We start from the raw sequence: 56,446 nt of genomic DNA, 5'->3' as shown, positions 1-56,446 counted from the left end.
GTTCACCGGCGACAGCCCGTCTTGCCAAAGAGCAAGGCAGAAATATCTGGCGCTGAGGACATCAGAATACTTACCCTATAAATTTAATAGAGAAACTTCATTCCGTAGTTTCGTGAGAAGGGTGAATAGATTTGCGGGATTGGACTGAATTTCGAAATCAATGTCGAAGTGCACAACAACACAAGGCTCGCCCTGCGGCGGCTCTTCGACGTGCACGCGGCAGAGAACCTGCGCCAGAGTGCTATGATTTAAGGAAGCACACAGCGCGGTGCGGCTTCCCGCAGGAAGTCACGCCGGCGATTAAAGCGTGTTCGCGTCCGGGTTTCAGCCTCGTTTCGGCCGGGCCGGGGCATGCTCCAAGCCGGCGGCGGCCTTCTTCAGGCAATCGAGGTAGCGGTCGCGGTTCGCGATGCCGTCGTCGCGCGGCGTGACGAGGCAGAGCGTTGCGGCTGCGTGACCCTCCTCGCCCCGCACCGGCACGGCAAAACAATGGGTAAAGCTGTCGACGATGCTGTTGAACGTGAAGAGACCTTCTCGCTCGGCCTGGCGGACCTCAATGATGAAGCTTTGCGGATCGAGCCATTCGCCGTTCGGCAAACGAAAATCCTGCGATGGAATGAAGTTCAGGATTTCCTGATCCGACAGATGCGCGACGAGCAGACGTCCGGAGGCCGTCCACGGGATCGGCACCGACTGGCCGATATCCGTCGAAATGCGGAATGGCCGTGCACCTTCGCGCATGCGCACGACCGTATATTTGTTCCCGTCAAGCATGCAGAACTGCGCCGTTTCCCGTGTCTCGTCAGCGAGCTGTTCCAGCGCGGCCTCGCATTCGCGGGTGAAATCGAAATGGTTTTCATAGGCAGCGCCGAGGAAATAGAGCTTGCGGCCGAGATAGACGCGCCCCTCGCCGCCTGTGAATTCGAGAATGCCATTGCTCAGCAGCAGGTTGACGAGCTCGTAAACCGATGAGCGCGGCGCGCCGATCTGCGCTGCGATTTCATTCGGCTTCAAGGCCTGCCGCTTCTGGCGCAGGAAATCGAGGATTTCGAAGGCGCGGTCGAGCCCTCGGGCACGCTTGCCGATTGCTTCGTCCTGAATTGCATCCATTGCTATCGATCCCAATTTCTGTTCGGCCAAGCTTTTCAAACCCTCTGCCGCATCTGTCAACCGATCCTGCTGTTCCCAGCCTGCGAAAATTTTTTTCATCCCCCTTGCGAGGCATAAAAATCGGCATAAGATCGGCGCGTCCGGTATTTAGATCATATGTACATTATATTGGACAGAGAACAGATGGCAAGCGCTAACGCTGCCACACAAAAGGGGATCGACATGAAAAATTCTGAGAACAGCATTTCCGCATCGCGTCGCCGCCACCTTCTCGCCGGCGCTGCCGCTGCTGCCACCCTGCTCGTCTTTTCAACCGGCACGGCCTCGGCCGCCGCCAATTGCATCAAAGGTGACAGGAAGGCGCCATACACGATCGGTTGGGCCAACATCTATTCGGTGCCGACCTGGATGAAACAGACCGAAGGCACGATCACGGCTGAAGTGGATGAGTTGAAGAAGGCAGGCCTGGTCAAAGACCTGAAGATTACGGATGCGCAGGGCAACGCCCAGACGCAGATCCAGCATATTCAGTCGATGATCGATGCCAATGTCGACGCCATCGTGGTGATCGCTGGTTCCTCCACCGCCCTCGACCGCGTCATCTCCGACGCCTGCGACAAGGGTATTGCCGTGGTGAATTTCGACAGCCTCGTCAGTACTGACAAGGTCACCGCAAAGATCAACACCGATTCCAACGAATGGGGTGCAACGGCTGCCAAGTGGATGGTCAGCCAGCTCGGCGGCAAGGGCAAGATCATCGTCATGAACGGCCCTGCCGGCATTTCGGTGAGCGATGACCGTCGCAAGGGTGCCCAACCGGTGCTCGATGCCAACCCCGGCATCAAGGTGATCACCGAGACCAACACGGAATATAACGTCGCGCCGGCACAGGAAGCGATGACCAGCCTGCTTTTCGCCAATCCCGAAATCGACGGCGTCCTGTCGCTTGGCGGCGCACTATCGGCCGGCTCCGTCCTCGCCTTCGAGCGTCAGGGCCGCGACCAGGTGCCGACGACAGGCGAAAATGCCCGCCAGTTCCTCGAGCTCTGGAAAGAGAAGGGATTGAAGGGCTGGGCGACGATGCAGCCCAACTGGCTCGGGGCGCTCTCCGTCTATACGGCGGTCCAGGCGCTGCAGGGCAAGGATGTCCCTGCCTTCGTCAAGGTGCCGTTGCCTGTCATCGATGACAGCTCGATCGGCAGCTATCTCGCGCGCGCCGACAAGTTCCCGGCTGACGGTTATATCTACTCGGACTATGACAAGGCACTCTTCGACAAGCTGCTTTCCAAGTAACCGTTTAGGATAGCCGTCATGACGGCGGCAGCGCGCGCGGCCGGCATCGCAGTGGTGCAGCAGGAGCTGAGCCTGACCGCCAGCCTGTCGATTGCCGAAAATATCGGGCTTGGCGCGTTCCCGCGCAGGTTCGGCCTCATCGATTACGGGGCGCTTCATCGCGGCGTGCAAGAAGTTTGCGATATGGTGGGGCTTACCGAACCGCTCGACATGCCGGTTGCCGAGCTGGCGCTCGGCCGCCGCCAGATGGTGGAGATCGCCAAGGCGCTGTTTCGCAAGCCGCGCGTGCTCATTCTGGACGAGCCTACCTCGTCGCTCTCGGCCCATGAAGCCGGCGTCCTCGCCCGATTGATCGAGACGCTCAAGGGGCGCGGCATGGCGCTCCTCTATATTTCCCACCGCCTCAACGAGGTGCAGGCGCTCTGCTCGCATGTTACGGTGCTGAAAGATGGTGGCGTCACTGCAGATCAGTCGCTTTCCGGCATCGATGGCGAAGGGCTGGTGCGTCTCATGGTCGGCCGCGAGCCCGGCGACCTGTTCCCGCCGCGCGGGGCCGCCACGCCCGGTGTCATGCGCATCAGCGTCGAAGGCTTTTCCGCTGGCATGGTGCAAGACATCGCTTTCTCCGCCCGCGCCGGCGAGATCGTCGGCATCGGCGGGCTTGTGGGTCAAGGGCAGGAAGATCTGCTGCTTGGCCTCTACGGCGCCATTCCGGCCGCAGCCGCCCGGGCGGAAGTCTCCGGCAAATCGAGCCTGCCCGCCGATGTCGGCGAGGCGAATGCCGCGGGCATCGTCTATGTCCCGGCCGACCGCAAGCATGAGGGGCTGGTGCTGCCGCATTCCATCGCATCCAATCTCATCCTGCCTTCGCTCGGACGGCTTGCCGCCAAGGGCCTTCGCGACCGGCAGGCGGAAACCGGCCTCGTCGCCGATCTCGCGCGCCGGCTGATGATCAAGGGTGATACGGCCCGCCCGGTGCAGGCGCTTTCCGGCGGAAACCAGCAGAAGGTGTCGCTTGCCAAATGGCTGCCGCTCGATCCGTCCGTTCTGCTGCTCAACGATCCCACTCGCGGCGTCGACATCGAGACCAAGCGGGAGATCTATCTCATGCTCCGCGCCTTCGCCGCCGAAGGGCGGCTCGTCATACTCGCCAGTTCCGATACGCCCGAACTCGTGCATCTCTGCGATCGTGTCGTTGTTCTCCGCGAAGGACGCGTCGCGGCGATGCTGTCGCAGGATGAGATCAGCGAAGGAGCGATCGTCGGTGCGGCTATGGGCGTCACGACCACGGCACAGGGAGAGGCGGCATGAACACCAATTCCCAATCCCGGCTCTATCCCTCCATCCAGATGCGCCGCAATCGCGGCCTCGCCGGCCTCTACCTTGTCGTCACGGCCTTTCTCATCCTCTATGCGATGCTCTTTCCCGGCATCCTTTCGATCGGCGGCTTCTCGAAGTTCACCCAGAACTGGTTCCCGCTCGCACTCGTCACCATGGCGCAGGCGCTGCTCATGCTGAACGGCGGCATCACATTGGCGATTGGGCCGCTCGTCAGCCTCGGCGCGGTCATCGCCGCGACGACGATGGAAGGGGCGCTTGGTGTTCCGGGCGGCATACTCGCGGTCGCCGCCGCCGGCTTCGCGATCGGCGCCGCTACCGGCGCCATCGTCACCTATTTGAGGCTTCCTGCGATCATCGTCACGCTCGCCGGCTCCTTCATCATCAGCGGCGTCGCCCTCATCCTGCTGCCGCGGCCAGGTGGCGCCATTCCCGACTGGTTGTCTACGGTGCTGGCCGGCCATACACCCATCGCCTTTCTAATGCTTTTGGTGATCCTGGCGCTTTGGAAACTTTTTCTGGCCACGCCGCTCGGCCTCGGCATCTATGCAGCCGGCGACAATCCTATCGGTGCATTCCGTTCCGGCGTCCCGGTCGAACGAGTGAAGGTCACGGCTTTCGCTCTCTCCGGTCTGCTGGCAGCACTGACCGGCCTCTTCGTCGCGGCGCAGACCGGCTCCGGCGATCCCGTGATCGGCACACCCTTCACGCTGAACTCGATCGCCGCCGCCGTGCTCGGCGGCGTCGGCTTCCTCGGCGGCAAGGGCACGATGCGCGGCGCGATTTGCGGCAGCCTGCTGCTCTCGGTCATGATCAACGTCATGTTCTTCCTCGGCTTCCCGCCCGTCGCGCAATATGTCGCTCAAGGCCTGATCATCGTCGGCGCGGTCGCCGTTCCGGAACTTCTCGGCGCGTGGAGGGCAAGACGTTGAACATCATCCGATCGACGTTCCGCAACCCGCCGCTGCTGACATTTCTTCTGGTGGCGCTCGTCTGGATCGTCGCAAGCTTTACGCTGCGCGGCTTCGGCGCCTACGGCCATTTGCGCTACCTTCTCGAGCTCGCCGCGGTGATCGGCATCGTCGCCGCGGGGCAGACGCTCGTCATCCTGATGGGCGGCATCGATCTTTCCGTCGGCGCTGTTATTACAGTCACGGCCATCCTGCTGCCGCTGATTTCGCCGGCATGGGATCCGACCGGCCTTGCCGGCATCGCGGCGGCGCTTGCCATTGCCACCGGCATTGGCTTGATGAACGGCGCAGGTGCCACCTATCTCCGCGTCCCGCCGATCATCATGACACTTGCCATGGCGACCTTCCTGCAGGGCCTGCTCGTCATCGTCGCCGGCGGCAGCGCCGTCACCGTCAGCAATCCCGCAGTCATCATGCTCGGGCAGTCGCGGCCGCTCGGCATCCCCTCGGGCATCCTTCTGTGGCTCGCCGTGGCGGTCGTCGTCCTCCTGCTCGTCCACCGCATGCCGATCGGCGCCCGTTTCCTCGCGCTTGGAGCCAACCCGCTGGCGGCCCGGCTTTCCGGCGTCAGCGTCACGCGCAACACACTGATCGCCCATACTCTGTCGGGCCTTTTCGCAGGGGTTGCCGGCATTCTGGTGCTCGGCATGAACCGGCAGGGTTATGTCGGCATTGGCGATCCCTATCTGTTGACCTCGATCGCCGCCGTCGTGCTCGGCGGCACTTCAATCCTCGGCGGGCGCGGCACCTATGCCGGGACCATTCCGGGAGCGATCCTGCTGGTGACGGCGACGGCGCTGATCACCGTCGTCAACGCCTCGCCCGGCTGGCGGTCGATCATGTTCGGCACGCTGATCCTCGCCCTTCTGCTCGTTTCCGGCCGGGAGGCGCGCCGATGACGGGAGGTTACGACGGGCCGGTGATCGACCCGCACCACCATCTCTGGGATCTCGGCCTGCAGCGTCATCCCTGGCTTCAGAAGGCGCGGGTATCAGATGAAGGGATGGTGTTCGGGAGCTTGGCATCGATCCTGCGCGACTATGGCATCGACGATTATCGCGCCGACGCCGCGCGCCAGAACGTGGTTGCGACCGTTCATGTCGAGGCCGGCTGGTCCGTTGCCTACCCGCTGGAGGAGAGCCGTTGGCTGGATGGCCTCGACCGCGGCTCCGGCGTGGCGCACCGTTATGTCGCCGGCATTGCCCTCGACCGGCCGGACGCCCTGCGCCTGATCGAGGCGGAGGCTGAAAATCCCAATGTCGTCGGCATCCGCGATATTCTCAGCTGGCATGCCGATGCAGCGAAGAGTTTTGCGTCGAGTCCGGATCGCATGAGCGATCCTGTCTGGCGGGCGGGGCTTGCGCATGCCACGCGGCTGGGGCTGGTCTTCGACCTGATGCTTTATCCCTGGCAGATGGATGAAGCGCTTGAGCTCGTACAGGCCTTTCCGGAGACGCTTTTCGTCCTCAACCACGGCGGAAGCCCCGTCGACCGGACGCAGGATGGCATGACGCTCTGGCGCCGTGGCCTGCGGGCACTCGGTAAAGAACCCAACATGCGCCTGAAGATTTCCGATCTCGTCGCCTACGACAATAACTGGACGCTTGAGAGCCTGCGGCCGGTGATCGAGCATTGCCTCGATTGTTTCGGGCCTGAACGTTCGATGTTTGCGAGCGATTTTCCGGTCGCAGGTCTGCACGCCTCTTTCGACGAGGTCTATGGGGTTTTCCGTACGGTCGCCTCGCGGCTTTCTCCGGACGACCAGCGCGCCCTGTTCTTCGCCACCGCCAACGATACCTACCGTCTCGGGATCGCCGACCCGGCCGACGCCGGGAGGGGCTGCCATGTCTGACCTTCATGCTGTGTGGGAAAACGTGCTGATCGATGAGCGGGTGCGGGGCTTTGCGCCGGGTCATCCACCGCTTCCGCTCTCGGAAATCGGCAAACAGGGCTGGAAGCCTTATGACGGCAGGATGGCTCTGCCGCTGATCTCGCTCGACCGGCAGGCCTTCTCTGCCAATGTCGACCTGATGATCGCTTATGTAAAAAGCCACGATGCCGAAATCGCTCCGCATGCCAAGACGCCGATGTCGACGGCGCTCGCGGACGCGCTTGTGGCGGCTGGCGCCTGGGGCGCCACGGTCGCCGATATCCGCCAGGCCGCCGTGCTGCTCGAGGCGGGACAGCGCCGCCTGATCCTCGCCAACGAGATCGGCGGGGCGGCAGCCGCCCGACGGCTCGCGGCTTTGCTCGGCCGGTATGCCGATGCCGAACTCCACATCTTCGTGGATTCGGCGGCACTCGTCGAAGCGCTCCGGTCGGCGTGGCGAGAGCGTACGGACCTGCCGCCTCTGGGCCTGCTGGTGGAGCTCGGCGCGGGCCGGGCCGGCATCCGCAGCGCCGCTGCCGCTGAGGCAGTTCTCGATGCAATTCTTGCCGCCGAGACGTCGACCTTCCGGTTGAGCGGCATTGCCGCCTATGAAGGTGCTGCCGCGACCGCCGATGCGGCAGAGACAATTGTTCGCATCGAGGCTCTGATGGCAATGACGGCAGATTTTCTGTCGAAGGTGCGCGCCCGCACAGGCCCTGACCGACCGCTTCTTGTGACATCAGGCGGCTCGGTGTTTTTCGATCTCGTGATCGCCGGGCTTTCAGCCGCGGTTGCCGCCGATCCGGCCTGCCGGCTGATCCTGCGAAGCGGCGCCATCTTCTTCCACGATCACGGCGTCTACGAGCGCGGCCTTGCCGGCCTCGATGCGCGCGGCGGCTTCCGTATCGGCCGCGAGACGCTTTCGGCGGCGGCGGGTTTTCGTCCGGCGCTGCGAGTCTGGGCGGAGGTCCTGTCGCGGCCGGAGCCGCGGCTTGCGATCGCAGGCATGGGCCTGCGCGACGTGGCGATGGACCAGGGGCTGCCGCGGCCGCTGGCGCTCTATCGCGATCGATCATATCTCGGCGACCTCAAGGGCACCGAGGTTTTCCGCCTCAACGATCAGCACGCCTTCGTCGCTCTTCCCGAAGGGAGCGACGTCTGCGTCGGCGACGTCATCGAGTTCGGCATCTCGCATCCCTGCACCTGCCTTGACCGCCACGCCATTCTCTATGGTCTCGAGCCAGACCATTCGGTGACGGCCGCCTATCTCACAAGCTTCGGCTGAATTCTCCCTTCAAAAGCAAGAAAAGGAAAACCTGCCCATGATCCAACGTTATCAGAAAGGTTCGCGAATGAGCCAAGCCGTCAGCTATGGCGGTCTCGTCTATATTGCCGGCCAGGTCGCGGAAAATCGCAAGGCTGGGATCGAGGAGCAGACCCGCGATGTGCTCGCCAAGATCGACGCCCTTTTGAAGGAAGCCGGTACGGACCGATCGCGCCTCCTCGCCGTCGACGTCTTCCTGCCGGCGATTACCGATTTCGAGGCGATGAACGGCGTTTACGACCGCTGGATCGACATCGAAAACCCGCCGGCGCGCGCCTGCACCGAAGCACGCCTCGCCGATCCCGATTTGCGCGTCGAAATGACCGCGATCGCCGCGCTCTGAGGGCGAAGTAACCGCCCGGACTGGAGACATGATGCACAGCGGCATTGTCAATCCGATCGACTTCTCGCGCGAGGGCCGGCAGGCCGGCCAACTCGCCATTCCTTATTCGGTAGACCGTTCGCCCTATTATCAGATCCGCATCCCGGTCCTCCATCTCAGGAATGGCGAGGGCCCGTCTCTGCTGCTGATGGCGGGCAACCACGGTGACGAATACGAGGGTGAACTGCAACTCGGCCGGCTGATGCGGCTGTTGGACGTTACGGAAATAAGCGGCGCCGTCACCATTCTGCCGATGGCGAACCTGCCGGCGGTGATGGCGGCCAAGCGCTGTTCGCCCTTCGACGGCGGCAACCTCAACCGCGCCTTTCCTGGCGATCCTCTGGGATCACCGACAGCGCGGATGGCGCATTTCCTCGAAGGTGAACTCTTTCCGCGCCACGACGTCGTGCTCGACCTGCATTCGGGCGGCACGTCGATGGCGCACCTGCCATGCGCACTGATCGAGCGACAGGCCGATGCCGCCCGCTTCGAGCGGTCCGTGTCGCTGATGCGGGCGCTCGGCGCGTCCTATGCCTTCATCGCAGATAACGGGCCGGCGGCACCGACATCGATGGGTGCTGCCGCACGGGCGGGGACGATCGGGCTTTCCGGCGAATTTGGCGGCGGCGGAACCGTGACGCCCGCGACAATGGCCTTCACGGCGGCGGCGATCGACCGCCTGCTCGTGACGCTCGGCATCGTCGAACGCCCAGTCCTCACCCGCGCTCCGTTCCCGCAGCCGGGACCGTTGCAGCTGCTTTCGCTGTCCCGGCACAGCCAGGGCATCTACGCCAATCGCAGAGGCTGGTTCGAGCCTGCCGCCGCCCTCGGCGCCACCGTCTCGGCCGGCGATCTCGCCGGATGGTATCACGACCTGGAACGCCTTGAGCAGCCGGAGGAAGAGCTGCGTTTTGCCGAGAGCGGCATCGTCATTTCCCATCGGCTGCATTGCGACAGCCAGGCGGGCGACTGTCTGATCCAGGTTGCCGAGCCCATCGCGGCCTAGCTGATGGAGGCGACTGCCGCCCTGACCCAGTCGAGCCGTTTTGCCGGGATGAGGCCGTAATTGTAGAAATTCACGCCGTCGGCGCCAGCATCGACGGCGGCCTTGGCGCGGGCGGTCAGCACCGCGGCTTCGCCGACTTCGGGATAGAAGACACGCAGGCCGACCCCGAGGAATTTCTCCGATCCAAGTGCCGCCCGGCCGGTGCGGATGACATCACCGACGGCATTGGGCTCCATGTCGTAGCAACAGAGAATAGCCCCGTCGCAGAGCCTGCCGACCGCTGCAAGATCGACGCCGCCGAGCCAGCCATCCTTCAAGTCGATCAGCACGATACGGGTCGCCGGATCGGCCGCCGCCTTGATCTCGCCGATCAGACTGGTCACCGGTTCGCTGCGCCAGGCGAGATAGGCATAGAGATCGGGATGGCTGCGGAAGGCATCGATGCCAGCTGCCGGAAAATCCGGGAACTGCCGTTCCGGCACGGCCCGTTCGCAGAGTTCCGCAATAAGGCCCGCCACCAATCGCCGCGCGCCTTCGACCGGAACGCCGGACTTTACGGCACGCGTCGTGCAATGGTCGCAGAAGCAGAGCGACAGCAGGAAATCGTCTTCGGCATTCAGGCCGACGCCGTCTTTCTCGTGATGATATTCATGCGCGAAGCCCATGAAGTTCGGGCTTTCGAGTTCCACCATGTCGGGCTGGTAATTCACCGTGATGTCGCGGACAAGGGTGACGGCATAATCCCGCGCCGCCGGGCTGGAGGGGCAAAGATTGTAATAGTTGGGATTGCCGAAGGCGTTGCGCGTCACGTGGTCGGGATGCAGCATGCCGAGGCGGCTATTGTGGAGGCAGACCGTCCAGCAGGACACCTTTAGACCAGTCGCCTCCCGATCGCTGACGAGTGCTTCCAGCATATCGCCGCGCTCGGTCACATTGCTGGCCATCAGCGGCCGGATCACCTTGTCCTGCCACAGGCTTTCATCCGGCCAGAAGTAGACCGTCCCGTCCTCGGGAAAATAGGCCTTCTGCTGCGGGCTGCGCGGCTGCAGGAAACGGCCAGCATGATAGGAGGTCGCCAGGCTGATCGTGGTGAGGCCCGCCCGGCCGGTAAGCTCGGCGGCAAACGCGTCGAGTCCCTGGTCCTGGATGTCCCAGGGGTAAGTCCACATGGATAGATGCATGGCGCGCTCCCGTCAAATCTGTCCACTTTATAGAACATGTGTCCATAATAGTGTCCAGACCGATCTTAGAGCATGAGCCCTTGGAGCCCTCCGTCGTTCGTCAGATGTCCACGACGAGGCCCTTGGCTTTCAGCACCGGCGCCAGATTGCTGACCTCGATGACCGATTTGCCCGCCTTGTAGGCACCGGGCATAGCCGAAGATTCAGATCGCCCGGTGTTGTGATTTTCGTAGCACGGCGCGCCGACTGATGGGGTCAGACGAAGTTTTGATGGAGCGCAATCCGCGCCCTGTGGGGACATAGCACCGGACGCCGTGATGGCAGCCGGCGCTATTGAGACCAAAGCGCTTAAGGCCCGTAGGCCCTCAATCTGCGATCGATTGTAGTCTCGAGTTAGACAAGTTTGAATGTTTTTCGTGTCGCTTCAACTTTGCCCTTCATGTCATCCAGTTTTATGGCAATCCAGAACTCAGTTTTTTCGTCGAACGGGCCGGCATCTAGTTCCGGTTTAACAATGAGCGACAACACTTTGTCTGTGCTCGTCGCGGAGCCGTCGGTATCTATCTTGATTTTATAGGTTTCTTTCTCGTCGCTGCCAGTTGGGTTTGAAACGTCGTCACTCCCGTCTGGCTGAGTAGAGATATAGACATATATCTTGTTGCTGAGACCGGAGCCTATTATTTTAAAGGGCGTTCGAACAAGTAATGGCGCAACGACGGTTTCCGGCTCGAGGCGCTCGATTTTAACTTTAGGGTTTGCGGCGGGCATATGATCCTCCCTCATCCGTCTTAACTTGGATTACTCGTTATCGCCTGATCTTCGAGGAATGAACCCGCCTGATCTTGACATTACGCCACCGGAACGGGACAAGGCGCCGCCCGATCTGGACATCGCGCCGCTCGCCATCCCACGGGGGTCAGAGGAAACCTCGGCCGACAGAAGGATTTGCTCGAGGGTTCCTGTTTCAGCATCCAGTCTCATCGAGACGTCGCCCTTGTCATAAATCCAGACCCTCATGTCCTTGGCGAGTGCTCCGAATTGGGAGCCAAGGCCGGTTCGCGCGCTCGAACCAGGAGCCCGATACAATCTGTCATACTCGATATCGCCACCCACGTTCCTCGGCGGCGGATCGTCAGGGTCGGCTCCCGGGCCGTGGACAACGAAGATCGCTGGTCGACCAAGTTCAACGAACGCCCCCTCGAAGGAGAAGGCGAAGATTCGCGCCAGAACCGCGTCAGCTGCACCAAGCTGGTCTCTCAGAAAATTATTTCTTCCCGCTATTGGTACGCTTAGATTCTGATAAATGGGGCCTCCTCTAAGGATCAGATCGCTCAGCGGACGTCCGAACAGATGTATCGATGATATGCCTAGTAAAGTTTCATTGTCTGCCACTTCTCCCTCCATCTCTGTGATCATTGACTCCTAGCTAATGTCGACAGCAGAACTTTCTCGCGATAGCTCATCTTCGGAAGCTTCAGATGATCTCTCGGCAGCAATATTCGCGCAGAGTGAAAATGGCTGCGATGCTCGCTACCCTTGAGAGGCGCGCCGGCGTGTAGCTCGCCGATCGCCCGTTGCCCGAAATTTCCGGTGATGATCCCCGCGAATTGGCCGCCACTTTCCTTCCGATCAACTGCAAGCATCGTTTCCGCGACGTCGCCGTAGTCCAGAAAATCGGGTGCGAGAGCCCACAAGGTTTCGGCCAGATATGTGCCGGCGATGTCTCGTGCATCGAGCAGCGCTTCGACAAATCCATCCGGGTTCCGCCCAAAAGCGCGGTCGAAAGCGCGCTGTACGGGTGCCTCGGCAGTCGGATCGAACTCGGCAATATCGGAGAGATCTTCGACGGCCCGCGAGATAAGACCTCGCGCCACCAGGCTCTCGTGGAAGATATCGACGAGTATATCGAATACCGCACCGGTGAGCGGTTGCGAGAGCTCGTGTTCGTCCTTCCAGCCACGAGTGAACTCGGCCATCGTCCGTTTGTTGTTTGCCGAACGAATCTGGCGATGCGGCGAAAATTCCGAAAAACGCGCCAGGCGATTTGCCCGGTAAAGGTTGCCGCACGTCTCCTCAAGAACATTATCGATCACCGATGGAAAATGCATGGCAGCGATCAGCGACACGCAGTCGGAGAAGGCCTCCTGGAAACCGAGATATTCCGGATACTCGGTTCCCGGGCGCGGTACGCCGAGGACGCTGAATATGATCGCGTGTCCCACCTCGTGGGCGATGACGTCGAAGTCCAGGCTGAAGGGGAGGATGCGCCCGTCCTTCTCGAACTGGCTGCCGACTTCAAGAAAGCCGTAGCCGTACTGAGCATTGTCCCACTGCGGCAAGATGGAGATTTCCAATCGGTCGTAATGATCGCGAAAATGCCACGTAAGCGGCTGGCCGAGATAGCGCTCCCAGACATCGAGTGTGAACCGGACGCAGCCGAAGACATGTGCGGCTTCGAAACCGGGCATCGAAGGTCGGAGATGGTCGAAATTGCCGCCCCCGTCGGGATTGGCCGGCTCGAGGATTTTGCCGGTCCAGGGCGGAAGGGACATATACGGCGTTCCGAGCGGGCCGTGGTTTACGCCATAGGGAGAGATTTTGCCGACCGGCTCAACAACAAACATGCGATCGTCGGCCGGACCAGCGGTCAGGCTGCCCAACGGAGACGACACTTCGACAATCTCGGGACTGGACCGAGCATCTTCAAAGGGAGGCTGCACAAAAAGTCTGAACCGGGTGCCCATCCGCTCCCCCCTCAAAAGACTTTCATGATTGCCAGTTTAAGTTGACATTCGACGCTCGCGGCAGATTTAGCAAGTAATAAAATAGTATTAGGGGCGTTATTCAGACAGAGAAACCAGTTTCAAATAACGCGGGTGGCTGCGGATGGGATCGAGATCGGAATCATTCTTGAACCAGAGCCGCATTTCGATACCGACTTGCGGCATCCAGACTTCAAGCAAGTCTATCGCCCGATCGATCTCGCCAAGCAGTGCATAGGTGCAGGCGGCGTTGTACTGAATGTTTATGTCATCGGGATCCGTCGCCAGGGAGCGCGCCAACCATTCCAGTGCGGTGTCGCGAACACCGAGGAAGGCAAGGGCCGTCGCTCCGAGGCAGGCAACATTGGCATTCTCCGGATGGAGCCGCAGTTCCTCTTCCGCCCTTTTCAACGCGATCCTCGCATAGCTGCTGGCCTTGTCTATTTGCCCGAGTGAACGCAAGACGTTCACAAGCATGATCGGTGCACCATAGTCGGCAGGTTTGATTTCCATCGCCCGCTGAAAGTGCGTAGCCGCAAGTTCGAACTGACCGTCGGTCACGCAAAATTCGGCATAGTAGCGGTTCGCCTCGTGGCAATTGGCGTCGAGCGACAAAGCTTGTTCGAATGCGGAAACTGCCTCGGTGCGATTGCCGGCCACCGCCAAAGCAAATCCCTTGGCCGCATAGGCCTCCGCCAGATTGGGATCGATAACGAGCGCCGTCGCCGTGTTTGCAAGAATATCCTCCACCGGAATTTCAGCGCCGAACTGCGACCGCAGGCGCGCATCGCAGACCGCGATGCCGGCATAGGCGCGGGCATAACCCGGATCCAGTTCGATGGCTCTGGCGAAGCTCTGCCTGGCCATCAGATGGTTGGAGCGTGAGGCAATATGGTAGTATTCGCGCCCCCGGAGGAAATGCGTATAGGCCTCAACGCTCTCTGTCGGCGCCTGCTCGATTGCCCGCTTCTCCTCCGGCAGCAGCTTGACCTTGAGCTGCCCGACGATTGCCTTCACGATCTCGTCTTGCATTTCGAAAATGTCGGTCAGGTCGCGGTCGTAACGCGCGGCCCAGACATGGCCGTCGCTGGCTGCTTCAATCAATTCCGCATTGATCCGGACGTGGTTTGCTGCCTTGCGGACGCTGCCCTCCACGATATAGGCAACGCCGAGTTCGGCAGCGATACGTTGGAGGTTTTCGCTCCGGCCTTTCCACGTAAAGACAGTGTTGCGGCTTAGGACGAACAGGCCTGAAACATTCGACAGATCAGTGATGAGATCTTCGGTGATGCCGTCGCTGAAGAAATCCTGCTCGGGATCGTTGCTGATGTTGGCGAATGGCAGAACTGCAACCGACGGCTTGTTGAAGGGCGCCCGTGTGTGTCCGCCTGCCGTAAGCGGAATCTCTTCGCTAGAGGGGGCATTGCCCCAATCGGCAAAATAGACATGGACCGGTCGGGATATATTCTTGACGGTCATGGCACCCTGGTCTGCGAAACCGAGGCCGAGCTTGTTGGCGACTTCGTGGCGCACGGCCGCCGAACAGGCAATACCGCCAGGGGCTGCAAGAGCTTGCAGCCGGACCGCGACATTAATGCCGTCCCCATGAAAGTCATCTTCATCGAAGACGATGTCGCCGAGATTCAAGCCTATGCGGAACGCAAAGTGCCTGTCCGCTGGAATCCCTATGTTGCGCTCCAGCATGCCGCGCTGGATTTCGACAGCGCAGCGTGCCGCACTCAGCACGCTGCCGAATTCGACCAGAAAACCATCGCCCATGACCTTGATTATATGTCCGCCATGGGTTGCGACAGCAGGATCGAAGAGTTCCCGGCGATGCTGACGAAGGGCGTTGAGCGTCTCCTCTTCATTGGCTTCCAGAAGACGGCTATAGCCCACCACATCGGCAGCCAGAATAGCCGCCAGCCGACGTTCAACAAGCTCTGCGCACATGCCCGTCTCCTCAACGTGCTGGTGGCAATACTATTCAGTTCAAGAAGCTAGCCAGTAATGTTGCCGGACGATTGTATTACTGACAACTAAAATCTCCCGCTCGGTTGTATGAACCGCCGGAGCCGCTTGATGATTTGAGTGGAGCTTCAGAATTGATGGTGCGGCCCCTCATAAAGAGAGGCCGCCGGTTCCGGCATTGTCAAGTCTTCGCAGCGGCGATGCTCTCCCGCAGGATAAGCCTGCTGCGGATGACGGTGCGCAGCTTTGCCGGGTTTTGCGCCCGGCCAATGGTGTCGAGCAGGAGTTCCACCGCCGCGCGGCCCATCTCTTCCACCGGCTGCTCGATCGTTGAGAGTGGCGGCGCGGAGAATTCGCAGACCGGCGAGCCGTCGAAGGAGACGACGGACAGATCATCGGGGATGCACAAGCCTGCACGCTTGATGCGGCTGATGAATGAAATGGCCATGTCATCGCTGGTGGCGATAACCGCCGTTGGTTTTTCGGCCAGCTTCGTGAAATCGTCCGCCGCCTGAACGCCGATGTCGAAGCCGTGCTGATAATCGAGCCGACCGCCCGAGCGACGCACCGCCTGCTGTGGTAAGCCGGCTGCATCGAGCGCCTCGAGCACGCCGCCATAGCGCTCGACATCGTGATAATTGCCTTCAGGGCCGGCAAGATAGAAGAACCGCCTATGCCCCAGCCGGACCAGCTCGGCCGTGACGTCGCGCACAGCCTCGCGATCGTTGGTAACGACGCTCTGCAGGCCCGCATCGCTCATGTCGAGCAGCATCGACACGATCGGCAGGCCGGAATTTGCCAGCGAACGCCCCTCGACCTCCGGTAGCTTCGACGACAGGATGATGGCGCCGCGCACGCTGCCGCCGAAGGCGAGATCCAGAATGTGTCGCTCGGAGGCCTCGTCGCGATCAAGGTTGGCGATCATCAGGTTATAGCCGCCCTGGATCAGCGTCTTATTGATGCTCTGCAGGACCTGAGGAATGATTTGGGAGACGCCATAATAAAGCGATCCCGGCAGGATGATCATGATGATGTTCGATTTTCCAACCCTCAGGCCGCGCGCCATCGCGTTCGGCGTGTAGCCGAGTTGCCTAGCGGCCGCATTGATCTTGGCGCGGGTCTTCTCGTTGACCCGTCCGGGATTGGCAAGCGCCCTGCTGACCGTCGATATCGCGACACCGGCGAGCCGCGCAACGTCAGCCATCAACGCGCCGGACGGCTCTTCTACCGCCACATCTTTGTTTTTATTCACCTTTAATTCCGCCTCCCGGATGCTTCGATTTGCGATTCTAAGGCAGGTGACAATTTATAGCAAACGTTTGCCAAAAATCGCTTGCTTAAAAAACCAGCTTGGCTATCATTTGTGCATGGCAAACGATTGCCGTTTTTAATGCTTTGAAAATGCATGATTTATTGAATGCGTAGCCGCTGCTTCGCATGCAGATGGATCGCGCCTTGAGAATGGATAGGTTATGGCCACTGACGACAGACTACGCTTCGGCGTCGATCTCGTGACGTTCTTCCATCGCGGCTTCTGGGGCGTCGGCAGCCATGATGCAATTGTCGACCATGCACGCGCCGCGCCGCGCGCCTTCTGGGACAAGATCCTCGACAGCGTCCAGACTTCCGGCGTCACCGGTGTCGAGTTGACCTTCTCTCCCTTCAACTGGCAGGACGCGATCAAGACCTATGGTTCGATTGACGGCTTTGCCGCCGAACTGGCAAGGCGCGGGCTGACGCTTTGCAGCGGCTTCTTTGCAGAGCTCGAGGCAGCGGGAGACTTTACCGACCCTGAAGCCCAGCGCGCGCTGATCGACAAGGCGGAACAATATGCCGATTTCCTGAAAGCCTGCGGCAGCGACATCATGGTGATCGGCGCGCCCCTCCGCCAGACTCTCGGCGCCCAGCCGGTGCAGTTCCATGACTTCGACCGTGCCAAGGCAATCGCGGATTTCCTCAACCGACTCGGCGCGACTCTCCATGCAAGAGGCGTCCGGCTGGCGCTGCACACGGAGGCGCATTCGGTCTTTGCCGGCGCGCGCGACGTCGACCTGATGATGCTTTTGACCGATCCGGCCTATGTGCATATGTGCCCCGACACGGCTCATATCATAGTTGCCGGCTCCGACCCCGTCCAGCTCGTCGACCGTCACCACGAGCGCATGATCATCGCCCACTGGAAGGATGCGATCGGCCCGATGCCTGCCGACACGCCGATCGACAAGCATATCCATGAACGCCACCAGCCCTATTTCTGCGGCTTCGGCCTCGGACGGGTCGATTGGCCGGCCTGGATCCGGCTGCTGCGCGACCGGGCCTATCAAGGCTGGGCGATCCTTGAACTCGATGCCGCGCCGGATCCCGTCCGCGACATCGCCAACGGGCTGACGCTCGTCCGGCAGGCGCTCCTGCCGATCTATCGCTGATATTATTCCGAAGACGACAAACGCCCCGCCAAGAGGGCATTTCCAAGAGGTGGAACAATGGAGACCATGATGAAGCTTTTTCTTGCCGGCGTTGCTTTCGCCGGTCTCGTCGCCGCGGCGCATGCCGAGGACAAGCCGACGATCGAGATCATGTCGTCCTGGACGTCGGGCGGCGAAGCCGCGGCCCTGAACGTCATCAGAAGCGAATTCGTAAAGCGCGGGGGCGTCTGGAAGGATTCCTCGATCGCCGGTTTCGGCGCGGCCGATGCCGCCTTCCAGAACCGCATCGTTGCCGGTGACGCGCCGGGCGCAAAGCAGGGCGTCATCGGTCTTGCCGCCGCCGATTTCGTCAGCCAGGGCCTGTTCAATCCAATAGACGACGTGGCCGCCGCTGGCAAATGGGCTGATTCCCTGCCGAAATCGATCCATGATCTCATCTCCTATGACGGCAAGGTCTATCTCGCTCCAACAGGTGCCCATGGCGAAAGCTGGGTCTTCTATTCCAAGGAAGCCTTTAGCAAGGCCGGTATTGCGCAGGAACCGAAGAGCTGGGAGGAGTTTTTCACCGATCTCGACAAGCTGAAGGCCGCCGGCATCATCCCGGTCGCCTGGGGCGGCCAGCCCTGGCAGCAGACCAAGGTCTTCAACATGATTCTGCTCTCGCAAGTCGGGACCGACGGCTTCCTGAAGATCTATGCCGACAAGGACAAGAGCGAGGCATCCGTCGAGGGCGTGAAGAAGACGCTCGCAATCCTCGGCAAGCTGCGCGGCTACGTCGATGCGGGTGCGGCCGGCCGCAACTGGAACGACGCAACCGCCATGCTGATCACCGACAAGGCCGGCGTGCAGTTCATGGGCGATTGGGCCAAGGGCGAATTCACCGTCGCCGGCCAGGAGCCGGGAAAGGACTATGGCTGCATGATCGCTCCTGAATCCAAGGGCATGGTCTATATCGCCGACGCCCTCTGGTTCCCCAAGACCGGCAATGCCGGGACCGACAAGGCGCAGAAGCTTCTCGCCGAGGTCGTCATGGACCCGACCGTCCAGGTCGAATTCGCCCTCAAGAAGGGCTCGGTTCCGATGCGCTCCGATGTCGACAAGTCGAAACTCGATGCCTGCGCCCAAAAGGGTCTCGAACTGATGAGCGCCGGCGCCATCGTGCCGGATCAGGCGATCGTGCTCACGCCCCAGCAGGTCGGCGCGCTCGACGACTTCGTCGACGAATATTGGAGCGGCGGTTCGAACGACGCGGGGACCGCTGCCGAAAACTTCTTCACCATCTTCGAGTAGGATCGTGCCCGTGGTGTCGGGCCGACCCCGATGGCCACGGCTGCCGGCCGCTGCGTGCTACGCGGCGGCGGGTGTTCCGCTTTCCATCCGTCAAAGAGCTGGCCGATGTCCGTCAAACGCAAGCGTAATCTTTCCGCGACCATCGCCCTCTTGCCGACATGGTTCGCCGCGGTCGTGGTCTTCATCGGCACCATGGCCTGGTCGATCCGGCTGTCCTTCACCAACTCCACACTCTTTCCGTCCTCGACCTATGTCGGCTTTGCACAGTATGCGAAGCTCTTCGCATCCGCCAAATGGCTCGCCTCGCTGCAAAACGTCTTGATCTTCGGTGTCCTCTATGTGGCCGGCTGTCTGGTGCTCGGCTTCGTGCTGGCCGCAGCACTGGACCGCAAGATCCGCTTCGAAAGCGCCTTTCGGACGATCTTCCTCTATCCCTACGCCATGTCGTTCGTGGTGACGGGGCTGATCTGGCAATGGATGCTCAATCCCACACTTGGCATTCAGGCAAGCGTGCGTTCGCTCGGCTGGGAAAGCTTCGTGCTCGACTGGGTGGTTAATCGCGACATGGCGATCTATGCGCTCGTGCTCGCCGGCGTCTGGCAGGGCGCGGGGCTCGTCATGGTGATTGCGCTTGCCGGCATACGCGGCATCGAGGCCGAGCAGTGGAAGGCGGCGCGCATCGACGGCATTCCCGTCTGCCGCATCTATGTCTCCATCATTCTGCCCCAGCTCGGGCCGGCGCTCGCCGCTGCCGGCATGCTGCTCGCCATGGGCGTGATCAAGACCTACGACATCGTCGTCGCCATGACCAATGGTGGCCCCGGGAATGCGACCGAAGTGCCGGCGAAATTCATCATGGACAATCTGTTCGGGCGCCAGAACCTCGGCCTTGCCACAGCAGGCGCGACGGTGCTCGTCCTCGGCGTCGTCATCGCAGTCGCGCCGTTCCGTTACGCGATGCGCATGCGCAACCAGGCAAAGGGAGGGGCGTGATGAATCAGCCTCACCCGAATGGGCCGAAGCCGGCACGGATCACGGCGGGACGCATCGGCCTTTATACCTTCTTGGTCGGCGCTGCGCTTTTCTTCCTTCTGCCGCTCTATACGATGGTCGTCACTTCGCTGAAGTCGATGGACGAAATCCGGCTCGGGCAGATCTTTGCCCTGCCTGCCACGCTCGATTTCTCCGCCTGGGTGACCGCCTGGTCGGGCGCCTGCATGGGGACCGTCTGCGTCGGCATTCGTAGCGGCTTCTGGAATTCGGTGGCGATCACCGTTCCATCCGTCGCGCTCTCGGTCTTCATCGGCGCCGTCAACGGCTATGCGCTGTCGCTCTGGCGGCCGCGTGGGGCAAATGCGCTCTTCGGCCTGCTCATGGCCGGTGGTCTGATCCCCTATCAGATCTTCCTCTATCCGATGGTTCGCGCCATGGCGAATATCGGTCTCTATAATTCGCTCGCCGGCATCATTCTCGTCCATGTCATCTTCGGACTGCCGCTGGTGACGCTGCTTTTCCGCAACTATTTCGTCAGCGTGCCGGAGGAGCTCTGCAAGGCCGCGCGCGTCGACGGCGCCGGCTTCTGGCGCATCTTCTTCGAGATCATGCTGCCGATCGCCGTGCCGATGGTGGTCGTGGTTTCGATGCTGCAATTCACCGGCATCTGGAACGACTTCCTGCTTGGCCTCGTCTTCGCCGGCCGGGACAACCTGCCGATGACCGTGCAGCTCAACAACATCGTCAACACCACGATGGGCGAGCGCACCTATAACGTGAACATGGCGGCGACGATCCTGACCGCCATCGTTCCGCTCGCCATCTATTTCCTGTCCGGCCGCTGGTTCGTGCGCGGCATCGCCGCCGGCGCAGTCAAGGGGTAACGTATTCCATGCAATCTGCCGTCTCCGTCCAGGATCTGAAGATCGCCTATGGCGACCATACAGTGATCGAGAAGATGTCGATCGATATCGCACCGCGCGAATTCCTGGTGCTGCTCGGCCCTTCGGGCTGCGGCAAGTCCACGCTTCTGAACGCCATCGCCGGGTTGCAGGACATTACTGCAGGCGAAATCTGGATCTCGGGCAAGAATGTCAGCTGGGAGGAGCCGAAGGACCGTGGCATCGGCATGGTCTTCCAGTCCTACGCACTCTACCCGCGCATGTCGGTCCGCAAGAACCTCTCCTTCGGGCTTCGCGTCGCAGGCCTGCCAAAGGCCGAGATCGAGGCACGCGTCGCCCGCACGGCCGCGCTTCTCCATCTCGACACATTGCTCGAGCGGCGTCCCGCCGAGCTGTCCGGCGGCCAGCGCCAGCGCGTCGCCATCGGCCGGGCACTGGTGCGAGAAGTGGATGTGTTCCTGTTCGACGAGCCGCTGTCGAATCTCGACGCCAAGCTGCGCAACGAATTGCGCGTCGAGATCAAGAAGCTGCATCAAAGCCTCGGCAATACCATGATTTACGTGACCCACGATCAGGTCGAGGCCCTGACGCTCGCCGACCGCATCGCCATCATGCGCGACGGCGTGATCCAGCAGCTCGCTTCGCCGGCCGAGATCTACCGCCGTCCGGCCAATCTCTTCGTCGCCGGCTTCATCGGTGCTCCGGCGATGAATTTCGTCGAGGGCCGGATCGAGCGCGGCGGCGGAGCACCCGTCTTCAGAAGCAACGGCCTAGCCGTCGACCTCACCGACTATGCCTTCCGCACGGCTGCCGTGGAAGGACCTGTTACGTTAGGCTTTCGCCCTGAGCACCTTGTGCTCGACGGGGCGGCAAGCGGCCTTCCCACGATTGCTGGCCGTGTTTCCGTCGTCGAGCCGATGGGTTCGGATGCCGTCGTCTGGTTCGACTGGGCGGAGCACAGTCTCTCCCTTCGTTTCATGGGCGACGTCTACTTCAAGCCCGGCGATGTCATGGCTCCGGGCCTTGATATCACCAAGGCGTCGCTCTTTGCTGCCGATGGATCGCGGCTTTGACGCGCCATTCCTTTGCTTTCCCGCAATTTCGGATGTGCTTTGCGCTGCATTGAGGAATTGCTCCAGGACAGGATTTGAAAAGACATGTCTGAGATCGTTTATGATGCGCTGGTGATCGGCTCCGGCGCGGCGGGTTCCTTCGCGGTCAAAGAGCTGACGGCCAAGGGCCTGTCGGTGCTGCTGCTCGAGGCTGGGCCGGCCGTCGGCCCCAGGGATTTCGACCCGGCACGCAAGAAGGCGCCGGCAAGCAGCATCAATATATGGGAGCGTGCGCGCGCCACCCTGAAGGGCCAGCCGATCCAGGCGCGGGCGGCCTTCTTTACCGAGCGCTTCAGCCACTTCTTCGTCAACGATCGCAAGAACCCCTATACGACGCCGAAGAACCAGCCCTTTCTCTGGATCCGCGGCCGCCAGGGCGGCGGGCGCCTCCACAGTTTCGGCCGCGTGCTGCTGCGCTGGACCGACGATGATTTCAAGATCCGATCGCGCACCGGAAAGGGCGTGGACTGGCCGATCTCCTATGACGAGCTTGCGCCCTTCTATGACGAAGTCGAGGCCTATCTCGAGCTCTACGGCAACAAGGACGATGTGCCGACCTTGCCGGACGGCGTCTATGCGAAGCCGGCAAGCCTCACGCCCGCCGAGCAGATATTCAAGCAGGCTGTAGAAAGCCGCTGGCCGGACCGGCGCGTCATCTCCTGGCGCTATATAGCGCCGGACGCCGAACGCATGCCGCGACCGCTGCGGGACGCAAAGGCGACCAGCCGGCTGACCGTCCGTTATGACGCCGTCGTGCGTCGCATCACCACCGACGAAAAAACCGGCCGCGCCACCGGTGCGGAATTCATCGATCGCAACACGGGCAAGGTTTCGACGGCTCGCGCCGCGACAATCGTGCTTGCGGCCTCGCCGATCGAGAGCGTGCGGCTGCTGCTGAACTCGGTATCGGCAAGACATCCTGACGGGCTCGGAAACAGCTCGGGCGCGCTCGGGCGCTATTTCATGGATCAGCTTCCATGCCTTGCCTTTGGCTCCTTTCCCAAGGCGAAGGGTTGGGCCGTTGACGATTCCGCTCCTGTCGATCCCTTCTACAATCCGTCGGGTGGCATCTTCATCCCGCGTTTCGACGAGGGTGACGCCGCCCGCGGCGATTTCGACTATCAGGGCAGCATCGGCAGGGCGCCGGTTTCAGAGGAGGCCGATGCGCGTCTCGCCTTCTTCGGCTTCGGCCGCATGCTGCCCTATGCCGACAATCGCATCACCCTCGATGGCAAGCGCAAGGACGCCTGGAATATTCCGGTGCCACACATTCGCTGCGTCATGCAGGAGGAGGAGCGGCGGCTGCTCCGCCGGCAGGAGGAGACGTTGATCGCCATGGTCAAAGAGGTCGGCGGCGATCTTGAATTCATCGGATCGCCCACCGGCCTCAAGGAGATGGGCAGAGGCGCCTTTCCCGACGCCGATGCCTTCAGCCGCTTCATGTTCCGCACATGGTTCCGCAAGACCATGTGCATGGGCGCAGCAATTCATGAAACCGGCGGTGCGCGCATGGGCGAAAGCCCGGAAGCTTCAGTGCTCAATCCCTACAATCAACTGTGGGATGCTCCGAACCTCATCGTCACCGACGCCAGCGCCTTTCCGGGCAGCGGCATCGCTGGCACGACGCTCACCGTCATGGCGCTGACGATCCGCGCTTGCCGCAACCTTGTCGACCATTACCGAACGGGGCTGCTCTAGGCACGCCTCCATCTCGTGTAGGCGGCGTCTAAAAAGTTCGCCGGCATGTGGAGTGGCGAAAGAGGCGAACAAGTGAACGAGCTGTGGGTTATCCAACCGTCACACTAACTTTGCAGTGACATGCTCCTGTCAACTGAGCAGGAAGGGAAAGCCCATGTCTAAAACACATCAGGACCAGCTCAGCCGGATAAAGGCCGAAATCGCCGACAGCTTCGATGAGGAGCTGGAAATGCAGCTGGAGGAAGACCGGCTGGACGATCTAGTCGTCGAAGGAATGACCGAACCGGCGGAGCAGACGCTCGATCGGAAGATCTATTTCCGCGAGCTGTTCCGGCTGCAGCATGAGCTGGTACGGCTGCAAGATTGGGTCCAGTACAAGCAATTGAAAGTGGTCGTGCTTTTCGAAGGCCGGGATTCGGCCGGCAAGGGTGGCGCGATCAAGCGCGTAACCCAAAGGCTCAACCCGCGCGTCTGCCGCACAGTGGCACTGCCTGCGCCGACCGAACGGGAGCGCCATCAATGGTATTTCCAGCGTTATGTCCCGCATCTTCCCACCGCCGGCGAGATCGTGCTCTTCGACCGCAGCTGGTACAATCGCGCCGGCGTCGAGCGCGTGATGGGCTTCTGCACTCCTGACGAACTCGAGGAGTTCTTCCGCTCCGTGCCCGAATTCGAACGGATGCTCGTCCGATCCGGCATCGTGCTGATCAAATACTGGTTCTCGATCACCGACGAGGAACAGGAATTCCGCTTCAAGATGCGCATCCACGATCCGCTGAAGCAGTGGAAGCTTTCGCCGATGGACATGGAAAGCCGCATCCACTGGGAGGAATATACCAAGGCCAAGGAAGAAATGCTGGCGCGCACACACACCAAGGAGGCGCCCTGGTGGGTGGTGCAGGCCGTCGACAAGAAGCGGGCGCGGCTGAACTGCATCGCCCATCTTCTTGATCAGATTCCCTACGAGGACGTGCCGAAGCCTGAGATCCAGCTGCCGGATCGTATCCGTCACGCCGACTACATCAGGGCGCCGGTTCCGGCTGATATGTATGTGCCTGAGCGCTATTGAAAGCATAGCCGCAACAAGTCGGCTGCCGAAGCGTTGAAACCGAGACCGCATGGTCACTGGACCGTGCGGTCAACGCGTGTTTCCCAACGGCTGCATCGTGAGGTATAAAGACTGAGCGTCCTTCGGCCGATAATACGGAGACGACGGGAGGTTGGTCATGACCGGCTTTTGGAGATTAATCGTTCAGGAGGTTGTGCTCTCGGCGATTCTGGCGGCCGGCAGTGTTATCGGCCTTCCCAAGCTTGCCGACCCGAACGCCAGTGCCAATTATCCTTTGGCAGTCGTGGTTTTTCTGGCGATGTCAGCGGCCTTGTTGACTTATGAGCTTCTGACACGGAAGCCATCCTGATGCTCTCATTTACCGGCCGGTTGGCGCAGCCAACAAGGTGCGGCCGACCGACAGATTGCGCCAGCACGTCCGGCAAGCTCGTTACGCCGCGCTAGAACACGGTCTAACGATTGCACCGCCGCTGCCGCCGTCAAGCCACGATGTCAGCCATATGGTTCAGCTCCTCGTCGGCATCATCCGGCAGCACCAATCCGGCAGCAGCGAGATTCTCCCTGAGATGGCCGAGCGACGACGTGCCGGGGATCAACAGGATATTGGCTGCGCGGCGCAACAGCCAGGCGAGCGCCACCTGCATCGGCGTGGCGCTCAGGCGTGCGCCGACACTGGAGAGTGTGGACGATTGCAGCGGCGTGAAGCCGCCGAGCGGGAAGAACGGCACATAGGCGGTGCCTTGACGGGCAAGCTCGTCGATGAGCCGGTCGTCGTTCCGATGCGCCAGATTGTACTGGTTTTGCACACAGACGATCTCGGTGATCCCGCGGCCTTCGGCGACCTGTTTCGATGTGGCGTTGCTTAAACCTATGTGACGGATCAGACCTTGCCGCTGGAGATCAGCCAGAACCGTCAGGGGTGCTTCTATCGAGCCTTCGGCCGGGCTATGCAGGTCAAATGTGATCCGGAGGTTGACGACATCAAGCACCTCGAGGCCGAGATTGCGAAGATTGTCGTGAACCGCCTGCGTCAGTTCATGGCGCGAGATGGCCGGAATCCAGGACCCGTCCGCGCCGCGCCGCGCGCCGACCTTGGTGACGATGACGAGATCGTCGCCATAGGGATGGAGCGCTTCACGGATGATCTGATTGGTCACGTGCGGGCCGTAGAAATCGCTGGTATCGATGTGGTTCACGCCGCATGCGACCGCCTCGCGCAGCACCGCCAGAGCGGCGCCGCGATCCTTGGGCGGGCCGAACACGCCGGGCCCTGCCAGCTGCATGGCGCCATAGCCAAGTCGCCTCACCTTGCGGTCGCCGATATTGAATGTGCCGGATTGATGGATGATGGACATGGTCGCGCTCCTGTCAACAGATGAGGATTAAACTTACTCCTTGGCGGTGCGTGTGATAATTGGGTACAATGCGCACGGGCCGTGCGGAGTGGCGAACAGTGAAAGCAGACCTGAGTGACCTCAACGCCTTCGTCGCAGTGGCGCGGGCGGGTGGTTTTCGCGAGGCAGCGCGTGCCAGTGGCAGCAGCGCCTCCTTCTTGAGCGAAGCGGTGCGTCGCCTGGAGGCTGATCTCGACGTCAGGCTCCTCAATCGGACGACGCGCAGCGTCGTTACGACCGAAGCGGGCAAGGGTCTGCTGGAGCGGCTCGGCCCTGCTTTGACGGAGGTGGAGGCCGCGCTCGACGTGGTCAACCGCTTTCGCGACAGGCCGGCTGGCTCGCTGCGGCTCAATGTGCCGGTCAGCGCTGCGCGGCTGGTACTGCCTGCCATCATCCCGCCATTCCTCGCCGCCTATCCCGACATTCGCCTGGAGATCGTCGCCGAGGAGAGCTTTGTCGACGTGCTCGCTGCCGGGTGTGACGCCGGCATCCGTTATGACGAGCGGCTGGAGCAGGATATGATCGCGATTCCGATTGGTCCGCGCCACCAGCGCTTTGCCACTGCGGCATCGCCTGCTTATCTCGACCGCCAAGGGCGGCCGCGACATCCGAGTGAACTCCTTGATCACGCCTGTTTGTTGGGCCGTTTTGCCAGTGGTGCGCTGACGACGCCATGGGAATATGAGCGGGACGGCGAGGTGGTGCGGGTCGAACCGACCGGCCCATTGATCGTCAGGGTCGGCGGGGCGACCGATCTTTCCGTCGACGCGGCGATAGCGGGCACAGGAATCATCTGCATTTTCGAGGATTGGCTGCGTCCGCATTTCGACAGCGGCGCACTTGAGCCCGTCCTCGAGCCGTGGTGGCAGCGCTTTTCAGGACCGTTTCTCTATTATCCCGGCCGGCGTCTGGTGCCTGCGCCGCTCAGGGCATTCATCGACTTCGTCAAGGCATCGGCCAACTGGGTTTAATGTCCGTCGGCGAGCCTCCGCGCCTAGCGTCAGAGCGTGACCTCGGCGTTGTCGCCCATATCCGGTTTGCTGTTTGTGACCGCTGCGGCCGCCATTTTGATATAGCTGATGATGGTGCCGGGGCTGTCCCAATATTCGGCCGAAGACGGGGTAACCTTGAGGATGCGGATGGAGGGATCGTCGGGATTGTCCCACCACGCCTTTGCCGGCGTTGCCCACAATTCACGGATCTTCTCGCGATCGTTCTGCACCTCGGCCGTCCCCGACACGGAAAGATATTTCTGCGCCTTGGTGTCGGCAAAGGCCAGGCAGACGTTCGGCCAGCGGGCGACCTCGTCGTCCTTGTGACTGGCGAGATCAGTCAGAAAATAGACCGCGTTTTCAAGCTGCGCGCTATAGGCGGACATCGGCCGGGCGCGCAGATTGTCGCCGTTGCGGGTCGTCAACATGCAGAACCCTATTCGGTCGATTAATTCCCATACCCGCGCCGCGTCATCCTGCTCCGCCATCGCCATCTCCATTTGTGCGAAAGACGGAGTAACCATCTGCTGGAGCCGATGTTCCCGAGGTTTTAGGTGGCCAACTCCCGGAAGGTGATCGAATAACGCAGCCGATCGACAGGCGGGATGGAATGCTCCCAGAGTGTTCTTGAGGCGCCGGCCATGATATAGGCGGAGCCGGGTTCAAGCACCAGCGACCGCCGCTGCCACTTGTCGCCGTTCCGGCGCCTCAGCCTGAAGGTGCAGGACGAAAGCAGGGAGATGCCGACGACCCGGCCGAACACGGATTTATCCTTGTGCCAGCCGATCGGCGCGCCGGGTGCGTATTCCGTCACAAGAGCATGTTCGAGCGCCTCCGGCGCGATATCCGCGAAGCGTGCGGCGATCTCCCGAATGGGGAGCAGCAGTGACGGTATTTCCCCTGCTTTTCTCATGCGCTGACTATCGAAGTCGTATTTCCAGCCGAAGGAGACCGTTCTGCGTTTGCCTTCGAACCCGTGGAAGTCGAAGGCTTTGAACGGCAGGGCCGGTATCGCTTCGAGAACTGAGCGCTGCAGATCGACGGGCACAATATCCTGGGTATATCGGAAACCCTCGGGAAAGCCGTCGTCGGCCGCGCCAAAGAGATCCTTCTGTGCAATCACGGTCACCGCTCGTTCCTCAATGCACGCTCGGGGTTTCCATGACCGTCGCGAAGTCTTCTGCGACCAGTTCGCTGACTGCTATGAGGATTTCCTCTCGCGAAAAGCCCGACGTCAGTGCCCGCTGAATCAGATCCTGCAAATCCGGCTCAACGACATCGCGGCAATCCTCGAGGCGTTCCTCCGAAACGGTGAGGCTATTCAATTCGTCCATTGTCTATCCTTTCGGGAAATGTAACTGCTGAAACGGGGCGGGAGTCTAACGGGCGGCGGTCCGTTTGCGCCCGACCAGCAGCCCTTCGCGCTGCATCTTCTTGCGTGCAGCCTTTCGCTGCCGGCTGATCGCCTGCGCTTTTTCCCGGACGCGGCGTTCGGAAGGTTTCTCATAGGCGCGCCGTTCCTTCATTTCGCGAAACAGCCCTTCACGCTGCATCTTCTTCTTCAAGGCCCTGAGGGCCTGGTCGACGTTGTTGTCTCTTACGAGTACCTGCATGTCGGATTCTCCTTGCTAATGATTTGTCGATCGACTTTCGGTCGGACCGCGCGGCGATCGGCGCCTACATACGCTGCGGCTAAGCGGTGAAATGCCTTCACCGCAGTTTGGGACGGCATGCCGCCCCGCAGTAGCCGGCCTTCGACCGCAATCGCAGTCGCTATCTTCGTCGTTCGAAAGAAATCCTCTGCCGATCGTAGCCGGCATCATCGCTTGTTATCGGGATTGCCCATACCGCTCCGGCTGACGCACACCGCCAATCCTTCGCCCTCGTTGACGAGGCGGCACCGCTTGAGTGTCCGATGGGATCGGGGGTCGGCCTTAAAATAGGTGCGGGTGTCAGGCATTGCAATGGTGTGCAGGCGCCATAAAGCAGCGCCAGAAAAGCGCCGTCATTACGTAGTCGCCGCAGAGCTTCTTTCAAGTTTACCGCGTGTAAATTGGTCGAAATTGCTTCAAATTTGAATGAAACGGAGAGCGTAATAAGCGTCTTATAAGCAGAGACACACGTTAAAGGCGAATGTTAACCTTGCGTTAAATAACCCATTGACTTGTACTATTAATAAGTTGTTAAAGGGGCGGCTCGCTGAGGTCAAATTGGCCTGCTGATAAACAATTTTAGGAGAAACTAATGGCTTCACTGATTCACGCAACTGATGATAGTGCAACATTTCAAGAAACCGATGTAATTTCCGGAAATCTGCTTTCCAACGATTCATCCGAGAACGGTCACCTGTTCCTGCGTGCATTTGACGGCGCTAGCGTTGGCGCCAAGAGCGGCATGAGCCAGATCACCGAAATCCAGGGCGAGTACGGCACGTTCTTCGTCAAGCCGGACGGCAGCTATACTTATGTTCTGAGCGACGCAGCCAAAATCGGCTTCACCAACGGCGAGCTGCTCCAGGAAAAAGTATCGTACAAGATCTCCGACGGCAGCGGCCATACCGATGTCGGCCTGTTCACGCTGAACATCCAGGGCGTCACCCAGGTGAAGCCGATTGCTGTCGACGACGTCTACAGCTTCACCGAAGGCAGCCCGATCGGTGGCAACGTCCTCGATAACGATATCGCCGGCGACAACGGCAAGATGTTCCTGCGTCAGTTCCTGAGCACGCAGGTGGACTCGAAGGCTGATTCCGTAACCGATGTTCAGGGCACCTACGGCACGTTCCACGTCAAGGCCGACGGCACCTTCACCTATGATCTGACTGCCGATCTGGATGCAGGTGTGACCTACACGGAAGTTCTCCGCTACTACAAGATCTCCGATGGCGAAGGCCATACGGACACGGCCAAGGTGACGCTCAACATCCTCGGCACGGACGCTCATCCCGACAGCGTCGGTGTTTGATCTGCAGCAATAGATCAGTGAGACAAGATGCCCGCCGCGCAATCGGCGGGCTTTTTTCTATGCGCCGTTCCTCAAAGATTGGCAGACATAACCCTTTTTAGCTAGTTCTTATAAAAGATCGGCAGGCGTAGTCTCGATGTTCGGAGGACACGCCCTTGACCGAACACATCGAACCCAAGCAAATCGAAACGGACGATCTGACGAAAGTCTGGTCCGTAACCGAGTTCTGCGCTCGTCATCGGATAGATGTCGAGGAGCAAGCGTTGTTGCTCAAACTCTTCGGACCATTCGCGACAGCCTGCGAGTTGCTCCATAATGCCAGGCGCGCGCCTCGATACCGATGAGGTCCTCGCTCGCCGACCGGCAATATTTCCCGTTTCCCTAGTTGATCTCGACTTACCATCCCGTGGAACCGGCAGAAGCACCACCCGATCGGTGACGTTCGTTGTCGTGCTTCCGAGGGATTGGTGAATTCCCATCCGCCGTCACGGCCGCTGCGAGCTGGAGCGACCCTCCATGACCTCCAGGGTCGGACAATCTCCTGAATTGCTCTTCACTCTCTGCACAAAATCTGCAATCCGGCGCGGCATCTTCCCGTCATGAGCAAAACCGACATCCCGCCGCGTCTCACATCGCCAATCTTGCCGGATCGCCTGCGCAAGGACGGGTGGTGGCTGACTGAGGGTCCTCTGCCGAGGGAAGGTTGGGAAGTACGCTCATCGTGATCGAAAATCGGCGTCTGCGAGAGGAGCACCAATGGACACAGCCGACATCCTGACACAACCGATGCGCATCAGGCGCGGCAGCGGCAGGGTCGCCGCGCTGCTTGCGCTGGTGGCGCTTGCCGACTTTCTGATCTTTGGCCACGCCCCCGGGATCAACCTTTTTCTCTTTGCTGTTGCGGTCTGCGTCAGCATTCTGTTCTCGGCCCGCAAGCCTCCATCGCCTCCGACGGCAGCTTTTCTCGTGGGCTTTCTGGTACTGGCTTCGGCGCCCCTGCTGGAAGCGCCGTCAGTCACGGGCCTTGCCTTTTGCGTCGGTGGGCTGATGTCGGTCGCTCTCGTCAGCGCCGAACTGATGCCTCGTCGGCCAGCGGCCCTGCCTCCGGTATTTCTTCGGTTCGCTCTCGTCATTCCTTTGCGACTTGTCGAGAGCATCAAGAAATATCTTGCGACGCCGGGCAGACGCCTCTCCCTTGTCAGCGTTCGGCGGGGCATCGGTCTCTGGATCATGCCTGTCGTTCTCGCAGCGGTCTTCGTGTCTCTCTTTGCGGCTGCGAACCCGCTTATCGAGATTGCGCTGCGGAGCATCGATTTCGGCGTTCTGCTGCAGTTCCTCGATCCTTGGCGGATCGGCTTCTGGTTGATGACCGCCATTGTGGTTTGGGCGATGCTGCGGCCTCGATTGAAGCGGCGTGCTGCGCGGCCGCAGGCCGGCAGGACGTTCATGATTGTGCCCGCCAGGAATGCGCCATTCGGCTACGCTTCGCTGCTGCGGTCGCTCGTCCTGTTCAATGCCGTGTTTGCCGTCCAGACACTCCTCGACCTGGTCTATCTCTGGGGTGGCGCGGATCTGCCCGATCACATGAGTCATGCTGAATATGCACATCGCGGCGCCTATCCCCTGATTGCGACAGCGCTTCTCGCTGCCGGCTTTGTCCTCATTTCCATGCGACGAGGCGGGCCTGGCGATTATAGTGCGCTCATCCGCGGCCTTGTCCATGCCTGGATCGCTCAAAACGTCCTTCTCTGCCTGTCGTCGATACTGCGCCTTGGACTTTACGTCGAAGCCTATTCGCTGACCGAACTGCGTGTCGCCGCCGGTCTGTGGATGGGGCTCGTCGCCATCGGTCTCATGCTCATCCTGCTGCGCATTCTGCTCAACCGATCCAACCAGTGGCTGATCGCGGCTAACCTCGCCTCTCTCGCGACGGTTCTCTACATCAGCGCCTTCATCGATTTCCCGGCATTCATCGCCCGCTTCAATGTCTACCATAGCCAGGAGATCAGCCAGGAAGGCCCGCCGCTCGACCTTGCTTATCTCTCCTCGCTCGGCCCCTCCGTCATTCCGACGCTCGATCTTTATCTCAGTATGCTGCCGGAACACCTGATTGACCGGAGGAGCGAAGCGGTGACAGTTCGGTACTACCTCGCCAGGAATTTCGGGATGCGCCGGAGCGACTGGCGGAACTGGACCTTCCGGGCGGCGCGGCTGCAGAGCTATCTTCTGTCCCCTGCAGCCATTGCAAGATAGAGCAAGAACGATAACAACAGGCACGACAACCAGTACAGGACCGGTGATGACGCCCCGCATTCTCGTCGTCGATGACGAGCCTCATATCCGCGATGTGATTTGCTTTGCCCTTGAACGCGCCGACTTGGCATCGATGGCGGCCTGCAACGGCACCGAGGCGATGGCGGCGTTCCGCCGTGGCAACATCGATCTGATCATTCTCGACATCGGTATGCCCGGTATGGACGGTCTGGAAGTCTGCCGTCAGATCCGCACGACCTCAGGATTGCCGATCCTGTTTCTGTCGGCGCGCGACGAAGAGATTGACAGGATATTGGGGCTCGAAATCGGCGGGGACGACTATGTGGCGAAGCCTTTCAGCCCGCGTGAACTGGTGGCGCGGGTGAAGGCGATCCTGAAGCGCAGCGGCAACGAAGCGGGGTCTGACAGGCGCCACGCCACGCTCGTCGCCGGCGAGCTCAACCTGGATCGCGCCGGCAGGACCGTTACGGCAAGAGCGCTGTTGCGATGACGGCTCTCGAATTCGCCATCCTGGACGCTTTGCTGTCACGGCCCAGCATGGTCTTCAGCCGCGAGCAACTGACGGAGGCGGCCTACGGCGCCGGCACCTATGTCGCCGATCGCACGATCGACAGCCATATCCGCAATATCAGGGCCAAATTTGCTGCCGCCGGCGGCTCCGGGGTTATCGCAACGGTTCACGGGATCGGTTTCAAGCTCGGCGGCGACATCGGGAGGAAGGCGTGATGCCGGCGCCGAAGGTCAGGGTGAAATGGCGGCCGCCGCTGGCGCTGATCGTCTACGCGGTGCTTCTCACGGTGATGGCGCTGCCTGCTTTGATTGTCATCTGGTTTCGCGCCACGGAGGCGAGCGCGAACCGGACGGAGCCGGTGGAGATCATCGCCCTCCTTGTCGTCCTCGTGCTGACGCTCGGCGTCGCCTATGTGCTGACGCGCACCATCACCGGCCCCATTGACGCCCTGATCGCCCGGACGGATGAGATCGCCCGCGGCGGCAAGGCAGCAATCCGTCCGCTTGAAAGCTATGGGACGCGGGAGATCGCCGTGTTGTCGCAGAGTTTCCTCGATCTGGCGGGAAAACTGGTCGACCGCACCGAATATGTCCGCTCCTTTGCCGCCCATGTGTCCCACGAATTGAAATCGCCGCTGACGGCCATTCGGGGCACGGCGGAGTTGTTGCGTGATGATGATGCCGAGAGGCCGATGACGAAGGCGCAACGCCTGCACTTTCTGGACAACATCGCCGCCGATGCAGTCCGGCTCGACGCGTTGCTGCTGCGGCTGCGGGAACTTGCTCAGGCGGAAACGCCGATGACCGGGGGCGGAAGCAGCATTGCAAGCGTCATGGCCCTACTGCGCCAGCGATTTCCTGCTCTTGATATCTCCGGGACAGGCGATACGGAGACTTTGATTGCGCTTCCCGGTGAGGCGGCCATCATCGTCTTTTCCAACCTTGCCGACAACGCCCTGCAGCACGGCGCCGCGCTGCTCAAGCTCACGGTGTCGACCGATGCCCGCACAGCTCACATCCTCGTCCGGGACAATGGCAGCGGTATTTCCGCGGCGAACCGCGACCGTATTTTCCAGCCGTTCTTCTCGACTCGCCGTGAAGACGGCGGCACCGGCATGGGGCTCGGAATCGTCCACGCCATGCTCAGCTCTCACGGCGGCACGATCCGCCTTCGGCAGACGACGGGCGCCGGCGCCGAATTCGAAATTGCAATACCCTTGCTAACTAGCGCGGTTGAGGAGCGCCGCGTTCGTTAGTTCTTGAGATAGCTGACGACGGCATCAGCGATCATCCCGCGATGGCGTTCGATTGTTTCGCCGTCCGAGAGATTGCGCCGGAAGATCGTGCCGAAGGTGTAGCGGTTCGAGACGCGAAAGAAACAGAAGGCGCTGATCATCATATGGATGTCGATCGGGTCGGCCTTGCGCCGGAAGACGCCCTGGTCGAAGCCGCGCTCCAATATGCCGGCAATGGTTTCGATGACGGAGACGTTGAGATCGCGGATCGCCTCGGAGCGAAGCATATGCGCCGCGTGATGAATGTTCTCGATGCTGACGAGGCGGACGAAATCGGGATTGGCCTCGTCGTGATCGAAGGTCGTTGAAATCAGTGTCCGCAGCGCCTCTTCCGGCTCGAGATTGGACAGATGCAGATCGGATTCCAGCGAGCGTATCTTGCGGTAGGACTGTTCGAGCACGGCAAGGTAGAGCCCTTCCTTGCTGCCGAAATAATAGTAGATCATACGCTTCGAGGTGCGCGTCTTCTCGGCGATCGCGTCGACGCGGGCGCCAGCGAGCCCATGGGTCGAGAACTCCTCGGTTGCGACGAGCAGGATATCCTCCTTCGTCTGCTGTGGATCGTTCTTCCGCCCGTTTTCGCCCCGTTCCGTCATGAGCCTGATTACCGCACTTTCTAATCTATTGGTTTGTCTCTCGAATTCCGGCTTTCGGCTTCACTCGAAAGCAAGTGTCTTCTGGACCCGTCTCCGCCAGTCTTATTCACGTTGCAGGCATGTTTCAATAGATGCCGCTTGACATACGAACTAGTTAGTACATTTTGGAGAAGCGAACAGTGGAGGAATTGATCGCGGCGCTAATATTTGGTCACGACGTGCATTCGCGGGTCTGACGACGGTCGGCCGGCAAGGGCAAGGCTACGCTTGGGAGGAGGGAATGACCCGTATCATCGAATTTTATTTCTTCGCGCTGAAGGTGACGATCGCGCTGCTGCTGGCAGGTATGGTCGTGCTGGTTTTCGGCAATGTCGTACTTCGCTACGCTTTCAACCAGGGCATCACCTCTTCGGAAGAACTGTCGCGCATTTTTTTCATATGGCTGACTTTCCTCGGCGCCGTCGTGGCGATGCGTGAGCATGCCCATCTCGGCGTCGACTCGCTCATCATCCGCCTCCCGAAACCGCTCGCGAAGCTTGCAGTGCTCCTCGGCTATGGAATGATGCTGGTCGCCACCTGGCTGATGATCAGCGGCAGCTGGGCCCAGACGCTGATCAACCTTCACGTCTCGGCCCCGGCGACCGGCATTTCGATGGGCGTTTTCTACGGCGCGGGGCTCGCCTTTGGCGTGCCGGCCTTTTTCATCCTTCTCTGGGACGCTTTTGCCATCGTGACCGACCGCATCGACGTGACGACCGCCGGGCTTGTGCGCGACAGCGAGGAACAGGCGGCATTTGAAGATCCCGCGCAGACGGCCTTCCCCGTTCTCAAGCCGAAGCACTGAGGAGCGCGTCATGACTGTCACGATCTTCCTCGGCGCCCTTCTCGGTCCGATGGCGCTCGGCGTTCCGATCGCCTTTGCCCTCATCATCACAGGTGTGGCGCTGATGATGTATCTCGGCATGTTCGATGCGCAGATCGTCGCGCAGAACGTGCTGAACGGCGCCGACAGCTTTCCGCTGATGGCCGTGCCTTTTTTCCTTCTCGCCGGCGAGGTGATGAATACCGGCGGCCTTTCACGCCGCATCGTCAATCTCGCCATGGCGCTGGTCGGCCATATCAGGGGCGGCCTCGGCTTCGTCGCCATCTTCGCGGCTTGTGTGCTGTCGAGCCTTTCCGGATCGGCCGTCGCCGATGCGGCCGCGCTTGGCGCCCTGCTCTTCCCAATGATGCTGAAATCGGGCCATGATCCTGCTCGCGCCGGCGGCCTGCTTGCTTCCGCCTCTATCATCGGCCCGATCATCCCGCCCTCGATCGGCTTCATCCTTTATGGCGTCATCGGCGGAGTCTCGATCACCAAGCTGTTCCTGGCCGGCATTTTCCCGGGCCTGATGATCGGAGCAGCCCTCTGCGTTACCTGGCTGATCGTGGCGCGCAAGGAGCAGTTCGCCCTGCCGCCGAAGCAAAGCGGCGCGGTGCGGATGAAGGCGTTCGGCGAAAGCATCTGGGCGCTGATGCTGCCCGTCATCATCATCGTCGGCCTGAAGTTCGGTGTGTTCACGCCGACTGAAGCTGGCGTCGTCGCGGCGGTCTATTCGCTCTTCGTGTCGATGGTCGTCTATCGGGAACTGCCGCCGTCGCGGCTGTTCGAGGTCTTCGTCGCGGCTGCGAAAATCACCTCGGTAGTGATGTTCCTGGTGGCCTGCGCCGCCGTTTCGGCCTGGCTGATCACCGTCGCCGACGTGCCCGGCGAACTCGCGTCTCTCGTCGAACCGCTGATGGACAATCCGACGCTGCTGCTGCTTGCCATCATGGTGCTGATCGTCGTCGTCGGTACCGCCATGGACATGACGCCGACGATCCTGGTGATGACGCCGGTGCTGATGCCGATCATCAAGCAGGCGGGGATCGATCCTGTCTATTTCGGCGTGCTGTTCATCATCAATAATTCGATCGGGCTGATAACGCCGCCAGTCGGCACGGTTCTCAACGTCATCTGCGGCGTGTCGAAGCTTTCGATGGAGGATCTGATGAAGGGGGTCATCCCCTTCATGATCGCCGAACTGCTCGTTCTTTTTCTGCTCGTCCTTTTCCCCGCGCTGGTGACCGCGCCGGTCGCTTGGTTCGGGCACTGACTTCGCCTGTGGCGATGGAGTTTCAACGCGGCCGGAGGGAGATGCCGGCTCTATCTTGGGAGGAAAACATGCTGAACAGATTGACGAAACTGGCGCTGGGACTGGCTCTGCCGATTGCGCTTCTGGCAAGCGGCCCTGCCGTGGCAGAAATCCGCGAGCACAGCCTCAAATTCGCCGCCGCCAATAATAAGGGCCATCCCCAGGTCATGGGCATGGAGAAGTTCGCCGAGCTGGTGGAGGAAAAGAGCGGCGGCAAGATCGAGGTCAAGCTGTTTCCGGGCGGCGTGCTCGGCGGCGACGTCCAGACGGTGTCGGCGCTGCAGGGCGGCGTCATCGAGATGACGGTGCTCAACGCCGGCATTCTCGCAAGCAACGTCAAGCAGTTCGGCGCGGTCGACCTGCCCTTCCTCTTCAACAGCGGCGAAGAGGCCGACAAGGTGATGGACGGCGCGTTCGGCACCGACCTGATGAAGCTCCTGCCCAATACCGGCCTCGTCGGTCTCGGCTATTGGGAACTCGGCTTCCGCAATCTCACCAACAACCGTCATCCCGTCACCAAGCTCGAGGATATCAAAGGCCTGAAGATCCGCACGATCCAGTCGCCGATCCCGATCGAGCTCTTCAACAGCCTCGGCGCCAATGCGGTGCCGCTGCCCTATACGGAACTCTATACAGCGCTTGAGACCGGCACCGTCGACGGTCAGGAGAACCCGGCCGCCAACATCATCAACGCCAAGTTCTTCGAAGTGCAGAAGTACATGACGGTCACCCGTCACCAGTACAATCCGCAGATCGTTCTCATCAGCAAGAAGTTCTGGGATGGCCTGAACGATGAGGAAAAGGCGGTCTTCCAGTCGGCGGCGACGGAAGCCCGCGACTATCAGCGCAAGGTGTCCAGGGAGAAGGATGCCAACGCGATCGCGGAAATCAAGAAGACCGGCATGGAAGTCGTCGAGCTCAGCCCGGAAGAAACGCAGAAGATGCGCGACGCCGTCAAGCCGCTGATCGACAAGTTCACCGCTCAGATCGGCGCGGAGACCGTCACGCAGCTCTTCAAGGAGCTCGACACGGTTCGCGGAAAGTAAGCGAATCAGGGCCCGCAGCGATCCTGCGGGCCTTTACCATCATGAGAGAAACGGAACTGACGTATGGCCGAGACACTGCTGAAACCGTTGAAGGCCGGGCTGATCGGCTCCGGTATCCAGGCTTCGCTGACGCCTGCCATGCATATGGAGGAAGGTGCGGCCCAGGGGCTGGACTACGATTATGAGCTGATTGATCTCGTCAAGCTGAATGCCTCGCCTGCCGATCTTTCGCGGCTGGTCGCGGATGCCGAAGAGCGTGGTCTGGCCGGCCTCAACATCACCCATCCCTGCAAGCAGCTCGTCATTGCCCTGCTCGACGAGCTGTCGCCGGAAGCCAGGGCGCTCGGCGCCGTCAACACCGTGGTCCTCAAGGACAGCAGGCGCTTTGGGCATAATACAGACTGGTGGGGCTTCGCCGAAAGCTTCCGGCGCGGGCTGCCGCAAGCCGATCTTTCCTCGGCCGTGCAGCTTGGAGCAGGCGGAGCGGGTGTCGCAACCGCCTATGCGATCCTGACGCTCGGCCTGAAGAGGCTGACGGTCTTCGATCGCGAGCATGAGCGTGCCATCGATCTGGCGGAAACGATGTCCGCGCTCTTTCCCGATGCGTCGATCACCGCCGGCAGCGATCTTGCTGTCGCTATGAAGGCGGCTTCCGGCTTGATCCATGCGACGCCGACCGGCATGGCCAAATATCCCGGCACGCCGCTTCCGCCCGAACTTCTGGAAAGGCGGCATTGGGTCGCCGAAATCGTGTACTTCCCCCTGGAGACCGAGCTATTGTGGCAGGCGAGGCAGCGTGGCTGCCGGACCCTCGATGGCGGCGGCATGGCGGTCTTTCAGGCGGTTGGCGCCTTTCGTCTGATCACCGGCAAGGAGCCTGACGCCGGTCGCATGCTCGCGCATTTCAAGACCATGACGACTTAACGCTACCCGCAAGGACCACTGCGATGAAGACATCGATTGCGACTGTTTCGCTGAGCGGCGACCTCCGCGACAAGCTGGAGGCGATCGCCAAGGCCGGCTTCGACGGGGTGGAGATATTCGAGAACGACTTCCTGATCTTCGACGAAAGTCCGAAGGAGGTCGGCCGGATCGTGCACGATCTCGGCATGGAGATCACACTCTTTCAGCCGTTCCGCGATTTCGAAGGCATGCCCGAGCCGCTGCGCAGCCGCACCTTCGATCGGGCCGAGCGCAAGTTCGACCTCATGCAGGAAATGGGTACCGACCTCGTCCTCGTCTGTTCGAATGTTTCGCCGGCTTCGCTCGGTGGTCTGGACCGGGCGGCGGCCGATTTTCATGAACTCGGCGAGCGCGCCGCCAGACGCGGTCTGCGCGTCGGCTACGAAGCGCTTGCCTGGGGCCGCCACATTCATGATCACCGCGACGCCTGGGAGATCGTCCGGCGGGCCGATCATCCTAATGTCGGCTTGATCCTCGACAGCTTTCACACGCTGTCGAGGAAGATCGACGTCAACTCGATCCGGTCGATCCCGAAGGAAAAGATCTTCATCATTCAGCTTGCCGACGCGCCGTCGATCGACATGGACCTGCTCTATTGGAGCAGGCACTTCCGCAACATGCCTGGTGAAGGCGACCTGCCGGTACTTGATTTCATGAAGGCTGTGGCGGCAACCGGCTATGACGGCTATCTCTCGCTGGAGATCTTCAACGACCAGTTCCGCGGCGGTTCGCCGAACGCGATTGCTGTCGACGGTCGTCGTTCGCTGATCTATCTCGGAGACCAGGTGAAGCGGCAGCAGCCGGAGAGCGCCCTGCCGGTGCCCGCCATGCCGCCACGCGCTGTCGTCGAGGGCATCGCCTTCATCGAGTTCACTGCCGATGAAGACGAGGCGCCGGAACTGGAAGCGCTGTTTGCGAGCCTCGGTTTCCGCAAGGCGGCCAAACACAAGACCAAGCGGGTAACGGTCTTCCGCCAGGGTGCCATTAATCTCGTCGTCAATACCGAGCGGAAAGGTTTTGCCAGCGCCTCCTATGCCGTGCACGGCACTTCGGCCTACGCCGCCGGGCTTATGGTCGACGATGCCAAGGCGGCCTTGCAACGCGCGATGGCGCTCGGCGCCGAACGCTTCGAACAATCGCTCGATGCCGGCGAGATCGAGATGCCGGCGGTGCGTGGTGTCGGTGGCGGCGTCCTCTATTTCCTTGACCGCAAATCCGAGCTTGGCCGCATCTGGGAGATCGAATTCGATGCGATCGAGGATGATGTCGCTCCGCAGCCGGCGGGACTGCAATCGATCGATCATATGGCGCAGACGATGAAATACGAGGCGCTGCTGACCTGGCTGCTGTTCTACACCTCGCTCCTCGAGGCTGAGAAGACGCCGATGGTTGATATCGTTGATCCCTCCGGCATCGTCCGCAGCCAGGTGGTGGAAAATCGGGAAGGTTCTTTGCGCATCACCATGAACGGCGCGGAAAACCGCAACACGCTGGCCGGCCGCTTCATCGCCGAAACCTTCGGCTCCGGCATCCAGCATCTCGCCTTCAGGACCGACGACATTTTTGCGACCGCCGCCGCGCTTGCCGCAAACGGTTTCGTCCCGCTGGCTATTTCGCCAAACTATTATGACGATCTCGAAGCACGCTTCGGCCTCGACGCCGAATTTGCCGATCGCCTCAAGGCCAACAACATCCTCTATGATCGCGATGACGCCGGCGAATATTTCCAGCTCTACAGCCCGACCTATGGCGAGGGCCTGTTCTTCGAGATCGTCGAGCGGCGCGGCTATCGCGGTTATGGCGCCGCGAACGCCATCTTCAGGATTGCAGCGCTGAGGAAACATCTGAGGCCGGCTGGCCTGCCGCGGGCCTGAGAGGCCTCAGGCCGAGGTTCGCAGCATCAGTTCGGCATTGAGAAGAATGCGGCCCGCCGGTGCGGCAGATCCCTCCCCCTCGCCGAGCCGGTCGAGCAGCAGTTCGATCGCCAGCCTGCCGATCTCGTTATAGTTCTGCGCAACTGTCGTTATCGGCGGACAGGCGTATCGGGAAAGAGGATGGTCGTCATGTCCCGCCACGCGCAGGTCACAATTGGGGCCGTGGCCAACCTTGAGGCCCTGCTGGAAGGCGGCGGCGATGACGCCGAAAGCGACGCGGTCGTTGGCGCAAAGCACGGTTCGCGTCGGGAAGCCTTGGCCAGACGTCAGGATGCGGGTTGCCTCCTCGAAGCCGAAACGCTCGAAATCCCAGCTCTTGCTATCCGCAAGCTCGACAATGCTGGGCGCCATGCGGAATTGCTCCATCGCCTCCAGGTACGCCGTCTGGCGTGTCAGGGCGTTAGTGTTGACATGCGGCATGCCGAAGTAGCAGGGCGGCTCGCCCGAGCGGCAGAGATAGTCGACGATCAGGCTGAAACTCTGGCGATTGTTGGTGCCAACGAAAGAGGACGTCTCGTCGAGCGGCGAGTCCACATAGATGAGGGGCACGCTGCGGCCAAGTTCGTCGAGCGTCGCATGATGGGATTCGACGCCGAGCGGCGCGATGATCGCGCCGGCGACGTTCATCGATTTCAGCGTCTTGATCGCCCGGTCTTCCATCTCGGCCTTGCCGTCCGAGGACAGGACGAAGGCGAGAAAGCCGGTCTCATTGGCGATCAGTTCGATGCGGCGGGTGAGCGCCATGTAAAAGGGATCGGTAGAATTGGGAATGATGACGCCGAGGATGTTGCTGCGCCGGCGGTTGAGATTGACGGCGAATATATTCGGCCGAAATCCCGATTTTTTCAGCGCCTGCTCGATCGTCTCCCGGGTCTTTTGACGCACGGACATCGGATCGCTGAAATATTTGGAGACGGTGGGACGCGACAGGCCGACGAACTCGGAAAAGTCCTCCATGGTTTTGATTGTCTTTCCCACCATCTGATCTCCTGACACGGCACCTCTGACCGTTTCTAGATGACTCATCGCTCAACGAAAAGCGCTCCCCCCGACGGAACGGGATAACGGCAATAGTTCGGACCTAGTCAGCTGAAAACTGCACTTTCATCGTTGCCGGATCAGCGGATTTCTTGGTGATGAAAGTCAGCACTTCGCCGAGCGGCAGACGATGGGAAACCAGTGCAGCCATCGCGCCTTTGTCCCTTCGGAGGATGTCGAGGGCCTCAGGGATGTTGCGGTTTAGCGAATGGGAGCCGGAGAAATGGATCTGGCGTCGAAAAAGCTCGAAGGGCGAAATGGAAATGCGCTGGTCCGGTGCGCAGACCCCGAGGACAAGAACCGTACCGCCATCAGTGACGAAGTCGATCATGCCTTCGACGACCCGAGCGATGCCGGTCGCATCGGCGACGAAATCGAAGGCCCGGCGGAGGCCTGAAAGTGCCGCGGATCCTGAGACGGCCGTCTCCAGCCCCAGCTTTTCCGCAAGGGCAAGCCGCCCCTCATTGATATCGGCGACCGTTACCGATGGAACGCCCTTGGCTTTCAGGGACAGCGCCAGCAGCAGCCCGATCGGCCCGGCGCCGAAGACCAATGCGTTTTCCGATCCCGCGGGACCGGCTTGGAGGCCGGCGCTGCCAAGGCCGTTTAAAACGCAGGCGAGCGGTTCGGCGAGCGCGGCGAGGTAGAAGTCGAGGTCGCCGATCTCATACAGATGGTCGGTCCTGACCAGGCTGTATTCGGCAAAACCGCCATTCTCCGTAACGCCATAGGCTTTCAGGTCGCGGCAGAGATTGGTCAGTCCCTTGCGGCAGGCCCGGCACTCTCCGCAGGGAAGATTGGGATCGACGACGACACGCGCCCCAACGACAAGACCGGAGACATCGCCCGCGACCGCCTCGACCACGCCGGCATATTCATGGCAGGGAACCAGAGGGAAGCGACCCTCGCCGTAACGGCCATGGAGGACGTCGATATCGGTATGGCAGAGGCCGGCCGCGCGCACGCGCACCAGCGCATGGCCGGGCCTCAGTTCCGGCAGCGGCAGCGCCGTGGTGACCGCGACGCCCTTTTCGGTATAACAAATGGATTCCATCTCGCTGGCTCCTGGATTGCCTGGCTGCGGGAGAGCGATCAACTCATCCAGTTGCCGCCGTCGACATTGTATGTCTGGGCGAGAATATAATCGCTATCGGCAGAGGCGAGGAAGACGGCCAGACCCTTGATGTCGTCAGGTGTGGCGAAACGGCCGATCGGAACGGATTTGGCAACTGCCGCCTTCTTCTCGCCCGGCTTCAAGCCCTCCCACTTGGCGAAATGGGCATCGACGACATCCCAATGTTCACCGTCGACGACGCCCGGTGCAATCGCGTTGACGTTGATGCCGTGTTTCACGAGGGCAAGTGCGGCCGACTGCGTTGCCGAGATGATGGCGGCCTTGGAAGCGCAATAGAGAAGCACCAAGGCTTCGCCGCGACGGCCGGCCTGGCTTGCCATGTTGATGATCTTACCGCCCCTGCCCCGCTTGATCATGACGTTCGAGACTGCCTTCATCATGAATAGCGGTCCCTTCAGGTTGATCGAGAAGACGCGGTCATAACTTTCCTCGGTGATGTCGTTGACCGGTGCCATGTCGAAGATGGCGGCATTGTTGATCAGAATGTCGATGCCGCCGAACTCGGCATCGATCGTATTGACGACGGCATCGATCGCAGCAAGATCTGTAACGTCAAGCTGCATTGCCTTGGCTGCGGGGCCGATCGCAGCGGCGGATCTCGTCGCCCGTTCGATGTCAATATCGGCGATGACGACTTTGGCGCCCTCCTTGACGAAGGCTTCGGCGAAGCCCAGTCCGATGCCGCGTGCCCCGCCGGTAATCAGGGCGATCTTGTCTTTCAGTCTCATGTCTGTCTCCATTCAGTCGGCGTAGAGCCGGAAGATCCACGCGGCGCCCGTCCTGTCTGTTATCGGCTCCGGCAGCCAGAAGGTTCCGGCAGCAGCGCTGCCGGAACCTCTCCGGGAGGAACTCGCGGCAGCGCTCGCGAGCACGAACTCACTTCGGGTAGCCTGCCTTTTTCATGTCGCGCTCGACTTGCTTCTGGGCGTTGTCGAGAGCGGCATCGACGGATTGCTGGCCGGACAATGCCGCACCGATCTGTTGACCGACAATGGTGCCGATGCCCTGGAATTCCGGAATGGCGACGAATTGCACGCCGGTATAAGGAACAGGATCCTTGGTCGGCTTTGCCGGATCGGCCGAAAGGATTGCCTTCAACACGGTATCGGCAAAGGGGGCCGCCTTCTGATATTCGGCCAGAGCGTAAGTGGATTTGCGTGTGCCGGGCGGCACGGCGACCCAGCCTTCCTTCTCACCCACCATCTTCACGTAGTCCTTGGAGGTCGCCCATTTCAGGAAGGATTTAGCCGCATCAAGTTTGGTCGAGGTGGCTGGAATCGCCAGGTTCCAGGACCATGACCAGCTCGAGCCGTTGGCGGTGACGGCGACAGGAGCGCGGGTGAAGGCGATCTTGTCGGCGACCTTGCTCTGCTTCGGGTCATAAACGCGGCCGGCAGCCGAGGTCGCATCGATCCACATTGCGCAATGCCCGGTCGAAAACAGCGCCTGGTTTTCGTTAAAGCCGTTACCGATCGCGCCAGGAGGACCGTATTTGGTCATCAACTCGACGTAGTCTGTAATTGCCTTCTTCCAGGGCTCGAAATTGATCTGCGGTTTCCAATCCATGTCGAACCAGCGCCCGCCATAGGAGTTGATCATCGTGCCGAGGAACGCCATGTTCTCGCCCCATCCAGGCTTGCCGCGCAGGCAGATGCCGTATTGTTCCTTGGACTTGTCGGTCAGCTTGGCCGCATATTCCTTGATCTGATCGTAGGTTGGCTCATCCGGCATCTTGATGCCCGCGGCGTCAAAGAGATCCTTGCGATAGAGCGTGAACGAACTTTCCGTATAGAAGGGCACGGCATAGAGCTTGCCGTCGACGGTCAGGCCTGTCTTGATCGGGGCGAGCAGGTCGTCATAGTCGTAGTCGTCGCCGAGGTCGCCAACGGGTGCGAGCCAGCCCTGCTTGCCCCAGATCGGCGCTTCGTAACCGCCGATCGTGATGATGTCGTACTGGCCGCTCTTCGTCGCAATATCGGTGGTGACCTTCTGGCGCAGGACATTTTCCTCCAGAACCACCCAGTTGACCTTATTGCCGGTCTGCTTTTCCCACTCAGGCGACAATTTCTGCATGATGATCATATCGCCATTATTCACGGTGGCCATCGTCAGTTCCTCGGCATCCGCCATCCCGGCGGCCAGCACGAGGCACGCGACGGATGCAGAAAAGATGCAAATGATCTTGCTCATGATTTCGTCCTCCACGGATGTCACGCATAATATTACATGCGTAAACTTTGTATCCGCTTCTCCAGATTTGTTGTCAAGCGCGTTCCGCTCGCTTAATCTTCTGCTGGATAGAAGCAACAGACGCGCAAGTCCAGCGGCGTTGCGTCATTTTGCAATGCACTGGAAACAAAAAATAAGTATCTGCGGTGCAACACAAATATTACCGTACGTAAACTAATTCTTGACGAACTATGGAACGGCGCGATACGGCCGGATGGCGCGGAAGCGCAGGCATTGATCGGCCCGCATGAAGGAGATTGCAGATGCCATCACGTCCCAAGGCACTTGCGCCAGAGGCGCTCGGACCGACGATCACAATTGGCGAAATTCTGGTGGAGATCATGGCGGCCACGGTCGGAGCCGGCTTCCTCGAGCCGCAATCGCTAACCGGGCCCTATCCGAGTGGCGCGCCGGCCATTTTCATCGATCAGGTCGCGCGCATGGGTGGTGCCGGCGGCATCATCGCCAGCGTCGGCAAGGATGATTTCGGTCGGCAGAACATCGAACGCCTGCGACGGGACGGCGTCGACGTCTCCGCCGTCGCCGTTAAAGAGGACTGGCCGACCGGCAGCGCATTTGTCCGCTATCGATCCGACGGGGCCCGCGATTTCGTCTTCAATATCGGCAGGTCCGCTGCCGGTCAGATCGCTTTGACGCCTGCGGCCGAGGCGCTCGTCGAGCGCGCCGGCCATGTGCACGTTATGGGAACGGCTCTTTCCATTCCCGGCGCCCGCGAGGTGATCCTCTACGCTATCGAGACGGTGCGCGCCCGCGGCGGGTCAGTTTCCCTGGATCCCAATCTCCGTAAGGAGTTGCTGACGGATCATGGCGTCCTGGAAAGTTTCGACAAGGTGCTGGCCGCGGCTGATCTGTTGCTGCCCTCAGGCGACGAGCTTTTCACAGCCGCTGGAGTGAGCGACGAGGCCGCGGCCGTCGCAAGGTTGCTGGAAAGCGGTATCGGTGAAATCGTCCTGAAGCGGGGCGAACAGGGCGCGTCCTTCTTCGGCCGCGATCTCGCGCGCGTCGATTGCGCCGCTTTTGCGGTCGACGAGATCGATCCGACCGGCGCCGGGGATTGCTTCGGCGCAGCCTACCTCACCTGTCGCCGTAAGGGCATGACCCCGGAGGCAGCCCTCCTCCATGCCAATGCAGCCGGCGCCCGCAATGTGACCCGTCTCGGCCCGATGGAAGGCGTTTCCACCCTTGCCGAACTGACGGCCTTCATCACTGAGACCCCGAGGAGATAGACGATGGATCGGATTTTGACCCGTCTTGCAACTGCGCGGCGCGAAGGCACCCCCTTCGGCATTACCTCCGTCTGCTCCGCGCATCCCCTCGTCCTCAGGGCCGCCATCCGGCGGGCGGTGCGCCACGGCGGGCCGGTGCTGATCGAGGCGACCTGCAATCAAGTCAACCATCTCGGCGGCTATACCGGGATGACACCGGAAGACTTTATCCGCTCTGCCGAGCGCGTTGCTACCGAGGAAGGGCTCGACCGTTCACAGATGATCTTCGGGGGCGATCATCTCGGTCCCAATCCATGGCGCAGGGAAAGGCCGGAAGCAGCGTTCGAGAAGGCTGAGGCCATGGTTGAGGCTTATGTCAAAGCGGGGTTCGGCAAGATCCATCTTGACACTTCGATGGGCTGCGCCGGCGAGCCCACCGCACTCGACGACCGGACGATCGCCGAGCGCGCCGCAAGACTGGCGCAGGTCAGCGAAAGGACCGCGAAGGCGGTCGGCGGGCCGCTGCCGCTCTATATTCTCGGCACGGAGGTTCCGGTGCCGGGCGGCGCCGATCATGCTCTCGAAGAACTCCGGCCGACCGCGCCGGAGGCCGCACGCTCGACTATCGCCATTCATCGCGAGATCTTTTCGCGGGCAGGATTGGAAGACGCCTTTTCTCGCGTCATCGCCTTCGTCGTCCAGCCGGGCGTCGAATTCGGCAGTGAAAACGTCATCGGCTACAGGCCAGAGCTTGCGACTGAATTGACCGCACTTCTCGACGAGGAACCGCAATTCGTCTTCGAGGCTCATTCTACGGATTATCAGACGCGCGATGCGCTGACGCGGCTGGTCCAAGACGGCTTCCCGATCCTGAAGGTCGGCCCCGGCCTGACCTTTGCTTTGCGTGAGGCCGCCTATGCGCTCGATATGATCGCCTCGGAGATGGTAGCCGGTTACGGCAACAGGCCGCTTGCGGCCGCGATGGAGGCACTGATGCTGGCAGCACCCGGCGACTGGCAGGTCCATTATCACGGCGACGAGACGGCTTTGCGTCTGCAACGGCACTACAGCTACAGCGATCGTATCCGCTATTACTGGAACAGGCCCGAGGCCGACAAGGCGTTCGAGAGACTGCTCGGCGCACTGCGCGGAAAGACGATCCCGGAGACGCTGCTGCACCAGTATCTGCCGCAGTTTTCGGCGGCCGAAGCCGGCGATCCAGAGACTATATTGATTACCGCGGTCGACCGTGTGCTGGCTGATTACCAGAGGGCCTGCGGCACGGCGCCCTGAACTTTTCCGAGTAAAAAGAGGACGCCTGGCTGCCGGGCGGAGAACCCGCCCTCCCCTCTCCAACGCTTACCGCGTCGTATAGCCGCCATCGATAACAAGCACCTCGCCGGTGATATAACTTGCCGCCGCCGAGCACAGAAAGAGGGCCGCACCCGCCACCTCTTCCGGCTGCCCGACGCGGCCCATCGGCGTCATGCTGCGCCAGGTCGGGAACCAGTCGGGATTGGCGATGCCGCCGCGCGACATGTCGGTCTCGATATAGCCGGGCGCAATGGCATTGACGCGGATGTTCTCGGCGGCGACCTCGCTTGCCAAGCTCTTCGTCATCATGTGGACCGCCGCCTTTGAGGCGTTATAAGCGACCTGGTTCTGCGGAATGTTGGATACGATGCCGGAGATCGAGCCGATATTGAGGATAACGCCGCCGCCCTGGTGCCGCATCGGTGCAAGTGCTGCGCGGCAGGCGCGGAAGACGGCATCGACATTGACAGTCATGATCTCGCGCCAGATGGCATCGGAGAATTCCCCGCTGTCGCCATGAATGGCGATACCGGCATTGTTGACGAGGATATCAAGCCGGCCCGCCCGGGAGAGGGTCTCAGTGACGAGCGCATCGGCGGCATTATCTTTGATCATGTCGGCGGCGACGAAATCGCAATCGACGCCGGCCCTGGCCAGCCGCTCGTCCGCCGCCGCGTTGCGGTTTCTTCCGCTGATGAAGATCTTGGCGCCCGCCTCCCCCAGTGCTTCGGCGATCGCCAGGCCGATGCCGCGCGTGCCGCCCGTCACCAGCGCCACCTGTCCGTCCAGGCGAAATCTGTCGAAGATCATGGCCGTTTCCTTTCTCTGGCTACTAGGGGGCCGGCGCACCTCTCAGATGTCGGTGCTCTGCGGTAGAATGACGAGGTCACGGATGGTGACGTTGCGTGGGCGCGTGAGCATGAAGAGCACCGCTTCGGCCACTTCTTTGGGCTCCATCAAGCCACCGGCGGCGAGTGCCTCGTCGAGCTTCTCCTGCGGCCAGTCGCTGAGAAGGGCGGTCACGACAGGGCCGGGTGCTACGGCGCCGACCCGCAAGCCGTGCTTTGCGACCTGTCGCCTGAGGGTATGGACGAAGGCCTGGACCGCATGTTTGGAAGCCGTATAGATCGGCTCCCAGACCACCGGGATCATCCCGGCGACCGAACTTGTCAGAATGACATCGCCGGTCTTGCGTTCGACCATATGCGGCAGGACGGCGTGCACCGAACGGAAGGCAGCGTTGATGTTCAGGTTGAGCATGCGATCCCAGGCGTCGGGGTCGCCGTCAAGCACTTCGCCGCCGATGTAGGAGCCGGCATTGGCGTGGAAAATGTCCAGCTGGCCCGCCTTCTGCAGAATAGCAGGCATCATTTGCCCTACGCTTATGGGATCCAGAAGATCGATGACTAGGGGAATAGCCTGTTCGCCGAGCTTCGAGCAGACATCTCTCAATGCTTCTTCGTTGCGGTCGATCAGCGCGACCCGCGCGCCTGATGCAAGCATGGTCCTGGCGCACTCCAGGCCAATACCCGACGCGGCCCCGGTAACAGCCGCGACTTTTCCAGACAGATCCTGTCCCATTTTCTTCCTCTGCTTTCCTGTTGATTAGGCCCGGCCGTGCGAAATACGCGATCGGCGTGCCAGCGAGTCGACGATGACGGCGACGGCAAGAACGGCCCCCGTGATCATGTAACGAAGCGATGACGACAGATCGAGGAGCGTGAGACCGCTCGCGATCGACTGAATGACGATGATGCCGAGAAGGGCCGAATAGGCACTGCCGCGTCCGCCGAACAGGCTGGTGCCGCCGATGACCGCCGCAGCGATAGCGTTGAGATTGACGTCGCCCGTGCCGGCCTGCTGACTGGCCGTTGCCAATCGCGCCGCCGAGAGCACACCGCCGGTCGCGGCCAGCAGGGCGCACATGACGAAGGCGCTGGCATAGATACGCGGCACATTGATGCCCGAGCGGCGGGCCGCCTCCCTGTTGCCGCCGACGGCATGCATGGAGCGCCCCCATTTCGTGCGGGTCAGCGCATAATTCATAGCCGCGACGAGGCCGACGAAAAGGCCGAACATCCAGGGAATTCCGCGCGATTGGTTGAGATAGAAGGCTACCGCTTCCAGGGCAACAGTGATCACGACGGCGCGCAGAAGCAGTCCGCTGACGGATTTCGACGACAGTCCGGCGGCCCGCCGCCGCGCCGCGGTGCGGTAGCTGGAGAATAAATACGCAATGCCGGCAAGCGCAATGAGCGTATAGGAGACCGGATCCGGCATGACCATTATCTGCCCGAAATTCACGAGCCACGAGCCATAGGTCAGATTGATCGAGCCGGTCGCTCCGAGAATATAGAGCTGCAGCCCGAGAACGGCGAGCAGTCCCGACAGGGTAGAGACGAAGCTCGGCATGCCGAAGCGGTTGAAGAGGAAGGCGTAAAGTGATCCGATCAAGGCGCCGACCGCCATGGCGGCAAGAATGGCCAGTACCACCGGCCAGCCCTGGTTGATCCAGAAGACGCCGACGAGCGCCGAGGCGAAGCCGCTGACTGAACCGACGGACAGATCGATTTCGCCGACCATCAGGATGCAGACGATGCCGAGCGAGATGACGCCGACCGTCGAACAATCGAACAGCATGTTGACGAGGTTGGCGCTGGAGAGAAACACCGGATTGAGCGCCTGGAACACCGTCCAGATGATCGCCAGGCCGACGATGACTGGCAGCGAGCCGAGGTCGCCCGAGCGGATACGATCCCAGAAGGCGCGGACCCACCCGGCAAGGCTATCGTCATGGCGTACTCTTTCGTCACGCCGATCGAGGAGAACAGGTGCTGCCGGTTCGTTCTCAATGGTCTTCATCATGCCCTGCCCTCCTCGTTCTCTTGGCTTTGCGCCTTGCGGCGCATCGCGCGGCGGGAGACGGAATTGTTGGATGCGCCGGTAATCGCGCTGACGAGCTCTTCGTTGGATGCGTTGGGCATGAAGGTGCCGTTGTTGCGGCCGAGCCGAAGGACGACGATGCGGTCGGCGACGGCCCGCACATCCTCCATGTTATGGCTGATCATGATAACGCCAAGGCCGCGCTCGCGCACGCGCTCGATCAGGTCGAGCACCTCGGCCGTCTGAGCAACGCCGAGCGCGGCGGTGGGTTCGTCGAGCATGATCAGTTTCGGCTCGAGCAGCAGCGACCGGGCGATCGCCACGGTCTGGCGCTGGCCCCCGGAAAGCGAGGCGACGGGCTCGCGCACGCTTGGGATCCGCGCGGAAAGTTCGTTCAGCAGCTTCCAGGCGCGAATCTCCATCGCGACCTCGTCGAGCTGGAAGGGATTGAGCTCCTTGCCGAGAAAGATATTGGCGACGACGTCGAGATTCTCACAAAGCGCCAAATCCTGGAACACGGTCGCAATGCCCAGATTGAGCGCAGCGCTGGGGCTCGACAGATCTGCCTGTTTTCCCTCGAACAGGATGGTGCCCGCGGTCGGCTGGTGGACGCCCGCCAGAATCTTGACCAGCGTTGATTTGCCGGCGCCATTGTCGCCCACAAGCGCCACGACTTCGCCGGCGTGCACGTCGAGTTCGATATCGGTCAGCGCCGACACCGCTCCGAAATTCTTCGAAATTCCACGTAGGCTGAGGACGGGCTGGCGGGGATCAAATTGATGAGAGGTTTCAGACATCGCCTGATCTTTCGGAAAAGCGAAAAAGGAAGCGCGGCCGATGTCGGACGCGCTTCCGTTCGATTTACTTGATGATGCCGAGCTTCTTGCAGCCCTCGGCGTAACGGCCGGTGCAGAGCTCTTCGGCAGTGTTGATCTTCTTGTCGATGATCTCGGCCTTCAAATTCTCGGCAGTGACGACGGCCGGCACGAAAAGCTGCGCCGGCGTGTCGTAGAGCGTCATCTCGGCCTTGACCGTTTCGCCTGCCAGGAGCTTTACGGCGACGTCGGCTGCGGCGGCGGCGACGATTTCGCTCGGCTTGGAGATCGTGTTGTACTGATCCCCTGATATGATGAGCTGCAGCGCCGCGATCGTCGCGTCGTTGCCGGTCACCGGCGGCACGGGATCGACACCGGCGGCCTTGAAGGCTGCGATGGCACCACCGCCGGTGCCGTCATTGGCGGCGACGACGCCGACGATCTGCTTGCCGAAGCGGGTGATCTGTCCGGCGGCCCATTGCTGCGCATTCGCCGGCTGCCAGTTCGGCGTATCGAATTCAGCAAGCGTCTTGTATCCACCGCTCGCCAGACCCTCGTGAATGCCGTCCTTGATCAGGCCGGCAGCAGCATCGGTCGGCGAACCGTTGATCTGCAGAATACCGCCGCTGTCCGTTGGCACGTTCTTCGCCTTCAGATGCTTGACGAGCGATTCCGCAATCGCCTTGCCGATCGCCTTGTTGTCGAAGGAGACATAGAAATCGGCCTTGCCGGTCGGAATCGGGCGGTCATAGGCAATGACCTTGACGCCCTGGCTTTGGGCGAGCTGGACAAGAGATGCGGCCGCCGCCGAATCCACCGGATCCAGCACGATAACTTTGGCACCCTGGGTGATGGCCGAATTGAATTGTTGCTGCTGTTTGGCAATATCGGCATCGGCATTCTGATAGATGACCTTGCACGACGCGCAAAGCTTCTTCATTTCGGCGACGAAGCCCGGATGGTCGTGCTCTTCATAACGGGTCGAGCCTTGGTCGGGCATGAGGAACGCGACGGTCGCATCCGCAACCGCGCTTTGTGCAAAGGCGGAAGTTCCCCCGAGCAAGGACAACATAAGTGCCGCGGCGCCTGCCGCTTTCGTCGAAAATTTCGTCATTTCCATCTCCTCCCATTGGAAAAAATCGTGTAGTCGGTGATTGCAGTGATCTGCTGTGCCGTTCGGCTGAACGAGCGGCGTGCCTGCCCCGGCGGTTTGCTGTTTCTGAGGACAAGCGTCTCCTCTCGCGAGCCGCTCCTCGCGCGCTCACGTTCAAGCCTGCGTCAGTTTGGTTCCTCCTCCTTGTCCTCCCTATTGCCGTCTTCGGCGGACCTTATGCCGCCTTCGCCACGTTGATATTGTCGCCCAACAATCGCCGGAAGCGGGACGGCGTCATGCCTTTTTCCGCGAGAAACTGGCGGTTGAAGTTGGACAGATTGTTGAAGCCGACCTCGAAGCAGATGTCTGTGATCGACGCATGGTCGTCGCTCATCAGGATCTGGCAGGCGAGATTGATTCGTAGGCGTTTCACATATTGCACGAGCGACATGCCGGTATGGCGGCGGAAAGCGCGTGAGAAGGCGCCTGTGGACTGTCCGGCGATCGCAGCGAGATCGGTTTCGTCAAAGGATTTCGTCAGATTTTCTCTGATATAAGCGAGCGCCTTGTTGATGCCGGCCGACATATAGCCCGAGGGATCGGGCAGATAGCTGGGGCTTGCGAGAAGCTGGGCATCCTGCGCCCGGCTGAGCAGCCCGACGATCATCATGAAGAGCTCGATACGGCGTACGCCCTGAGCCTGCTGCACCTCGTTCATTAGCGGCGCCACCTCCCCGCTGGTCTCAGTGCCGAAGAGCACGCCCCGACGGGATGCTTCGAGGACCGGCTCGAAGGGACCGAGCTCGGGCAGCACTTTCATTGTGTCGCTGATAAAATTCTCGCTGAACTGGATGAGCTGGCATCGAAGCGGAATGCTCGATCCCTTCGGGACGTCGCTGATCCAGTTGTGAGGAAGATTGGGGCCAGCCAGCACCAGATTGCCGGGTTCGAACTCGCCAATGAAATCGCCAACGAAATAGCGCCCTGTTGTCGCCACGACGAGATGCAGTTCATATTCCGGATGAAAATGCCAGCGAACGGTGTGATAGGGATAGCCATGCGCCTTCGCTGCGAAGGATTCGCCCGGTCTGATCTGAACGACTTCCAAGTCAGGTTCCATCGCTTCCTCCTCCGGGTGCGGTTCTAAGTCCGCCTGCCAAATTTTCTTTTGGCTCTATTATTAAGGCGAGTGTAGTGGGCTCGCTTCATACCCGCCACCACGATTCCAGGCCAAAACCGATACTTTTTTGATGATTAACGCTACGCAGGCGGCGCAAAGACGACGGCAATCTGCCTTTGGGATCGTCCGAGACTGATCTCAGGCGGCCAGGGCGGCAATCACATTTCTGACCAGCGCAGCCGAAGACAGCCGGCCCGTGGCGCAGCTCGGCGCGCCGATTGCCCCAACGCGAATGGAAACCCCGCCGCGCGCATTGGCGATCGCAAACATCGACTCGTCCGTCAAATCATCGCCGATGGTGATGGGAACGCGGTTCTTGAAGGGATCGGACTGGAAAAAGCGTTCCAGCGCGTCGCCCTTGCTCGACCGTGCCGGTCGCAGCTCGAACACCCTTTTACCGAGCTGCAACGCCCAGTTCGGCCCGGCCAGCTCGGCATAGTGATGCATGCGCTCCTCGAGCACTTTTTCATATTCGGGCGCCAGTCGGTAGTGCGCGGCGACGGCGGCGCCTTTATCTTCAATCAGAACTCCCGGATAATGTTCGGCTTCAGCGGTCAATGCATGTTTCAGCGCCTGGAACTCGGGCGTCGGCTCGACGGTATGCATTCCGGCGGCGCTCCTGATCTCGGCGCCGTGCAGGCCTGCGGTTGGAAATGCAAAGGGTTTGAACAGCTCGTCTGCATAGGCAAGCGAGCGCCCAGTGACCAGTGCCAAGGCGCCGCCGAGCTTGTTCGAAAGGCGATGAAGGTGTCCGGGCAGGTCCTCTGGGACCTCAATCGCGTCCGGCGTAGGCGCAAGGTTGAGCAGCGTTCCGTCGATGTCGAGAAACATCGCCCAGTGCTCCGGTTCCCCCAGCACCAATGAAAGCATTTCCTGCGTAGTGGTGTCGTCCTGCACGGCATTCTCCAAACTCTGCAATCATTGAAGCTAGGTCGCCCGCCGGCAAGGACAAGATGACGTGGCCTGCACGGGAACATCCAAAGGCGGGTCAGCGTTTAATCTCGCCGCCCGTTCAAGCACTCGTGCCGTAAAGGTAAATTGATGGCCAGAAGCAGCTCCAAGAATAGCGAGGAGATCACCGCGCCGTTGGCGCATGGCGCGACTGTTTTGCCGCTGGTGACGATCGACGACTACAACAATGAACTGCGTGACAAGAACGGCTTTGTTGGCGACAACGCCAACAAGAAGACCTTCCAGCAGAAGCTCGACGATTGGAGAAAACACGTCCGCAAATTCGGAGATGACCCGATCGGCAAGGTTGCGACAGCAAAGCTTTCCAAGAAAAAGATCGAGTCTCTGCTGAAAGGGGACGATATGGAGGCCGCCGCACTGGTCCTGGGGGCGGTGGAGGACTTCGCGAAGGACTTTGCCGAGGTCATCGGCAAGTTCCTCAAGGACGAGCGCTGGTTCAAGACGGAGCGTATCGTCGTCGGCGGCGGCTTCAGGCAAAGCCGCTTCGGGGAGCTGGCAATCGCCAGGACCATGGTTCTTCTCAAGGCGGCGGGCATCAATATCGAGGTCACCCCAATCGTCCACCATCCCGACGAGGCGGGACTGATCGGCTCCGTCCACCTCATGCCGCCCTGGATGTTCAAGGGTTACAAAGCGATGCTCGCCGTCGATATCGGCGGCACAAATGTCCGTGCCGGCGTCGTTGAGTTCGGAAAGGAAAAAAGCCCCCATTTTGCAGATGCGGGCGTCTGGGAATCGACCATCTGGCGCCACGCCGACGACGAGCCGAGCCGCAGTGCGACGGTGGAAAGAATGGCGGCGATGCTACAGGAATTGATCGACAAGGCAGAAAAGGCCAATCTCAAGCCGGCTCCGATCATCGGCATCGGCTGTCCCGGCATCATCAAGGCAGACGGCTCGATCGAACGCGGTGGACAGAACCTGCCAGGCGGCAATTGGGAAAGCGACAACTTCAACCTTCCCGCAGCACTGATGAAGGCCATTCCCTCGATCGCCGATCACAGCACCTTCGTGATGATGCACAATGACGCCGTCGTGCAGGGCTTGTCGCAGATCCCTTTCATGGAGGACGTGTCGAGATGGGCGGTGCTGACCATCGGCACGGGATTGGGCAATGCGCATTTTACCAATCGCGAGGGATTGAAAGCGCGATAACCGTGCCACGACGGGGAAGCTTTCGGCAAAGCAATGATCATGTCACCCCGCACAAGCATCGGCCGACGCCGCGTCGCCTTATGGTAAATCACAGGTAAACAACGAAGAATTTGGTAGACGGAAGCAAAGGCGCGCATAAGTTCCGCTAGGAAGAGTGCCGGTTTCAGCAGAGACAGGTCACGGGCGGGCTTGAACCCGATGATAGCCGTACCGATGTGATTCGCATAGCGCAGGGCAAACCTCACATCCATTGCGCTTAATGTCCGTCACGCCAGCTGTTCCTATCTGCAGCTGACTGCGAACTCGGTTGATTGGTTCATCGCGCCGACATTCGGCTGGCTCGCTCGTAGTAGATGTCGTGCAGGCATCACACTGCCGCGCCCAGCAGCGGCGGCGCAACTCAGTCGCGGACGCAAGTCGCGACTCTTGGCAATGCGTATGGCCCGAATAGAACCCGGTTCGGCGCGTCTGTCGAGCATGCCGCGCATCGTCGTTGTCGCAGGCGTATCTCGGGAGTAATGCCTGGTTTAGCCCCCTGCCCTTTTCTGCCACAACTGCAAAAGATG

52 protein-coding genes and 3 pseudogenes are annotated in these 56,446 nt (G+C 60.9%); 30 read left to right on the top strand and 25 right to left on the bottom strand.

Going from position 1 to position 56,446, the window contains the following annotated elements:
* Positions 1-324: 324 nt before the first annotated feature.
* Positions 325-1,110, bottom strand: coding sequence for an IclR family transcriptional regulator (locus FHT70_RS07520; protein WP_097599103.1), 786 nt, complete (start codon positions 1,108-1,110; stop codon positions 325-327).
* 222 nt (positions 1,111-1,332) lie between these two features.
* Here FHT70_RS07520 and FHT70_RS07515 point away from each other — a divergent pair, with 222 nt between their 5' ends.
* The 8 genes and pseudogenes from FHT70_RS07515 to FHT70_RS07480 all read left to right on the top strand — a co-directional run bounded on the left by FHT70_RS07515 (position 1,333) and on the right by FHT70_RS07480 (position 9,294).
* On the top strand, positions 1,333-2,403 hold the full coding sequence (locus tag FHT70_RS07515; protein WP_097599102.1) for an ABC transporter substrate-binding protein: 1,071 nt from the start codon (positions 1,333-1,335) through the stop codon (positions 2,401-2,403).
* A 24-nt stretch (positions 2,404-2,427) separates the two neighbouring features.
* Positions 2,428-3,714: pseudogene (locus FHT70_RS07510) on the top strand (sugar ABC transporter ATP-binding protein); the annotation flags it as partial.
* Complete coding sequence (locus tag FHT70_RS07505) at positions 3,711-4,673, top strand: ABC transporter permease (protein WP_183699974.1); 963 nt, start codon at positions 3,711-3,713, stop codon at positions 4,671-4,673. The pseudogene FHT70_RS07510 and the gene FHT70_RS07505, both read left to right, overlap by 4 nt.
* Positions 4,670-5,611 carry an ABC transporter permease gene (locus FHT70_RS07500; protein WP_183699972.1) on the top strand — a complete coding sequence of 314 codons (942 nt, stop codon included), beginning with the start codon at positions 4,670-4,672 and terminating at the stop codon, positions 5,609-5,611. The genes FHT70_RS07505 and FHT70_RS07500 overlap by 4 nt, the downstream gene beginning before the upstream one ends.
* A complete protein-coding gene (locus tag FHT70_RS07495) occupies positions 5,608-6,564 on the top strand; it encodes an amidohydrolase family protein (protein WP_183699970.1) in 957 nt (318 codons plus the stop codon). The genes FHT70_RS07500 and FHT70_RS07495 overlap by 4 nt, the downstream gene beginning before the upstream one ends.
* Entirely contained in the window at positions 6,557-7,867 is a 1,311-nt protein-coding gene (locus tag FHT70_RS07490; RefSeq protein WP_183699968.1) for an alanine racemase, read from the top strand. Before FHT70_RS07495 ends, FHT70_RS07490 begins: the two co-directional genes overlap by 8 nt.
* Before the next feature lie 37 nt (positions 7,868-7,904).
* Positions 7,905-8,249: a RidA family protein gene (locus tag FHT70_RS07485; protein WP_183699966.1), complete on the top strand. Its 345-nt coding sequence runs from the start codon at positions 7,905-7,907 to the stop codon at positions 8,247-8,249.
* 31 nt (positions 8,250-8,280) lie between these two features.
* Positions 8,281-9,294, top strand: coding sequence for a succinylglutamate desuccinylase/aspartoacylase family protein (locus FHT70_RS07480; protein WP_183699964.1), 1,014 nt, complete (start codon positions 8,281-8,283; stop codon positions 9,292-9,294).
* On the opposite strand, the gene FHT70_RS07475 is transcribed toward FHT70_RS07480, so the two are convergent.
* The 7 genes and pseudogenes from FHT70_RS07475 to FHT70_RS07445 form a co-directional block, all read right to left on the bottom strand.
* The gene (locus FHT70_RS07475; protein WP_183699962.1) at positions 9,291-10,475 is read right to left on the bottom strand and encodes a hypothetical protein; all 1,185 of its coding nucleotides are present in this window, start codon (positions 10,473-10,475) and stop codon (positions 9,291-9,293) included. The two genes, FHT70_RS07480 and FHT70_RS07475, sit on opposite strands and share 4 nt — an antisense overlap.
* Before the next feature lie 100 nt (positions 10,476-10,575).
* A pseudogene (locus FHT70_RS07470) lies at positions 10,576-10,659 on the bottom strand (S-adenosylmethionine--2-demethylmenaquinone methyltransferase); the annotation flags it as partial.
* 209 nt (positions 10,660-10,868) lie between these two features.
* Positions 10,869-11,243: a hypothetical protein gene (locus FHT70_RS07465; RefSeq protein ID WP_183699960.1), complete on the bottom strand. Its 375-nt coding sequence runs from the start codon at positions 11,241-11,243 to the stop codon at positions 10,869-10,871.
* Between the two features lie 30 nt (positions 11,244-11,273).
* The gene (locus FHT70_RS07460; protein WP_097599174.1) at positions 11,274-11,879 is read right to left on the bottom strand and encodes a hypothetical protein; all 606 of its coding nucleotides are present in this window, start codon (positions 11,877-11,879) and stop codon (positions 11,274-11,276) included.
* An 8-nt stretch (positions 11,880-11,887) separates the two neighbouring features.
* Entirely contained in the window at positions 11,888-13,219 is a 1,332-nt protein-coding gene (locus FHT70_RS07455; protein ID WP_183699958.1) for a hypothetical protein, read from the bottom strand.
* A 96-nt stretch (positions 13,220-13,315) separates the two neighbouring features.
* Positions 13,316-15,190 carry an adenylate/guanylate cyclase domain-containing protein gene (locus tag FHT70_RS07450; RefSeq protein WP_183699955.1) on the bottom strand — a complete coding sequence of 625 codons (1,875 nt, stop codon included), beginning with the start codon at positions 15,188-15,190 and terminating at the stop codon, positions 13,316-13,318.
* Between the two features lie 199 nt (positions 15,191-15,389).
* Positions 15,390-16,460 carry a LacI family DNA-binding transcriptional regulator gene (locus tag FHT70_RS07445; RefSeq protein WP_183699953.1) on the bottom strand — a complete coding sequence of 357 codons (1,071 nt, stop codon included), beginning with the start codon at positions 16,458-16,460 and terminating at the stop codon, positions 15,390-15,392.
* 220 nt (positions 16,461-16,680) lie between these two features.
* Here FHT70_RS07445 and FHT70_RS07440 point away from each other — a divergent pair, with 220 nt between their 5' ends.
* From FHT70_RS07440 to FHT70_RS07405, 8 genes are all read left to right on the top strand, one after another.
* Entirely contained in the window at positions 16,681-17,634 is a 954-nt protein-coding gene (locus tag FHT70_RS07440) for a sugar phosphate isomerase/epimerase (protein WP_183699951.1), read from the top strand.
* Positions 17,635-17,691: 57 nt separating this feature from the next.
* The gene (locus tag FHT70_RS07435; protein ID WP_183699949.1) at positions 17,692-18,924 is read left to right on the top strand and encodes an ABC transporter substrate-binding protein; all 1,233 of its coding nucleotides are present in this window, start codon (positions 17,692-17,694) and stop codon (positions 18,922-18,924) included.
* Between the two features lie 105 nt (positions 18,925-19,029).
* On the top strand, positions 19,030-19,917 hold the full coding sequence (locus FHT70_RS07430) for a sugar ABC transporter permease (protein ID WP_183699947.1): 888 nt from the start codon (positions 19,030-19,032) through the stop codon (positions 19,915-19,917).
* A complete protein-coding gene (locus tag FHT70_RS07425; RefSeq protein WP_085780761.1) occupies positions 19,917-20,801 on the top strand; it encodes a carbohydrate ABC transporter permease in 885 nt (294 codons plus the stop codon). The genes FHT70_RS07430 and FHT70_RS07425 overlap by 1 nt, the downstream gene beginning before the upstream one ends.
* Before the next feature lie 8 nt (positions 20,802-20,809).
* A complete protein-coding gene (locus FHT70_RS07420) occupies positions 20,810-21,892 on the top strand; it encodes an ATP-binding cassette domain-containing protein (RefSeq protein ID WP_183699945.1) in 1,083 nt (360 codons plus the stop codon).
* A gap of 84 nt (positions 21,893-21,976) precedes the next feature.
* Positions 21,977-23,629, top strand: coding sequence for a GMC family oxidoreductase (locus tag FHT70_RS07415; RefSeq protein WP_183699943.1), 1,653 nt, complete (start codon positions 21,977-21,979; stop codon positions 23,627-23,629).
* 154 nt (positions 23,630-23,783) lie between these two features.
* Positions 23,784-24,698, top strand: coding sequence for a polyphosphate kinase 2 (ppk2, locus tag FHT70_RS07410; protein ID WP_183699941.1), 915 nt, complete (start codon positions 23,784-23,786; stop codon positions 24,696-24,698).
* A gap of 157 nt (positions 24,699-24,855) precedes the next feature.
* Positions 24,856-25,047 carry a hypothetical protein gene (locus tag FHT70_RS07405; RefSeq protein ID WP_183699939.1) on the top strand — a complete coding sequence of 64 codons (192 nt, stop codon included), beginning with the start codon at positions 24,856-24,858 and terminating at the stop codon, positions 25,045-25,047.
* Positions 25,048-25,177: 130 nt separating this feature from the next.
* On the opposite strand, the gene FHT70_RS07400 is transcribed toward FHT70_RS07405, so the two are convergent.
* Positions 25,178-26,053 carry an aldo/keto reductase family oxidoreductase gene (locus FHT70_RS07400; protein ID WP_183699937.1) on the bottom strand — a complete coding sequence of 292 codons (876 nt, stop codon included), beginning with the start codon at positions 26,051-26,053 and terminating at the stop codon, positions 25,178-25,180.
* A gap of 98 nt (positions 26,054-26,151) precedes the next feature.
* On the opposite strand from FHT70_RS07400, the gene FHT70_RS07395 reads away from it, so the two are divergent.
* Positions 26,152-27,063, top strand: coding sequence for a LysR family transcriptional regulator (locus tag FHT70_RS07395; protein WP_183699935.1), 912 nt, complete (start codon positions 26,152-26,154; stop codon positions 27,061-27,063).
* A gap of 29 nt (positions 27,064-27,092) precedes the next feature.
* Here FHT70_RS07395 and FHT70_RS07390 read toward each other — a convergent pair whose 3' ends face one another.
* The 4 genes from FHT70_RS07390 to rpsU form a co-directional block, all read right to left on the bottom strand.
* Positions 27,093-27,572, bottom strand: a complete 480-nt coding sequence (locus FHT70_RS07390; RefSeq protein WP_183699933.1) for a pyridoxamine 5'-phosphate oxidase family protein — start codon at positions 27,570-27,572, stop codon at positions 27,093-27,095.
* 62 nt (positions 27,573-27,634) lie between these two features.
* Positions 27,635-28,213 (bottom strand): alpha-ketoglutarate-dependent dioxygenase AlkB, encoded by a 579-nt coding sequence (locus tag FHT70_RS07385; RefSeq protein WP_097599082.1) that lies wholly within the window; start codon positions 28,211-28,213, stop codon positions 27,635-27,637.
* Between the two features lie 10 nt (positions 28,214-28,223).
* Positions 28,224-28,418, bottom strand: a complete 195-nt coding sequence (locus tag FHT70_RS07380; RefSeq protein ID WP_097599081.1) for a hypothetical protein — start codon at positions 28,416-28,418, stop codon at positions 28,224-28,226.
* Between the two features lie 45 nt (positions 28,419-28,463).
* Positions 28,464-28,697 (bottom strand): 30S ribosomal protein S21, encoded by a 234-nt coding sequence (gene rpsU, locus FHT70_RS07375; RefSeq protein WP_011427834.1) that lies wholly within the window; start codon positions 28,695-28,697, stop codon positions 28,464-28,466.
* 631 nt (positions 28,698-29,328) lie between these two features.
* On the opposite strand from rpsU, the gene FHT70_RS07370 reads away from it, so the two are divergent.
* From FHT70_RS07370 to FHT70_RS07350, 5 genes and pseudogenes are all read left to right on the top strand, one after another.
* Positions 29,329-30,048 (top strand): Ig-like domain-containing protein, encoded by a 720-nt coding sequence (locus tag FHT70_RS07370; protein ID WP_183699931.1) that lies wholly within the window; start codon positions 29,329-29,331, stop codon positions 30,046-30,048.
* Positions 30,049-30,203: 155 nt separating this feature from the next.
* Positions 30,204-30,392 (top strand): hypothetical protein, encoded by a 189-nt coding sequence (locus FHT70_RS07365; protein WP_020922905.1) that lies wholly within the window; start codon positions 30,204-30,206, stop codon positions 30,390-30,392.
* A 412-nt stretch (positions 30,393-30,804) separates the two neighbouring features.
* On the top strand, positions 30,805-32,301 hold the full coding sequence (locus FHT70_RS07360) for a DUF4173 domain-containing protein (RefSeq protein WP_183699928.1): 1,497 nt from the start codon (positions 30,805-30,807) through the stop codon (positions 32,299-32,301).
* A gap of 46 nt (positions 32,302-32,347) precedes the next feature.
* Positions 32,348-33,048: pseudogene (locus FHT70_RS07355) on the top strand (response regulator transcription factor).
* Positions 33,048-34,088 carry a HAMP domain-containing sensor histidine kinase gene (locus tag FHT70_RS07350; protein ID WP_183699926.1) on the top strand — a complete coding sequence of 347 codons (1,041 nt, stop codon included), beginning with the start codon at positions 33,048-33,050 and terminating at the stop codon, positions 34,086-34,088. The pseudogene FHT70_RS07355 and the gene FHT70_RS07350 overlap by 1 nt, the downstream one beginning before the upstream one ends.
* Here FHT70_RS07350 and FHT70_RS07345 read toward each other — a convergent pair.
* Positions 34,085-34,723, bottom strand: coding sequence for a TetR/AcrR family transcriptional regulator (locus tag FHT70_RS07345; RefSeq protein ID WP_183699924.1), 639 nt, complete (start codon positions 34,721-34,723; stop codon positions 34,085-34,087). The two genes, FHT70_RS07350 and FHT70_RS07345, sit on opposite strands and share 4 nt — an antisense overlap.
* Positions 34,724-35,003: 280 nt before the next feature.
* Between FHT70_RS07345 and FHT70_RS07340 the strand changes: the two genes are divergently transcribed.
* The 5 genes from FHT70_RS07340 to FHT70_RS07320 all read left to right on the top strand — a co-directional run bounded on the left by FHT70_RS07340 (position 35,004) and on the right by FHT70_RS07320 (position 40,780).
* A complete protein-coding gene (locus tag FHT70_RS07340; RefSeq protein WP_183699922.1) occupies positions 35,004-35,567 on the top strand; it encodes a TRAP transporter small permease in 564 nt (187 codons plus the stop codon).
* A gap of 10 nt (positions 35,568-35,577) precedes the next feature.
* Positions 35,578-36,858: a TRAP transporter large permease subunit gene (locus FHT70_RS07335; protein WP_183699920.1), complete on the top strand. Its 1,281-nt coding sequence runs from the start codon at positions 35,578-35,580 to the stop codon at positions 36,856-36,858.
* Between the two features lie 68 nt (positions 36,859-36,926).
* Positions 36,927-37,943, top strand: a complete 1,017-nt coding sequence (locus FHT70_RS07330) for a TRAP transporter substrate-binding protein (RefSeq protein WP_183699918.1) — start codon at positions 36,927-36,929, stop codon at positions 37,941-37,943.
* A gap of 63 nt (positions 37,944-38,006) precedes the next feature.
* Entirely contained in the window at positions 38,007-38,867 is an 861-nt protein-coding gene (locus tag FHT70_RS07325) for a shikimate dehydrogenase (RefSeq protein ID WP_183699916.1), read from the top strand.
* A gap of 23 nt (positions 38,868-38,890) precedes the next feature.
* The gene (locus FHT70_RS07320; RefSeq protein ID WP_097599072.1) at positions 38,891-40,780 is read left to right on the top strand and encodes a sugar phosphate isomerase/epimerase and 4-hydroxyphenylpyruvate domain-containing protein; all 1,890 of its coding nucleotides are present in this window, start codon (positions 38,891-38,893) and stop codon (positions 40,778-40,780) included.
* Between the two features lie 6 nt (positions 40,781-40,786).
* On the opposite strand, the gene FHT70_RS07315 is transcribed toward FHT70_RS07320, so the two are convergent.
* The 4 genes from FHT70_RS07315 to FHT70_RS07300 form a co-directional block, all read right to left on the bottom strand.
* Positions 40,787-41,797 (bottom strand): LacI family DNA-binding transcriptional regulator, encoded by a 1,011-nt coding sequence (locus FHT70_RS07315; protein ID WP_183700098.1) that lies wholly within the window; start codon positions 41,795-41,797, stop codon positions 40,787-40,789.
* Positions 41,798-41,921: 124 nt separating this feature from the next.
* Positions 41,922-42,932 carry a zinc-dependent alcohol dehydrogenase family protein gene (locus tag FHT70_RS07310; RefSeq protein ID WP_183699914.1) on the bottom strand — a complete coding sequence of 337 codons (1,011 nt, stop codon included), beginning with the start codon at positions 42,930-42,932 and terminating at the stop codon, positions 41,922-41,924.
* 38 nt (positions 42,933-42,970) lie between these two features.
* The gene (locus tag FHT70_RS07305; RefSeq protein WP_085780782.1) at positions 42,971-43,741 is read right to left on the bottom strand and encodes an L-iditol 2-dehydrogenase; all 771 of its coding nucleotides are present in this window, start codon (positions 43,739-43,741) and stop codon (positions 42,971-42,973) included.
* A 148-nt stretch (positions 43,742-43,889) separates the two neighbouring features.
* Positions 43,890-45,203 (bottom strand): sugar ABC transporter substrate-binding protein, encoded by a 1,314-nt coding sequence (locus FHT70_RS07300; protein ID WP_183699912.1) that lies wholly within the window; start codon positions 45,201-45,203, stop codon positions 43,890-43,892.
* Positions 45,204-45,505: 302 nt separating this feature from the next.
* Here FHT70_RS07300 and FHT70_RS07295 point away from each other — a divergent pair, with 302 nt between their 5' ends.
* Both FHT70_RS07295 and FHT70_RS07290 read left to right on the top strand, forming a co-directional pair.
* Positions 45,506-46,489: a sugar kinase gene (locus FHT70_RS07295; RefSeq protein WP_183699910.1), complete on the top strand. Its 984-nt coding sequence runs from the start codon at positions 45,506-45,508 to the stop codon at positions 46,487-46,489.
* A 3-nt stretch (positions 46,490-46,492) separates the two neighbouring features.
* Positions 46,493-47,761 carry a D-tagatose-bisphosphate aldolase, class II, non-catalytic subunit gene (locus FHT70_RS07290; RefSeq protein WP_183699908.1) on the top strand — a complete coding sequence of 423 codons (1,269 nt, stop codon included), beginning with the start codon at positions 46,493-46,495 and terminating at the stop codon, positions 47,759-47,761.
* 66 nt (positions 47,762-47,827) lie between these two features.
* Here FHT70_RS07290 and FHT70_RS07285 read toward each other — a convergent pair whose 3' ends face one another.
* The 7 genes from FHT70_RS07285 to otsB form a co-directional block, all read right to left on the bottom strand.
* Entirely contained in the window at positions 47,828-48,592 is a 765-nt protein-coding gene (locus FHT70_RS07285) for an SDR family NAD(P)-dependent oxidoreductase (RefSeq protein WP_183699906.1), read from the bottom strand.
* A gap of 42 nt (positions 48,593-48,634) precedes the next feature.
* Positions 48,635-49,363, bottom strand: coding sequence for an SDR family oxidoreductase (locus tag FHT70_RS07280; protein ID WP_183699904.1), 729 nt, complete (start codon positions 49,361-49,363; stop codon positions 48,635-48,637).
* Positions 49,364-49,387: 24 nt separating this feature from the next.
* Entirely contained in the window at positions 49,388-50,647 is a 1,260-nt protein-coding gene (locus FHT70_RS07275) for a sugar ABC transporter permease (RefSeq protein WP_183699902.1), read from the bottom strand.
* Positions 50,644-51,462 carry an ATP-binding cassette domain-containing protein gene (locus tag FHT70_RS07270; RefSeq protein WP_183699900.1) on the bottom strand — a complete coding sequence of 273 codons (819 nt, stop codon included), beginning with the start codon at positions 51,460-51,462 and terminating at the stop codon, positions 50,644-50,646. The genes FHT70_RS07275 and FHT70_RS07270 overlap by 4 nt, the downstream gene beginning before the upstream one ends.
* 64 nt (positions 51,463-51,526) lie before the next feature.
* On the bottom strand, positions 51,527-52,600 hold the full coding sequence (locus FHT70_RS07265; protein ID WP_183699898.1) for a sugar ABC transporter substrate-binding protein: 1,074 nt from the start codon (positions 52,598-52,600) through the stop codon (positions 51,527-51,529).
* Between the two features lie 208 nt (positions 52,601-52,808).
* Positions 52,809-53,693, bottom strand: a complete 885-nt coding sequence (locus FHT70_RS07260) for an AraC family transcriptional regulator (protein WP_183699896.1) — start codon at positions 53,691-53,693, stop codon at positions 52,809-52,811.
* A 198-nt stretch (positions 53,694-53,891) separates the two neighbouring features.
* Positions 53,892-54,671 carry a trehalose-phosphatase gene (gene otsB, locus FHT70_RS07255; protein ID WP_183699894.1) on the bottom strand — a complete coding sequence of 260 codons (780 nt, stop codon included), beginning with the start codon at positions 54,669-54,671 and terminating at the stop codon, positions 53,892-53,894.
* A 123-nt stretch (positions 54,672-54,794) separates the two neighbouring features.
* Here otsB and FHT70_RS07250 point away from each other — a divergent pair, with 123 nt between their 5' ends.
* Positions 54,795-55,880, top strand: a complete 1,086-nt coding sequence (locus FHT70_RS07250) for an ROK family protein (RefSeq protein ID WP_085780794.1) — start codon at positions 54,795-54,797, stop codon at positions 55,878-55,880.
* Positions 55,881-56,446: the final 566 nt, after the last annotated feature.

This window comes from Rhizobium sp. BK049 (genome assembly GCF_014193135.1).
In the GTDB taxonomy this organism is placed as follows: Bacteria; Pseudomonadota; Alphaproteobacteria; order Rhizobiales; family Rhizobiaceae; genus Rhizobium.
Note: the sequence above shows the minus strand (reverse complement) of the source record. Positions and strands in the feature narration are given on the sequence as shown.

Excerpts from the sequence above, each read along its gene's own strand:
- FHT70_RS07520 (WP_097599103.1), bottom strand. The coding sequence starts at position 1,110 with ATGGATGCAATTCAGGACGAAGCAATCGGCAAGCGTGCCCGAGGGCTC.
- FHT70_RS07515 (WP_097599102.1), top strand. The coding sequence starts at position 1,333 with ATGAAAAATTCTGAGAACAGCATTTCCGCATCGCGTCGCCGCCACCTT.
- FHT70_RS07505 (WP_183699974.1), top strand. The coding sequence starts at position 3,711 with ATGAACACCAATTCCCAATCCCGGCTCTATCCCTCCATCCAGATGCGC.
- FHT70_RS07495 (WP_183699970.1), top strand. The coding sequence starts at position 5,608 with ATGACGGGAGGTTACGACGGGCCGGTGATCGACCCGCACCACCATCTC.
- FHT70_RS07490 (WP_183699968.1), top strand. The coding sequence starts at position 6,557 with ATGTCTGACCTTCATGCTGTGTGGGAAAACGTGCTGATCGATGAGCGG.
- FHT70_RS07485 (WP_183699966.1), top strand. The coding sequence starts at position 7,905 with ATGATCCAACGTTATCAGAAAGGTTCGCGAATGAGCCAAGCCGTCAGC.
- FHT70_RS07480 (WP_183699964.1), top strand. The coding sequence starts at position 8,281 with ATGCACAGCGGCATTGTCAATCCGATCGACTTCTCGCGCGAGGGCCGG.
- FHT70_RS07475 (WP_183699962.1), bottom strand. The coding sequence starts at position 10,475 with ATGCATCTATCCATGTGGACTTACCCCTGGGACATCCAGGACCAGGGA.
- FHT70_RS07465 (WP_183699960.1), bottom strand. The coding sequence starts at position 11,243 with ATGCCCGCCGCAAACCCTAAAGTTAAAATCGAGCGCCTCGAGCCGGAA.
- FHT70_RS07460 (WP_097599174.1), bottom strand. The coding sequence starts at position 11,879 with ATGGAGGGAGAAGTGGCAGACAATGAAACTTTACTAGGCATATCATCG.
- FHT70_RS07455 (WP_183699958.1), bottom strand. The coding sequence starts at position 13,219 with ATGGGCACCCGGTTCAGACTTTTTGTGCAGCCTCCCTTTGAAGATGCT.
- FHT70_RS07450 (WP_183699955.1), bottom strand. The coding sequence starts at position 15,190 with ATGTGCGCAGAGCTTGTTGAACGTCGGCTGGCGGCTATTCTGGCTGCC.
- FHT70_RS07440 (WP_183699951.1), top strand. The coding sequence starts at position 16,681 with ATGGCCACTGACGACAGACTACGCTTCGGCGTCGATCTCGTGACGTTC.
- FHT70_RS07435 (WP_183699949.1), top strand. The coding sequence starts at position 17,692 with ATGGAGACCATGATGAAGCTTTTTCTTGCCGGCGTTGCTTTCGCCGGT.
- FHT70_RS07430 (WP_183699947.1), top strand. The coding sequence starts at position 19,030 with ATGTCCGTCAAACGCAAGCGTAATCTTTCCGCGACCATCGCCCTCTTG.
- FHT70_RS07425 (WP_085780761.1), top strand. The coding sequence starts at position 19,917 with ATGAATCAGCCTCACCCGAATGGGCCGAAGCCGGCACGGATCACGGCG.
- FHT70_RS07420 (WP_183699945.1), top strand. The coding sequence starts at position 20,810 with ATGCAATCTGCCGTCTCCGTCCAGGATCTGAAGATCGCCTATGGCGAC.
- FHT70_RS07415 (WP_183699943.1), top strand. The coding sequence starts at position 21,977 with ATGTCTGAGATCGTTTATGATGCGCTGGTGATCGGCTCCGGCGCGGCG.
- ppk2 (WP_183699941.1), top strand. The coding sequence starts at position 23,784 with ATGTCTAAAACACATCAGGACCAGCTCAGCCGGATAAAGGCCGAAATC.
- FHT70_RS07405 (WP_183699939.1), top strand. The coding sequence starts at position 24,856 with ATGACCGGCTTTTGGAGATTAATCGTTCAGGAGGTTGTGCTCTCGGCG.
- FHT70_RS07400 (WP_183699937.1), bottom strand. The coding sequence starts at position 26,053 with ATGTCCATCATCCATCAATCCGGCACATTCAATATCGGCGACCGCAAG.
- FHT70_RS07390 (WP_183699933.1), bottom strand. The coding sequence starts at position 27,572 with ATGGCGGAGCAGGATGACGCGGCGCGGGTATGGGAATTAATCGACCGA.
- FHT70_RS07380 (WP_097599081.1), bottom strand. The coding sequence starts at position 28,418 with ATGGACGAATTGAATAGCCTCACCGTTTCGGAGGAACGCCTCGAGGAT.
- rpsU (WP_011427834.1), bottom strand. The coding sequence starts at position 28,697 with ATGCAGGTACTCGTAAGAGACAACAACGTCGACCAGGCCCTCAGGGCC.
- FHT70_RS07370 (WP_183699931.1), top strand. The coding sequence starts at position 29,329 with ATGGCTTCACTGATTCACGCAACTGATGATAGTGCAACATTTCAAGAA.
- FHT70_RS07360 (WP_183699928.1), top strand. The coding sequence starts at position 30,805 with ATGGACACAGCCGACATCCTGACACAACCGATGCGCATCAGGCGCGGC.
- FHT70_RS07350 (WP_183699926.1), top strand. The coding sequence starts at position 33,048 with ATGCCGGCGCCGAAGGTCAGGGTGAAATGGCGGCCGCCGCTGGCGCTG.
- FHT70_RS07345 (WP_183699924.1), bottom strand. The coding sequence starts at position 34,723 with ATGACGGAACGGGGCGAAAACGGGCGGAAGAACGATCCACAGCAGACG.
- FHT70_RS07340 (WP_183699922.1), top strand. The coding sequence starts at position 35,004 with ATGACCCGTATCATCGAATTTTATTTCTTCGCGCTGAAGGTGACGATC.
- FHT70_RS07335 (WP_183699920.1), top strand. The coding sequence starts at position 35,578 with ATGACTGTCACGATCTTCCTCGGCGCCCTTCTCGGTCCGATGGCGCTC.
- FHT70_RS07330 (WP_183699918.1), top strand. The coding sequence starts at position 36,927 with ATGCTGAACAGATTGACGAAACTGGCGCTGGGACTGGCTCTGCCGATT.
- FHT70_RS07325 (WP_183699916.1), top strand. The coding sequence starts at position 38,007 with ATGGCCGAGACACTGCTGAAACCGTTGAAGGCCGGGCTGATCGGCTCC.
- FHT70_RS07320 (WP_097599072.1), top strand. The coding sequence starts at position 38,891 with ATGAAGACATCGATTGCGACTGTTTCGCTGAGCGGCGACCTCCGCGAC.
- FHT70_RS07315 (WP_183700098.1), bottom strand. The coding sequence starts at position 41,797 with ATGGAGGACTTTTCCGAGTTCGTCGGCCTGTCGCGTCCCACCGTCTCC.
- FHT70_RS07310 (WP_183699914.1), bottom strand. The coding sequence starts at position 42,932 with ATGGAATCCATTTGTTATACCGAAAAGGGCGTCGCGGTCACCACGGCG.
- FHT70_RS07305 (WP_085780782.1), bottom strand. The coding sequence starts at position 43,741 with ATGAGACTGAAAGACAAGATCGCCCTGATTACCGGCGGGGCACGCGGC.
- FHT70_RS07300 (WP_183699912.1), bottom strand. The coding sequence starts at position 45,203 with ATGAGCAAGATCATTTGCATCTTTTCTGCATCCGTCGCGTGCCTCGTG.
- FHT70_RS07295 (WP_183699910.1), top strand. The coding sequence starts at position 45,506 with ATGCCATCACGTCCCAAGGCACTTGCGCCAGAGGCGCTCGGACCGACG.
- FHT70_RS07290 (WP_183699908.1), top strand. The coding sequence starts at position 46,493 with ATGGATCGGATTTTGACCCGTCTTGCAACTGCGCGGCGCGAAGGCACC.
- FHT70_RS07285 (WP_183699906.1), bottom strand. The coding sequence starts at position 48,592 with ATGATCTTCGACAGATTTCGCCTGGACGGACAGGTGGCGCTGGTGACG.
- FHT70_RS07280 (WP_183699904.1), bottom strand. The coding sequence starts at position 49,363 with ATGGGACAGGATCTGTCTGGAAAAGTCGCGGCTGTTACCGGGGCCGCG.
- FHT70_RS07275 (WP_183699902.1), bottom strand. The coding sequence starts at position 50,647 with ATGATGAAGACCATTGAGAACGAACCGGCAGCACCTGTTCTCCTCGAT.
- FHT70_RS07270 (WP_183699900.1), bottom strand. The coding sequence starts at position 51,462 with ATGTCTGAAACCTCTCATCAATTTGATCCCCGCCAGCCCGTCCTCAGC.
- FHT70_RS07265 (WP_183699898.1), bottom strand. The coding sequence starts at position 52,600 with ATGGAAATGACGAAATTTTCGACGAAAGCGGCAGGCGCCGCGGCACTT.
- FHT70_RS07260 (WP_183699896.1), bottom strand. The coding sequence starts at position 53,693 with ATGGAACCTGACTTGGAAGTCGTTCAGATCAGACCGGGCGAATCCTTC.
- FHT70_RS07250 (WP_085780794.1), top strand. The coding sequence starts at position 54,795 with ATGGCCAGAAGCAGCTCCAAGAATAGCGAGGAGATCACCGCGCCGTTG.